Raw genomic sequence first — 55,248 nt, forward strand, 5'->3', positions numbered from 1 at the left:
CCCTCGTCCCGCTGACCCCCGACCACCTGGACGACCTCTTCGAGGCCGGCGGGAGGGACGAGGAGGTGTGGCGCTGGCAGGGCGGCCCGGCGCCGCAGAGCCCACAGGAGCTGCTGACCCGGCTGGAGGGGGTGCTCGCCGAGGCCGAACGCGGTGCGTACGTCCCGTTCGCCGTGGTCCACCGCGCGAGCGGGCGGGCCGTCGGCTGGACCACGTACCTGGACATCTCGGTGCCCGACGAGCGGCTGGAGATCGGCTGGACCTGGTACGGCCGGGCGTACTGGCGCTCGGCGGTCAACACCGAGACGAAGCTGCTGCTGCTCGGCCACGCCTTCGAGGAGCTGGGCATGGGGCGGGTCCAGCTCAAGACCGACCACCGCAACGAACGCTCCCAGGCGGCCATCGCGCGGCTCGGGGCGACCCGTGAGGGGGTGCTGCGGCGTCACCGGCTGCGGCCCGACGGGAGCTGGCGGGACAGTGTCTACTTCTCGCTGCTCGCCGACGAGTGGCCGGCCGCGAAGACCCGCCTCACGGCCCGGCTCGCCGCGGGGTGAGCCCTCGGATTCCTCCGGCCTTTCGCCCGCTTCACTTCCTTCGCCGGCGAGAGGTTTTCCCCCCTTCAGCGGCGAGAGGCTTCGTTCCTTTCAGCGGCGAAAGGCTTTGCCTCCTTCGCCGACGAAAGGCCGGGCAGTGCTCAGGGAAAGTCTTCTTTCCTTCGCTCTGCCCGGCCCTCTCCTTCGGATCCCTTGGCTCTGCGGGTGAACCGTCCGGATATTCGGCTTACTCGGCGGGCTTTCCGTCCGATGCCTTGTCCGCGCTCTCCTCGTCATCCGTACTCGGCGGCGGTGGGCGCCGGATGCTGAGCACGATGGATACCGTCAGAATGACCACGATCACCGCGAGGCTGATCGGCGAGGGAATCTCCGGAATGGAGGTGCTGATCATCTTGTGCGAGGCCTGGAGGATGAGCTTGACCCCGATGAACGCCAGGATGATCGCCAGGCCGTTGCTCAGGTAGTGGAAGCGGTCCAGCAGCCCCGCCAGGAGGAAGTACAGGGCACGCAGCCCCAGGATGGCGAACGCGTTGCTGGTGTAGACGATGAAGGCGTCGTCGCTGACCGCCAGCACGGCGGGCACGCTGTCGACGGCGAAGAGCAGGTCGGCCGCCTCGATCGCGGCGACCACCGCGAGCAGCGGGGTGGCAACCCGCTTGCCCTCCTCCTTGATGACGAAGTGCGTCCCCGCGTACTCGTCCCGGACCGGCATGATCTTCCGCAGCAGCCGCACCGCGAAACTCTTGCCCGGGTCGAAGCTGTCGTCCTCGCCCTTGAGGATCTTGTAGGCGCTGTAGAAGAGAATGACCGCGAAGAGGAACAGGACGAAGGTGAAGCGGTTGACCACCGCGACGCCTGCCGTCAGGAAGATCGCACGGAAGACCAGAGCGCCGATGACGCCGAAGAACAGCACCCGGTGCTGATATTCCCGGGGCACCTTGAAATAGGCGAAGATCAGTGCGAAGACAAAGAGGTTGTCGACCGAAAGGCTCTTCTCCAGAAGCCAGGCGGTGGTGTATTCCGTCCCTGCGGTCGTGCCCAGGACGTAGAAGACGACCCCACCGAAGATGAGCGCGAGGCTCACCCACAGCACGCTCCACCAGGCCGCTTCCTTGAAGCCGATGACATGTGCTTTGCGGTGGGCAAGCAAGTCGACTGTGAGGGAGACGACCACCGTTACGGCGAACGCCACCCAGAGCCATACCGGTACATCCACGCCCGAGACCTCCCCAGTTGATTGTTACGAGTGTGACGGGTCGGGCCCAGGAGTGCGAGGGGGTGTGCGCCGACCGGCTGCCGCGACCGAGGCCATGAGCTCCGCGTCGAGGAAGGATGGATCGGCCATCCGGGTGGCGGCCGCATAGGAGTTGAGCAGGGCTTTCGTCACTCGGAGGGCCGCCTCGGGACGGCGTACGACGGGCTTCGACCAGGCCGCTACGGCTTGGTCCAATTCGTTTTCGGGGACCACCCGCTGGAGGACCGAGAGCGCGTGGGCCTCGGCCGCGTCGAACGCCCGGCCGGTGAGGATCAGTTCACGGACCCGGGCCGCGCCGACCTCGTGGATCAGCCGGGGCAGCAGCCCGCCCCAGGCGGTCGGCAGCCCGAGCGCCAGCTCCGGCAGCCGGAAGGAGGCGGTGTCCGCGCCGACCCGCAGATCGCAGGCGAGGGCGAGCGCGAGGCCCGCGCCGATGGCCTTGCCCTGGACCCGGGCGATGGTGACGGCCCGGTTGCCGGAGATCGCCTCGCAGACCCGGCGGGCCTTCTCCCCGGCGACCCGGATGCCCCGGCCGGTGGGGTCCTCCGCCAGCCAGTCGGCGAACTCGGTGCGGTCGCCGCCCAGGCAGAAGTCGTCCCCGGCGCCGCTGAGCACCAGCACCCGCACCTCGGGGTCCGGTACGGCGACGAGGTCCAGCAGCTCGTCCAGCATCGCCTCGGTGACCGCGTTGCCCGACTCGGGGGCGTACAGCTCCACGTACAGGACGGGGCCCTCGCGCCGGGTGCGTACCGTGGCGGTCGGCTCGGCGGAGGGCTCGTCGGAACGCTGGCCGGGATGCTGGTCGGGATGCTCGGTGGGTCGCTCCTCGGTCCGTTCCTCGGTCGGCTCCTCGGGGCGTTCGTACGAGGAGGAAGGGGTCAGGAAGTCGGGCAGCGAGAGCTTCACAGCGCCACGCCCAGCGAGGTGATCCGCCGGAAGACCATGCGGGGGGCGTACGCGGGCGGGGAGACCGTCCGTAGGGTGGGGAAACGTTCCAGCATGCGGGCCAGCAGCGTCCGGGCCTCCAGCTTGGCGAGGGCCGCGCCCAGGCAGTAGTGCACCCCGCCGCCGAAGGTGAGGTGGCTGCCGCCGCGCAGGATGTCGAAGGCACCGGGGTCGGGGTTGCGCCGCGGATCGTGGTTGGCGGCGCCGTACAGGACGTGGACCATGCTGTCCTTCTTGACCGGCACGCCGGCCAGGACGGTGTCCTCGGCGGCGATCCGGGTGTTGATGTGGATCGGCGGGTCGTAGCGCAGGGCCTCGTCGACGGCCGCGTCGATGTGCTCGGGGTGGGCCCGCAGCCACTCCCAGCGGCCGGGCTCGGCCGTCAGCAGGGAGACCATCGCCGTCAGCAGCGTCGCGGTGGTCTCCAGCGAGGCGATGGTGACGAACATGGTGAGCCGGTAGAGGATCTCGTCCGCCTGCTCCCGGTCCGGCTGCATCGCGTCCCAGGTGTGGATCCAGCCGGTCAGCACGTCGTGGCGGGGCTCGGCCCGGCGCCGGGCGACCAGTGCGGTGAAGTAGGCGCGGAGCTGTACGGTGGCCTCGGCGGAGATCGCCAGCTGGCTCTTGGTGGGCAGCAACTCCTGGGCGTACACCTGGTTGTGGGTGATCTCCAGGATGTGCGGGTAGTCCTCGGGCGGCAGGCCCAGCCAGCCGCCGACGGTGCTGATCGGCAGCTGCTCGCTGACGGTGGAGACGAAGTCGGCCTCACCCCAGCGGAGCTTGTCGGCCAGCTCGTCCAGGAGCCGGTCGGCGTCGCGCTCGACGTCGGGGGTGAGGCGTTCGATGGTGGAGCGGTCGAAGAGGTTGCCCAAGGAGCGGCGCTGGCAGGTGTGTTCGGGGGCGTTGAGGCGGGCGAGGGTGCCGGTCATCTCCCGGGTCGCGATCGCGTCCCACTGCTTGGAGTCGTCCTGCCGTTCCTGCCAGGCGAAGTCGGGGGCCAGCCAGTTGCGGCCGCGCAGCACCTGGCTGCAGATGTCGAACCCGGTGACGAAGTAGCCGTTCCACGGAGCACGGACGACGTCACCCATCGTCCGCAGCTCCGCGAGTATTCCGTAGGGATCGGCCTGTCCTTCGGGCGAATTGAGCCTCCGGAGCAGACCGATCACTGCGCGCCGCCCATCGGGGGTCCTGTCCGTACCGCCTGTGATGCTCACGCAGAGTTCCTTGGTCTAGGCCCTTGGTTACCGCCCAGAACCTACCCCTCCGAACAGCCGTGGCAAGCATCGGACTTTGTTGCCCCCGTCACATGCAATCGTCACAAATGCCCGTTGTCATCTGCGAATTGTCGGTCCGTGAGTCATACGCGGAAACCAATGCGTCAGACCCGGAACACATCGAGGAACGAACTCCACCAGCCCTTGGACTTCCTGCCCGACTCCGCAGCGTGACGGGGGTCGCCGACCGGCTGCGGGGCTACCGTCCGGTAGGGGTCGGGCAGTTGGGCCGAGGTCTGCGCGGGCGGCTGCACACCGGTCGCGGCACGGCGTGCGGCGGTCGGTGTGAACCGTACGGGAAGGGCGATCAGGGCCCGGTGGAAGGGGCCGGGACGCCAGCCGACGCCCGAGGCCGGGACGGCCAGCGAGAGGTCGGGCACGGTGTTCAGGATCTTCTCGATCGCGGTCAGCGCGATGAGCGTCGCGGGGGACTTGGCCGGGCAGACGTGCGGGCCCGCACCCCAGGCCAGATGGGCCCCCTTGCTCAGGGTCTGACGGGCGTCGGTGAGCGAGGGATCACTGTTCGCGGCGGCGAAGCTGATGAGGACCGGAGTCTGGGCTTTCAGCACCACCCCGTCCACCTCTATGTCCCGTACGGGGTAGTGCGTGGCGTAGTTCGCGATCGGCGGGTTGTTCCACAGGACGTCGTCCAGCGCGTCCTCGACGAGCATCCCCGAACCGCGCCGCTCGGGCCCGCCCGGCTGGTCCCCGGCGAGCATCAGCAGCAGCGCGTTGGCGATGAGATTGCGCTCCGGCTCCACGCCCGCGCCCATCAGCATCACCAGCTGGTCCTTCAGCTCCTCGTCCCGCAGCCCCGCCGGGTGCTGGATCAGCCAGGAGGTGATGTCCTCGCCGGGCTGACGCCGCTTGAGCGCGACCAGCTCCATCAGGCACTCCGTCAGCTCCGCGTTGGCGCGCAGCACGTCCTCGCCGTCGAAGATGGCGGACATCGAGCGGGTCAGCCGGTCGCCGATGTCGCCGGGGCAGCCGAAGAGCTGGTTGAACAGCAGCAGCGGCAGGAGCTTGGCGTACTCGTTGAGCAGGTCGGCGGTGCCGCGCTCGATGAACTGGTCGATCAGGTAGTCGGCGATCCGCTCGACGTCCCGGCTGAGTCGGCTGCTGTTGAGCCGGGCCAGCGACTCGGTGACCGCCTTGCGGAGCCGCAGATGCTCGGCGCCGTCGGTGAACAGGCAGTTGGGCCGGTACATCATCATCGGCAGCACCGGGCTGTCCATCGGGATCGCGCCCTCGCGCAGCGCCGCCCAGCGCCGCGAGTCCCGGGCGAACAGCGCCGGGTTCTGGAGCACCCGCAGCGCCGCCTCGTGCTGCACGATCAGCGTGGCGTCCACCCCGGGCGCCAGCTCGATCGGGGCGGCGGGGCCGTGCGCCCGGAAGGCGTCGTAGACCCGGTGCGGATCGGCGGCGAACTCCGGTCCGTACAGGGACGTCTGCGGCTGCTTCTGGTGCATGGGGCACCCGGCGGGGGCGCTGTACGGGGTGGCTCCCGGCGACGGGTCCATGTTCGGCTTCCTCGGTGTGATCGCGGGGCCCGGTCGGCCCCGGCTTCGGGTGCGTGTGGGGTGCGTCCGGCTTCGCGGGGCGGGCCGCCGCTCAGGCCGCGTGGCTCAGGAGGTGGCGTACGAGAGTGATCAGGGCCTGCGCGGAGGACTTCTGGTCCCGGGCGTCGCAGTAGACGACCGGGGTGTCCGGCAGCAGGTCGAGCGCCTCGCGCAGCTCGTCCTCGGCGTGGCGGGAGTACGGGTCGAAGCTGTTGACGGCGACCGCGTACTCCAGCCCGTACGTCTCGACCAGGTCGATCACCGGGAAGGTGTCGGCGAGGCGCGCCGGGTCGACCAGGAGCAGCGCGCCGAGCGAACCGCGCGCCATGTCCTCCCACAGCTCCACGAACCGCTGCTGCCCCGGCGTACCGAACAGGTACAGCACCAGCTCGTCGCTGAGCGTCAGCCGCCCGAAGTCCAGGGCGACGGTGGTCGTCGTCTTGTCGGGCGCCCCGCGCAGGTCGTCGATCTGGGCCGCGGCCTGGGTCATCCGTTCCTCGGTGCGCAGCGGGGTGATCTCGGAGAGCGTGCCGATCAGGGTCGTCTTGCCCACGGCGAAGTGCCCGACGACCAGGATCTTCGCGGCGCGCTGGACGGCGTCGGGCACGTAGATGCTCCCCGCGACCCGGGTGCTCTCGGAGCTCTCGGAGTTCTCGGGGATCCCGGTGCTTCCAGAGATCCCAGCGCTTCCATAGATCCCGGCGCTTCCATAGATCCCGGCGCTCTCAGCCGAACCGGACTTGGAGTCCATGCAACACCTCTTCGAGGATCTTCCTGTCGACGAGCTGGGCGGGCGGCGGCGCCTTCCGGCGCAGTAGGTGTCCCTGCTGGTGTAAGTCCTGGAGCAGCAGCCGGGCCACCCCGACCGGCAGCCCGAGGTGGCCCGCCACCTCGGCCACCGAGAGGTAGCCGCCGGAGCAGAGCTCCCAGATCGCCTTGATCTCGGGGCTCGGGTTGGGCGGCGGCTGCCGGTCGGCGGCGAGGGTGACCAGCGTGACGAGGGAGAGGTCCTCCGCGTCGGGCAGCCCCCGTCCCCCGGTGATGACATAGGACCGGACGAACCCGCTGCTGACGCTGCTTTCCTCGCCCGGTGCGCTCATATCTCGCTGTCCGCGTGTCGGCGGGGCGGGGTGGTCATCGCCTTCCCCAGGGCGGTCACCTGCTGCTGCATACGGAAGGACATGGCCTCCATGTCCACGTCGGCGGCGGCGGTGGCGGCGAGGTAGGCGCCGGTGCCCGCGGCGATGAGGAAGATCCAGCCGTCCTCGTACTCCAGGAGCGTCTGCCGCCAGCGGCCCGGGTCGCGGGTGCCGATGAAGGGGGCGACGGCCCGGCTGAGGGACTGCATGGAGCTCATGGCCGCGGCGACGGTCTCCGCGTCGTCCCGGCCGATCTCACTGGAGTTGGCGAGCAGCAGCCCGTCGGCGGACACGAGGATCGCGTGCCGGGCTCCGGGTACCTGGAGCAGGTCGTTGAGTACCCAGGACAGATCGGGGTTCACTGGATCTCGGGTCCTTCCGTGGTCGTCGTGGACCGCCCGGAGCGGGTGCCGCGCTGGAACGCGCCCAGGCGGGAGGCGGTCTCCTCGTTGCTGCGGACCGGCTGGGGGGCGGCCGGGGGCACCGCGGAGACCGGGCTCTTGCGACGACGCTTCGGCAGCCCCCCGGAGGTGGTGGTGATCTGGGCCAGCGGCTGCGTGGCGGTGTCCGGATGCGGGGCGGGCGGGAAGAGCGGGGTGGGCGGGTTGGGCGCGGCAGCGGGTGCCTGCTGCCACTGGTCCGGCTGGTGGACCTGCGGCTGCTGCCGGTCCCCGAAGGCCTGGGGCGGTTCGGGCGTCTCGGCGGGTGCGGCGGTCTGCGGCACCTCCGTGGTGAGCAGTTCGTCGGGGATCAGTACCACCGCGCGTACGCCTCCATAGGGGGAAACGGAGTCCACCGAGACCCGGAACCCGTAGCGGGCGGCGAGCATCCCGGAGACGGCGAACCCGAACTGCGGCGGGATGCCCAGGCTGGAGACGCTGATCGCCGCCCGGGGGGTCAGGAGGGCCGCCGCGCGGTCCTTCTCCTCCTGGCCCATGCCGAGACCGGCGTCGTCCACGATGAGGCAGACGCCCGTCGGCACGGCCTGGATGTTGATCTCCACCGGGGTGCCGGGGGCGGAGTAGTTGGTGGCGTTGGCGAGCAGCTCGGCGAGGACCACCGCGACCGGTTCGACGGCCCGGCTGACCACGGAGAAGTTCACCTGGCCGTTGACCCGGACCCGGTCGAAGTGGCGGATACGGCCCTGGGCGCTGCGGGCCACGTCGAAGACGGAGGCCACGGTCTCGCGCCGGCCGAGCCAGCCGCCGCAGAGCACCGCGATGCCCTGGGCGCGCCGCCCGAACTGGCTGTTGGCGTGGTCCATGGCCATCAGGTCGGCGAGGATCCCGGGGTCGTCCCCGTACTTCCGCTGGGCCTTCTCGATCACGACCTGCTGCTCGTCGGCGAGCCCCTGGAGGGTGCGGACGGCCGCCTTGAGGACCGCCTTGGTCTCCTCCTCGGCGTCCTTGCGGACCTCGGCGAGCTCGGAGGCCTGCCGTTGGAGGAGCCCGTTGTGGACGACGTGGAGCTCGTCCCGCTGCCGCAGGAGCGCGTCGCGCTCCTCGCTCAGCTCGGCGTTGCGCCTGCGCAGCCTGATATTGGTCGCGCGCGCACGCAGGACGGCACCCACGGCGACCAGTGCTACGACAACCAGCGCCCAGATGACGGGGCCCTGTGGAAATGTCATGAGACTCACTTCAAGTGCCATGGCTGGAAACGGCTTGACACCCCGTCATGCGGCACGCGACCAGGGCTCGTTCGCCGCGACCGTGCGCCGCTTCGGGAGGTACCCCTCCGAAGGTGGGGCCGAGGAATCCATTCCTCCCGGAATGCCCCCATATGCCATCAGCCCACTGGAAGTGAGATGATCTTATCATTGGCCACGTGATGAAAAGTCAAGAGCGCCACGCCGGTGGCTACTTGACGCAGAACGTTCACATTGGGGAGACGTGGAGGAGGGGATTCCGGCCCGAAATCCCCTGTGGAGGTCGTTCGGGGTCGATGAGCAGCTACGTCCACGCCCTGCCGATGCGGGTCGTGGTCCAGATGTGCGGGATGCCGGTGAAGGGCGACGACCCGGTGGCGGCCTCCATGTGCGTGGGCGACCGGCTGCGGCAGCTCGTCAAGGAGGAGCGGGCGGCCCCCGGAGCCGATGTCACCTCCCGCGTGGTGACGCACGAGGCGGGCCTGATGGACGAGGAGATCGTCCAGGACCTGATCTCCGTGATCGCCGCCGCGCAGCAGCCCACCGCCAACTGGATCTGCAACACGCTGCTGCTGCTGCTGGTGCGGCGGCTGCTGCTGACGGACGAACGGTTCGCGGTCAACGTCTCGGGCGCCGCGCGCCTGTCGTTCAGCAGCGGCGAGCACCGCTGCCCCTGTCCGGCCCCGCTGCTGGCGGACGTGATGGCCCGTACGGCGGCGGTATCGGCGGTGGTGTCCGAGGTGGCGGTTTCCGTGATGGATTCCGTTTACGCGTCGGTTCTTCGGACGGGCGATACCGTGTTCGGCTTGGATGCGCCTGGAAGAATGTGCCTTACGCATGCGCGCCACAACGGGCCGGGCCCGGTGACCAGTTGAGAGGTCGACTCGGTACCCGGGGTCTTTTTACGGTTCTCCGTCAGCCGGGCGGTGTGGTGGAGGCCCTGGTCTCCAGCGCCCAGGCGTGGCGGCGGACCGTGTCCGGGGCGGTGCGGCCCGCGAGGATGTCGCAGAGCAGCTCGGCGCAGGCGCGCCCGTACGCGGCCGGGCGCAGGTCCACCGCCGTGACGGGCGGCTCGGCGCTGCGGGTGGCGGTGCCGTCGACGCAGGAGGCGACGAGGAGGAGGGGGCGGGGGGCGGTGCGGCGGGAGGCGTCGGTTTCGCCTGCCGTACGGGGTGTGGCGGCGCTGACCGTACGGGGCGTGGGGGCGTCGGCTGTACTGGCCATGGTGGCGGCGGCGTCGGCCGTGCGGGCTGTGCTGCCGGTCCCGACCGTGCGGGCCATGGTGCCGGTCCCGACCGTGCGGCCCAGTGTGGTCGCCGCCCGCAGGACGCCCGGGGCCGCGCCGTCCGGGGCGCAGATCACCGCGTCCACCGCCGGGTCCGCGCGCAGGAGGGCCAGCGTGGTCTCCTCCGCCTCGCCCGGTGTCGCGGCGAACGGCACGGTGCGCAGGGCCACTTCCACCCCGTGGGCCCGGCCCCAGGAGGCTGCCGTGGCCCGCAGGGCGGTGGCCCAGGCGGAGGTGCCCGAGGGGGCCAGGACGGCGGGGCGGCGGGCGCCGCGCTCGGTCACATGGTCCAGGAGTGCGGTCAGCGAGGCCGCGTTGTCGCAGATCACGGCACCGCTGGGGGCGGCGGCGGGGCCGAGGTAGCGCTCGCCGGTCACGACCGGAACGCCCGCGTCCAGCAATCCCGGTACGGCGCTGTCGCCCACCTCGGGGTCGATCACCAGCAGCCCGTCGACCCGCGAGGCGACCCGCCCGCTCGCGGAGCCTGTCGTACCTGCCGTGCCCGTGACGCCCACCGGGGCGAGCAGCACCACGTCGAGTCCTTCCTCCTGGGCGCGCGCGACGGCCCCGAAGGCGAGGTTCATGTAGTAGTCCAGCCGGGTCGCGGTCTGCGGCAGATGCAGCCCGATGGCCCCGGTGCTGGAGCGGCGCAGCCGCCGGGCCGCGCTGTTGGGCCGGTAACCGAGCTCCTCCGCCACCGCGCGGACCCTGTCCCGGGTGGCCTCCGCGACGCGTCCCGAGCCCTGGAGGGCGTCGGAGACGGTGCTCTTGGAGACCCCGGCGGCGCGGGCTACGTCGAGCAGGGTCACGGTCCGGGAGGTCACGGGGGTGAAGTCTAGACGTTCACGAAGGTACGGGGAGAAGGGTTGCCGGAACGTTCCGGCAAGGTTAGATTCGGCCCATGCCGGAACGTTCCGGCACCCCATTCCGTCCTCCCCGTCCCTGCCCCGCCCGCCCCACCCCTTGGAACCGGTCATGCGTCTGATCACCGCGTACAACCCGCCCGCCTCCCCCACCCGGACCCGCCCCGCCGAGCGCGCCCCCCTGCGCGTCGCGGCCGTCCAGCAGCGGTGGCACCGCGACCCCGCCGAGCACCGCGCAGCCCTGCTGGAGGGCATCCGCCTCGCCGCCGCCGAAGGGGCGCGGGTGGTCTGCCTCCAGGAGCTGACGCTCTCGCCGTACTTCGCCGTCGTCCGCCGCGCCGACCACCCCGAGCCCGCCGCGCCGGAGGAGCTGCTGACCGGCCCCACCTTCACCTTCGCCGCCGAGGCCGCCCGCGAGCACGGCGTGTACGTCCACGCCTCCCTGTACGAGAAGGCCCCGGCGCCCGGCGGCCGGGACGACGGCCTCGGCTACAACACCGCGATCCTCGTCGCCCCCGACGGCACCCTCGCCCAGCGCACCCGTAAGACGCACATCCCGGTCACCGAGGGGTACTACGAGGACGACTGGTTCCGCCCCGGCCCGGCGGGCGACGACGCCTTCCCGCTGGTCGAGGTCGACGAGGCCCGCTTCGGCCTGCCGACCTGCTGGGACCAGTGGTTCCCGGAGCTGGCGCGCGCCTACTCGCTCGCCGGTGCCGATGTCCTCGTCTACCCGACCGCCATCGGCTCCGAGCCCGGCTTCCCCGGCTTCGACTCCCAGCCGCTCTGGCAGAAGGTGATCACCGGCAATGCCATCGCCAACGCCACCTTCATGGTCGTGCCCAACCGCATCGGCGCCGAGAACGGCCTCACCTTCTACGGCAGTTCCTTCATCGTCGACCCGTACGGCCGCGTCCTGGCCCAGGCCCCCCGCGACGAGCCCGCCGTCCTGGTCGCCGACCTCGATCTCGACGCCCGCCGCGACTGGCTGGAGCTGTTCCCGTTCCTGACCACCCGCCGCCCGGACGCTTACGGCCCGCTCACGGTCACGGACTGACCGGGCTGACCGGGGCTGACTGGGGCTGACCGGACTGACCGGGGCTGACCGGACTGACCGGGCTGACGGGCTGCCGGGGCGACCGGGGGCCGGTGGGCCTCAAGGAGCGGACCCGGTGGACCTCAGGGCCGGGACCTGGTGGACCTCAGGGGGGATTGGCGGGTTAACCCCATAGCCGGGGGGCCGCCGGAACGGAGATCATTTGGACATGACTTCCGCGACTTCCGTAAGTACCTCGCAGCCCATCTCCGCAGCCGCATCGGGCCATTGGACGCTCGGTGATCTGCCCGTCAACCGCATCGGCTTCGGCACGATGCGGTTGCCGCAGACAGGCGAGGCGCTCGTGGCCGACGCCGTCCCCCGCGACCGCGACGCCGCCATGGCCGTACTGCGCAAGGCCGTCGAGCTCGGGGTGAACCACATCGACACGGCGGCGTTCTACTTCTCCCCGCTGCGCTCCGCCAACGAGCTGATCAACAGCGCCCTCGCCCCCTATGCGGACGACCTCGTGATCACCACCAAGGTCGGTCCGGCCCGGGACCGGGCGGGGGAGTGGGCGGACCATGCCCGCACGCTCTCCGAACTGCGCGGCCAGGTGGAGGAGAACCTGCGCCAGCTCGGCCGTGACCACCTCGACGTGGTGAACCTCAGGATCAGCGGTACGGAGTCGATCGCCGAGCGCTTCGGCGCCCTGGCCGAACTGCGCGAGGCCGGGCTCATCCGCCACCTGGGCCTCTCCAACATCACCCCCGCCCACCTCGCCGAGGCCCTGGCCATCGCGCCGGTGGTCTGCGTCCAGAACCAGTACGGGATCGGCGTGCGGCCCGAGGACGACGCGTTCGTCCGGGAGTGCGGGGAGCAGGGGATCGCGTTCGTGCCGTTCTTCTCGATAGCCGCGGCGGGCGGGGAGCGCGGCGTGACCGCATCCGAGCCCGCCGAGGTGCTCGCCGTCGCGCGGGCGCACGGGGTGAGCCCGGCGCAGGTCCGGCTGGCATGGACGCTGCACCGGGGCCCGCACGTGCTGGCCATCCCCGGCACCGGCGACCTCGGCCACCTGACCGCCAACGTGGCCGCCGGTCAGCTCCGCCTCTCCGAGGACGAGCTGGAGCTGCTGGAGGGCCTGCACCGGAGCGCCGTGACCGACTGATCCGCCGAGTGCCGGGGCCCGGGCGCTGGATGCCGAGTGCGGGTGCTGGGTGCTGGGTGCTGGGTGCCGGGTGCTGGGTGCTGGGCCGCATGGTCACGGGTGCTCCCCCCCTCTGCCCCCACCGGCAACCGCGCCGCGGTCGGCCGACTACAGCGTTACGGGAGTTCCCGACGGCAGCCGTGCGCACTGGCGGCAGACCCGGGCCGAGCCCGCGATCACGGCGTGGGAGGCCGCTGCCAGGGCGCAGGCCGCAGCGGTCAGCGGCCAGTCCTTGGCCAGGAGCGATGCGGTGGCGAGGGCCAAGGTGGCCACCGCCATGGACACGCTCGCGGTGGTGCCCGTCCAGGCGACTGTGAGGGGCAGCCGGTGCGGCACGGGGAGCCATCGGGCCAGGGTTCCGGTCGCGGCCAGGGTCGCCGCGGCGAGGAGGACCGCCGCGCCCGCCACCGTGGCCAGGTGGGTCGCGAGCAGGTGCGCGGCACGGGGCAGCGCCGCGTCCTGCGGGCCGCCGGTGCTCTGCACCAGGAGCCAGCACGCGAGCAGGAAGGGTGCGCTGAGGGCGACGGCTCGGGCGGTGTGCCGGGCCTGGGCGATGGTCAGTTCGCGCTGGAAGCTCCCGGCCAGCTCCCGCGCCGAGCCGAACTCCGCCACCGCCCGGCGGACCGCCCGCTCGTACGGCTCGCCCGTGCGCGTGTACGCCGCCACGGTCTCGGTGAGCCCGTCGCGGGCCTCCTCGACCAGACGGGACTTGGCCCGCGCGGGCCCGCGCAGGAGGGCGTCCAGCTCGGTGACGTACTCCTCGACGAGGTCGCCGGGGGCGGGGCTGCCGGGCACGGGGGCCTTGGGCGTGGGGCCGCCGGTCGGTTCTTCGTTGTCGGTCATGTGCCCAGGCCGTGGGGGCGTGGCTGGGGTGTGGCCGGGTTGAGGACCGAGCTGATCGCGGTGGTGAAGTCCTGCCAGGCCGTGCGCTCGTCGGCCAGGAAGCGGGCTCCCGCCTCCGTCAGCGCGTAGCACCGGCGCTTGCGTTGGCCCTCCGACTCCCAGCTGCTGCGCAGCAGGCCGAGCCGCTCCAGCCGGTTCAGCGCCGGGTAGATGGTGCCGGTCCGCAGTTCGAGCGCACCGCCGCTGCGCTGCTGGACCGCGGTGATGATCGCGTATCCGTGCAGCGGGGCCGGTTCGAGAACTGCCAGGAGGAGACCGTCCAGATGTCCGCGTACCGCATCCTGCCTCATGCGTAGGCAGCCTACCTAAAAGGGCGCGGGCGTGCTATTCCTGAGTCGTCGGCCTATGCATTGGCAGGCAATCCATTGGTGGAAAACTCAGAAGGGGTCCCTGTGACCAAGCTGCTGCTCTCACTGCACGTTCTGGCGTCGATCCTCGCGGTCGGGCCGGTCACGGTCGCGGCCTCGATGTTCCCGCGCTACGCCAAGCCGCCCGCGCCCGACGGCGAGGGGCCGCACGACCACGACCTCCGTACGGCGGCCTTCCTGCACAAGATCTGCCGGGCGTACGCGATGGTCGGCATCGCCGTCCCCGTCCTCGGCCTCGCCACCGGGGCTCAGATGGGCGTGCTGGGCGATGCCTGGCTGCTCGCGTCGATCGTGCTGACGACCATCGCCGCCACCCTGCTGATGGCGATGGTCCTGCCCGGACAGCGCGAGCTGCTGGAGGAAGAGGAAGAGGAAGAGGAAGAGGAAGAGGAAGGCGAGGGCTCCGGCGGTACGGGGGCAGGCGCGGGCGTTCTCACGGTGGCCGAGCGGCGGTCGGCGGCGGCCCGGCTCGCCATGACCACCGGGATATTCAACCTGCTCTGGGCCACGGTCGTCGTGCTGATGATCGTCCGGCCCGGATCGACGACGGGAGCCTGAGGGGGCCTGAGAGGCCTGAGGGGCCTGAGGGGTCTGACGGCCGAGCGCCAGGCCCCTCAGGGGCCGTGCCCGGTCGGTCAGCCCGCCTTCGCGTAGCGGCTGGCTGGGCGGGCGAGGCCCAGGTGGCCGCGCAGGGTGGTCGACGTGTACTCCGTACGGAAGACTCCGCGCCGTTGCAGCTCCGGGACCAGGCTCCGGGTGATCGCCGTGAGGTCGTGCGGCAGGGTGCCCGGGCGGAGGCGGAAGCCGTCCAGGCCGGTGGAGCGCCAGTCGAGGAGCAGGTCGGCCAGTTCGGCGGGGGTGCCGGTGAAGATCTCGGCGTCGGAGGCGAGTTCGGCCCCGGCCACCTCGTCCAGGCGGGCCTTGCGCCGGGCCGCCGCGCCCGGTTCGTCGTCCAGGAGGACGAGGAGGTCGGCGAAGGTGCGCAGCGGGCGTTCCGTCACGTCCCGGCCGGTGCGCGCCACCGCCTCGCCGACCTGGGCGAGGATCGCCGCCGTGCCCGCCCGGTCGTGCGGGGTGATGGCCACGACGTCCGAGCCGAGCGCCGCGAACTCGTACGGTGTGGTGGCGTGCGCGAGGCTCACCACCAGCGGCTGTCCCTGGGGGGTGCGCGGGGTGATCGAGGGGCCCTTCACGCTGAAGTTGCTGCCCTGGAAGTCGATGTGGTGGACCTTGTCGCGGTCGAGGAAGCGGCCCGTCGCCGCGTCCCGTATCTCCGCTCCGTCCTCCCAGCTGTCCCAGAGCTGCCGTGCCGCCTCCACCACCTCGGCGCCCTCCGCGAAGAGTGCCCGCAGCGGCTGGGAGATCAGCTCCGAGTCGGTCACCTCCTCCTCGGTGAGCTGGGGCGTGGTGCGGCGGCCGAAGTGGGCGGCGTCGGAGGCGCGGGACGATATCTGCGGGCGCCAGCCTGCCCGGCCCTTGCTCGCGTGGTCGAGGGTGGCGATGCCGATGGCGAGGTGGAACGGTTCGGTGTGGGTGATGTTGGTGGTCGGGACCAGACCGATGTGTGTGGTGAGCGGGGCGAGGTGGGCCGCGAGCAGCACCGCGTCGATGCTGCCCCTGACCTGGTCGGTCCGGTTGTCGGGCAGGTGGAAGGCCGCCGTCTGGAGGCCGAGCGCGTCCTCGAAGGTGACGAAGTCGAGCAGGCCCCGCTCGGCCTCGGCGACCAGGTCGGCCCAGTAGGCGGCGTCCAGCAGCTCGCCGGGCCGGGCGCCCGCCTCGCGCCAAGCGGCCGGGTGCCAGCCCGCGCCGTCGAGCGCCACGGCGAGGTGCAGCGGGGCCGCGTCGGGGGCGCCCTTCGTGCTGGTCATGCGGAGGTCTCCTTCTGGTCGCGCACGGACTGGTCGCGCTCGGTCTGGTCGCGCTCGGTCTGGTTGTGCCCGGTGCGCAGGGGCTGTCCGGGGCCGCCCCAGCCGGACGGGCGGGGTGCGGCGGACAGGCCCAGGTGGTCCCGGAGCGTGGTGCCGGTGTAGTCGTCGCGGTGGACGCCCTTCTCCTGGAGGATCGGCACCACCCGGTCCACGAAGTCGTCCAGGCCGCCGGGGGTGAGGTGCGGGACGAGGACGAAGCCGTCGGCGCCCTCGGTCTGCACGTAGTCGTCGATGGCGTCCGCGACCGTCTGCGGGCTGCCGACGAACGTCTGCCGCCCCCCGACCTCGATGACCAGCTCCCGGATGGAGAAGTTCCGCTCCTCCGCGAGCTTGCGCCACTGCCGGGCGGTCTCCGCCCGCCCCTTGCGGAAGACGGAGTGCCCCTTCAGGAAGTGGGCGTCGTCCTCCGGCTCGATGTCGGGGAGCGGCCCGTCCGGGTCGTAGGCGGACAGGTCGCGGCCCCAGACCGCCTCCAGATGGGCGATCGCGGTCTGCGGGCTGACCAGCTCGCGGCTGATCTCCTCCGCGTACGCCGCCGCCTCCTCGTCGGTGTCCGCGACGACCGCGTTGGCCGTGGGAAGGATCAGCAGGTCCTCGGGGCTGCGGCCGTACGCGGCGAGGCGGCGCTTCACGTCCCGGTAGAACGCGCGGGCCACATCGATCCGGTTGTGCTTGCTGAAGATGACCTCGGCGTCGGACGCGGCGAACTCCCGGCCCGCGTCGGACTCACCGGACTGGATGATCACCGGGTGCCCCTGCGGTCCGGGCGGGGTGGTGAACCGGCCGGAGATGTCGAAGTGCTGCCCCCGGTGGGAGAAGCGCCCGGCCCCGGCGGCGATGAACTCGCCCGTCGCCGCTTCGGCCTTCAGATCGCCCTCCCCCCAGCTGTCCCACAACTCCCGCGCCGTGGTGAGGAATTCGGCGGCCCGGGTGTAGCGGTCGGCCTCCGGGAGGAAGCCGCCCCGGCGGAAGTTCTCGCCGGTGAACGCGTCGTAACTGGTCACCACGTTCCAGGCGGCCCGCCCGCCGCTGAGCCGGTCCAGGGTCGCGAACCGGCGCGCCACCTCGTACGGCTCGTTGAAAGTGGCGTTGACCGTGGCGGCGAGGCCCAGGTGCGTGGTGACGGCGGCCAGGGCGCTGAGCACGGTCAGGTTCTCCGGGCGTCCCGCGATGTCCAGGTCGTAGACCTGCCCCTTGTGCTCGCGCAGCCGCAGCCCCTCGGCGAGGAAGAAGAAGTCGAACTTGCCGCGTTCGACGGTCTGCGCGAGCCGGATGAAGGAGTCGATGGCTATCTGGCTCTCGGAGCGCGGGTCCGACCAGACGGTCACATTGTGGATGCCGGGCAGCTGCGCTGCGAGATGCACCTGTTTCTTGGTGGTGGCGGGCACGGTGCGGTCTCCTCCTGCGAAGTCCGGCAGTGGTGGTGGGTCGGGTGCGGCGGATGGGAGTGAGGGGTGGCGGTGTGACCTACCGAGCGTGCCTGGGCAGAGTGGCGTCTGCCCAGGTCAACCCGGTCTGTTTCACAAGGAGTTCATGCCGTGGTGACAGGAGCGGCCGCAGCGGGGGCCGGGGCGGCGGGAGGCGTCGTGGACGGGGCCGGGGAGACGTACCGCACCCGGTTCTCGAAGGCGACCCCGTGGCTCTTCACGTCGATGGCGATCCGGTCCCCGTCGGCGATCCGGAACCCGTCGTGGAAGCTCGCCTCGTCGGCGCCCAGCAGCACGTAGTTGACCAGGCCGGGCCGCCGTACCGCCGGGAACGTGAACAGGTGGTCCGCCATGTCCTGCACCCGGTAGTAAAGGGCGTCGTCACCGCAGTCGAACGGGCCCTCCCAGGCCGTCGCGCCGTCCCGGACGATGGTGACCCGGCCGGTCACCGTGCGCGGCGGCGGGCCGAGGAAGAGCCACGGGGTGAGCGCGGTGTCGCACAGCTTGCAGTACGGGTTGTAGCCCGGGTCCTGCCGGTGCAGGCCGATGTCGCACAGGTCGTTGCCGAAGGTGTATCCGGCGTAGTGCGGGGTGCCTTCGGCGTCGTTGACGTAGACGAGGGCGACCTCCGGCTCCTCGATGAGGGCGACCGGACGGGCCGGGACGACCAGGTCCTCACCGGGCAGCTTCGCCCAGTCGCCGAACCCCTTGAAGAACCACTTGGGCGGGGTGAACTCCCCGTCCTCCGGGGCCGTTTCGCCGCCCCACTTCTTCTTGTGCGTGCCCATGAACCCGCTCAGCAGGGCGTTGCCCGTGGCCTGCGGGAGGAGGGGCGGCAGCAGGCGCAGTTCCGGGTCCCCGGCCGTGACGGTGACGGTCGCCGCGCCTTCGGTGAGCGCGGCCCGCAGCGCCTCCTCCGAGCCGTCGGTGGTGATGAAGGCGTCGGCGACCTGGCCGTCCTCCACCCGGTACAGGCTCTGGGGCGCGCCGTCCTCGGGGCGGCCGAAGCCGACATGGCGTTCGCCCTTGTACAGGGCCTCGAAGAGCACGGGGAGGTGGGAGTGGGGCATCGGTGACTCCTTCAGTCAGTACGTCGATGGGCTGGGCAGTACGCAGATGGGTGGGGTGACATCAGGCGTGCGGGGCGAGAGCGGGAACGGGCGCCCCCGTGAGGTCGGCCAGGACCTCGCCGACCCGGTCGACCGATTCCCGTATCCACGGCAGGGCGAGCGGATCCGCCGACTCCAGCGCCGCCGCGCGCCGCTCGTCGGTCTCGCCGTAGAAGTGGCTGGTCGCCGCCCGGATGCGCAGGGGGCGGCCGGACTCCCCGAACGCGCTCGCGGGCAGCACCCCGACCCCGTACCGCTCCGAGAGCAGCGCGGCCAGACCGTCGCCGTCGTGCACGCCGTGCCGGGCGGCCAGGTGCTCCCGCAGGGGCTCGAAGTCCGGGTAGAGGTAGCAGGTCGCGGCGACAGGGGCGAGCTCCGCGCCCACGGCGGTGAAGCGGGCGGCGACCGCGCGCACCACCTTCTCGTGCAGCCGTCGGCTCACCGCGATGCGCTCGGTGACCTCCGGCGGCTCCCCGAACGCGTACGCGGCCGCTGTCTGTACCGGCGCGGGCGGGCTCGACCAGATCTGACTGGCCACCGCGGTGAGCCGGGTGTGCAGGGCGCGCCCCAGCTCGCCGTCGGGCAGCCGGGCCACCCCCGTACGCCAGCCGCCGAGCGCCAGGTTCTTGGTCAGGCCGGTGGTGACGACGGTCCGCTCCGGGGCGTGCAGGGCGGGCGAGACGGCCGGGGCGGAGGTGTCGTACACCAGGTCGCCGTAGATCTCGTCGGAGACGATGACGAGGTCCAGCTCGCGGGCAGCCGCCGCCAACTCCCGTACGGTGGCGGCCGATGCGACCGTGCCCGTCGGGTTGTCCGGCACGGTGACGATCACGGCCCGGGGGTGCTGCCCGGCGGCCCGCGCGTCGGCGACCGCCTCGCGCAGCCGGTCCGGGTCGGGCACCCCGCCCTGTCCCGGCAGGATCGGTACGGGGATGGGCCGCGCGCCGACCAGCCGGGCCTGGGCCGCGTAGCTCACCCAGCTCGGGACCGGCACGATCACGTCCCCGCCGATGGCCAGGAGCAGGGCGAAGAGAAGCGACTTGCTCCCCGGGCCCGCCACGACCAGTTCCGGGTCCACGGCCAGTCCGCGCCGCTCCCAGTACCCGGCAACGGCGTTACGGAGAAGGGGACTTCCGGCGACGGAGCCGTAGGCGTTCTCGTCGGCCGCCGCCGCGAGCCGGTCCCTGAGTTCGGGGAGGACGGGCAGGCCGATCTCTCCGCTCGCCATGGACAGGACCCGCTCCCCGGCCCGGCGCCGACGGGCCAGGACCTCGTCGGCGGCGAGGGTCGCCGACATGGAGACCGGCGCGGAGGGCGGTGTGGGTTCGGGCATGGCGGCAGCTCCGGTGCTCGGTGTGAGGTGTGACGTCTGACGTCTGACGTCTGACGTCTGACGTCTGACGTCTGAGGTGTGAGGTGTGAGGTGTGAGGTGTGAGGTGTGAGGTGTACGGGGTCAGGGGGTCGGGGGCGTCGTGGCGTACCGCTCGCGCAGTTCCGCCTTGCGGACCTTGCCGGTCAGCGTTTTCGGGAGCGCGGGGACGTGCTCCACCCGGTCGGGCAGGAAGCGGGCGTCGTGGCCCGCCTCCGTGACCCGGGCGCGGACCTCGTCGAGCGTGGGGCCCCGGCCGTCGCGCGGGACCACGACGGCGACGATCACGCTGCCGGTCCCGCCGGAAGGTTCCAGGCCCACCAGCGCGGCCTCGACCGCCCGGGGGTGGCTGCCGATCACCGCCTCCAGCTCGGCCGTCGGCGCCACCTGCCCGCCCCGCAGGATCGCGTCCCGGGCCCGGCCGATGATGCGGATACCGTCCCGGCCGTCGCCCCGGGCGAGGTCGCCCGTGTCGAACCAGCCGTCCGCGTCCAGCTCGGCCGCGAACGCCTCGGGGCGCTTGTGGTACCCGAGCGCGAGGGACGCGCCGCGCACTTTCAGCCGGCCGACCGCATCCGTGGCCCCCGCGCTCCCGCTCCCGTACGCCTCCGACGTCTCGATCCGGGTCTCCATGGCGTCGATCGCGCGGCCGTTGCTCCGCGCCGCCCAGCCGTCCGGGTCCTCGGGCCGGGTGGTGGTCACGGGGCCGTTCTCCGACATGCCCCAGAGCGAGTGGGCGCGGGCGCCGAGCGTCTCGCGCACCTCGTCGGCCAGCTCCTTCAGGACCGGCGCCGAGCCGATCACCACGTGCCGCAGCGTGCTGGTGTCCCGCCGCTCGGCCCGCTGGGAGGCGGCCACATCGGCGAGGGTGGCGGGCGGCCCGTACAGGAGGGTCGCGCCGTACCGCTCCACCAGGTCGAGCAGCGCCTCGTTGCGACGTACGTCCTGGAAGGCGACGGTCCCGCCGAGCATCACGCCTGCCAACACCCCTTGTGCGAAACCCGAGTAGTGGACGAGGGGAGTGGAAACCGCCGCCACCCAGCCGCCGCCCCCTCTCTCGTCCCCGCCCTCGCCGCTGCCCTCGGCCCCGCCCCCGCCCTCGCCCGCTCCGAACGCGTTCACGTATCCGCGTACGGCCGAGTGGACCGTGTTCTGGCTGTGCAGGACCCCTTTGGACAGCCCCGTCGTACCGGAGGTGAACAGCACCACGAACGGGTCGTCCGCGCCGAGCGCCAGACCCGCCAGCCGGGCTGCGGCGTCTTCCCGCTCCTCCCGTGCCTCCGCCACGAAGTACTCGTGGAAGGGGAGCGCGCCTGCGGGCAGTAGCGGTCCGTCGACCACCAGCACATGTTCCAGAGAAGGGAGTTCGCTTCTGAGAGCCGTGGCGATCTCCGCCAGCGGGGTGCCCGACCACTCCGGGAGCGTGATGCACACCCGCGCCTCCGTGAGGGAGAGGCGGTGGCGCAGCTCCACCTCTGTGCAGATGGGCGAGATCGGGATGATGACCGCCCCCACCCGGATGGAGGCGAAGATCAGCGGCACCATCTCCCACCGGTTGGGAAGCTGTACGGCGACGAAGTCGCCCCGCTGGACGCCCAGTTCGAGTAGAGCCAGGGCGAACCGGTCGGTCAGCCGGTCCAGTTCGGCGTAGGTGAGGGTGTCCGTACGGGACTCCGCCACGCGTCGGCCCGCGATGGCCAGCCGGTGCGGACGCTCCCGCGCCTGACGGTGGAGGTCGTCGAGGAAGGTCTCCGGCCGCCACCAGCCCCGGCGGCGGTACTCGACGGCGCGGTCGCCGGGAGCGGGCGCCACGGCATCGGCGGGCCGCTCCCCGGCCTCCGGTGCCGATGCGGCCGCCTCCGAGGCGGGCCGCTCCCTCGCCGCCGTACTCATCAGCGCTCCTTCCGGCGGGCCGCGAGCAGCTCGGGCAGCGGGTTGCCCGCGCGGGCCGCCGCGATCTCCAGCAGGTCCCGGGTGTTCCGCCGGACCCGGTCGCCGACCCAGTCGAAGACCCAGGCCTTGCGGGCCTCCGCTTCCAGGTCGAACGGGACGACCCGGGTGACGGCCAGGGCGGCAGAGGCGGCGCCGCCGATGTTGGCGATCACGCCCGGGACCAGGGCGGCCCCCGAGGCGGCCACCTTCTCCTTGGCCGCCGCGCTGGAGGCGAGGTTGGCGCCCTCCACCACCAGACCGGCCCGCAGCCGGTGGGCGTTCTCGGCGTTGATCGCGTACTTCTGTGCGGCCAGGATCAGGATGTCCGCGTCCACGTCGAGCCAGGCGTCCGGTTCGGCGGAGAGCGTGACGTCCTGCGGCAGCCGGGTGCGGTCGATGGCTCCGAACTGGTCCGTGATGGCGACGAGTTCGGCCACCGGCAGCCGGTCCGCGCTGATCGTGCCCCGGACGTCCGCGATGCCCACGACGATGTGCCCGCGCTCCTCCAGGAACCGCGCCACCGCCCGGCCGACCGCGCCGAAGCCCTGCACCACGACCCGGGCGGGCTCGGTGCGGGCGCTCGCCTCCAGGGCGGTGATGGCGGCGACGCCCACGCCGTGGCCGGTGGCGTCGATCAGGGGCTCGTAGTACGTACGCCAGTCGATCGGCATGTCGGGGGCGCCGAGCCGGTAGCGGGGGTCGTACTTGGCCTCCTCGAAGAAGACGGCCCGGTCGGCGGGGGTGACGCCCATGTCGATGCCGAGGTGGATGCCGCCGTGCAGGAGCGGCTTCACCGTGCGGCCGAAGGTGCGGAAGGTCTCCTCGCGGGCCACGCCCTCGGAGTTCGTACCGTCCGCCACGATCCCGGCCTTGGCGCCGCCGATGCGGAGCCCCGCCAGGGTGAACTTCTCGGTCATGTCCCGGGCCAGGCCCGCGACTTCCTCCTCGGTTACCCCGGTGGTCATCCGGGTGCCGCCCATCGCCAGGCCGTCGACGAGCGTGTCGACGACCACCCAGCCCTTGATGGCGCCGCCGCTGCCGTTGAGGTGGACGGTGAGGGCGGGGTCCTGCGGTTCTTCCAGTGCTGTGCTTGCTGCTGCGTTTGCTGCTGTGCTCATGGTCAAGTCCTTGTTCTGTCCGAAGGTGTGAGGGGGCGGGTCCGGGGGCCGGTCATTGGTAGAGCTGCGCGAAGCCCCGCAGGATCTCCAGCCCGTCCTTGCGGAACTCCAGGTGGGCCTGGGCCCCGTGGATGCGGCCGTCGTCCGAGCGCAGGAACTCCACGGGCGCGTGCTCGGAGCGGCCGATGGAGCGGTAGCCCGGCGGGGCCTCCTGGAGGTAGAGGGTGTGCCGGTGGAAGACGGTGACCGTCGGCTTCACGTAGGTGAAGAGCGGCTCTTCCGTGTCCACCTGCACCTCATAGCCGCCGACCCGCTGCGGCCCCTCGGCGAGTTGTCCGCCCGCCGCCACGGCGAGGATCTGCATCCCGCCGCAGATGCCGAAGACGGGCACGTCCGTGGTGGTGACGAGGTCGATCAGGGGCTTGTAGAACGCGCTGTCGTACGCGCGCACCTTGGTGCCGCTCAGCACGACGGCCTGGTAGCGGCCGTCGACCCGGGCGGGTACGGAGGCGGCGTCCACCGTCTCCGTATCCGAACCCAACTCCTCGAAGCGGGAGCGGAGTTGTTTGAGGGAGAGCGTTCCGTTGTTGACGACCAGGACGCGGGACCGGCTCATGTGCTCGCTCCTGTCGTGGTGGCGCGCTCGTCGGTGATGAGCGTGCCGGTCGAGCCGTTCAGCAGTTCCGTGACGGCGGCGCTGCCGATGACGACCCGCTCGACACCGCGCTCCAGCGCCTCGCCCGCGGCCCGCAGCTTCTTGCGCATGCCGCCCCGCGCGCCCTTGTCGCGGAAGACGGCCGCTTCCCGGGCGCTGATCCGGCTCACCGGCTCCCCGTCGATCAGCAGATGGCCGACATCGGTGACCAGGACCAGATCGGACGCACCGGTGGCCCCGGCGATCGCGGCGGCGGCCCGGTCGGCGTCGGTGTTGACCTCGCGGCCCGCCGCGTTCCGGGCGAGCGGGGTGACCAGGTAGGCGTGGCCCGGCTGGAGGTTCTTCAGCGGGGCCGGGTCGACGCCGGTGATCGGGCCGACCAGGTTCTCCAGCTCCACGAGCCGCTTCTCCCGCCACCACCAGCGCTCGCCCTCGCCCGCGCTGACCAGGCCGTCGCTGCCGAGCAGCCGCTCGGCGGTGATGCCGCGGCTCTCCAGCCGCCCGAGGACGTCCTCGGCCAGCACGGCGCTGACGGTCTTGATGTCGTCGATGACCTCGGGGGTGGTCCACCGGCTCTGGTTGCCGTACCGGTCGCGCAGGATCGCCGACGGTTCGCTGTAGCGGGCGTCGAGCTGCTTCAGCGGCTTCGACCAGCCGTGCACGAGGATCAGCGGACGCTCCTGGCCGTGCCGGGCCAGGTCGTCCCACCAGGTGCCGTCGAGGTCGTCCAGGCAGCTGCCGCCGAGCTTCACCACCGTAGGGAGGGAAGGGGATGCGCTCATGCCGGCATCACCGGCTGTTGCGTCAGCCCCGTCTCCTCCGGCAGGCCGAACCGCAGGTTCGTCACCTGCACGGCCTGCCCCGCCGCCCCCTTGACCAGGTTGTCGAGCGCGGCGAGCACGACGATCCGCCCGCCCTCCTCGTCCAACAACACCGTCACATCGGCGTAGTTGGAGCCGAGGACCACCTGCGGGTCCGGCACCGGGATCAACGTTTCGTTGTGCCGCCGCACCCGGACGAACGGGCGCCCCTTGTAGAAGCGCAGATAGGCCCGGTTCAGCTCGCGCTGGTCCACCTTCTCGTCGGTGAACACGTACGAACTGGTCAGCAGGCCCCGTACGTTGGGGACGCCGTACGCCGACATGGACAGGTTCCCGATGGTGCCGGGCTTGCTCCGCTCCAGGAAGTCCCCAACCTCGGCGGCGTGCCGGTGGCCGGTCGGGGAGTACGGGGCGATGGCCCCGGCCCGGAACGGGTGCAGGTCGGAGGTGCGCAACTGGATGCCGCCGCCGCTGGAGCCGCTCTTGCCGTCCACCACCACCGTCTTCAGGTCGAGCCCGAGGCCGAGGGTGAGCGGGGCCAGCCCCAGGGTGATCGCGGTGGCGTAGCAGCCGGGCAGCGAGATGAGCGCGGCGTCCTTCAACTGGTCGCCGATCAGCTCCGGTACGCCGTAGACGAAGCGGTCCGCCAGGTCGGTGCGCCGCTTGACCTTCGGGTACCAGCGGTCGTGCAGCTCCGGCGTACGGATGCGGAACGCGCCGCTGAGGTCGACGATCGCCGGGACGCGGTCGGCGAGCAGCGAGGCCAGCTCGGCCGAGACGGGTGCCGGGGTGGCCAGGAAGAGGACGTCGGCCTTGTCCGCGATGTCCTCGGTGACCGGCTGGATGGTCAGACCCTGGTCGTTACGGAGACCGGGGTGCAGCTCGGAGGGGCGGCGGCCGATGTTGGAGGAGCCGCCCAGGAAGGTGAGTTCGAGTTCGGGGTGCTGGGTGATGAGGCGGATGAGTTCGCCGCCGGCGAGCCCGGAGGCGCCGACGACTCCTGCACGGATCATGCGAGTAGCTCCTGGACATAGCGGCCGATGGCCGAGGGGATGTCCGCTCCGGTGGCGGAGGCCACGGCCCGGAAGCCGGGGGCGTGGTTGACCTCGTTGACGACATAGCCGTCGGGGGTGGCGAAGAGGTCGACCCCGTAGATCCCGGGGCCGAGCACGTCCACCACACCGTCGACGATCTTGACGACGTCGGGGTCGTGGGCGATCGCGCGGTTCTTGTTGCCGAGGGCCGCGTTGTTGCGCCAGTCGCTGCCGCCGCTCTCGAACTCCGCCGCCCCGATCAGCTCCCGCCCGACGACCAGGCAGCGCACCGAGCTGCCGCCGAGGTACGGCTCCACCACGCCGGCCTGCTCGAAGGCGTGGGCCAGGTCCTCGATGTAGTCGTAGACCGAGTGGGCGGTGTCGGCGTGCCGGATGAGGGTGACCCGCTTGCCCATCCCGCCGAAGACGGGCTTCAGCACCAGGGGCAGGGGAAGGTCGGCCAGGGCCTTGTCGAAGTCCTTGCGGGAGAGGACGAGCCGGTGGTCGGGGACGGGGACGCCCGCCGTCTGGAGAAGGGCGCGCAGGGCGGCCTTGTTCTCGCAGGCGTGGATGGCCCGTGCGGTGTTCAGCGTGGGGACACCGGCCGCCTCGGCGAGGGTGGCGATCAGCCCGCCGCGCGTGTAGCTGCGGCTGCGGATGAGGAGGGTGTCGTACCCCTTGATGGCCGGGGCGTCCGGGTGGCCGAGGGAGAGGGACTCGTCGTTGACCCAGTCGATCCGGAGGCCGAAGGCCGGGGCCGCCTTGATGAGCAGGCGTTCCTCCCAGGCGATCCGGTCCGCGATCAGGGCGACGGACGCGACGGGCGCGCCGGATGCGACGGGCGCGCCGGATGCGACGGAGGTGCCGGGCGCGACGGACGCCACGGACGCGACGGACGCGACGGGCGCCACGGATGCGACGGGCGCACCGGGGTGGGGAGCGCCCATGTCACTGGCCCCAGTCGCGGAGCTGCACCTCGACCATCTCCAGCGTCAGCCGGCCGTCCTCGACGGCCTCGACGCGGAGGGTCAGGATGCACTCGGGGCAGGAGAGGGTCTCGCCCTGGGTGACCGGGGGGACGGTCAGGTCGGTCTCGCACTCGGGGCATACGCCGGTCAGGGTGGTGGCGGTGGACATGGTCAACTCCGTTGGGAAGGCGGGGTCAAGGCACGTTCGGGCAGGTCGGGTGGGTCGGGTGGGTCGGGCGGGCTACGCCGGTACCGGGCGGAAGTCGACCGCGGCCTTGCGGATCGTGTCCCGGTCCAGCAGTGGGCGGCCGTCCCGCTCCTGCCGCTCGGCCAGCCACGGGGTGAAGGCGTCGACGTCGACCTCAAGACCCGAATCGTCCAGGGCCCAGCGGACCAGGGCGGTGGTGAGGCGGCTGCGGACGCGCAACTCACGCCGGTTGCCGACGAGTTCGGCGGGCAGTGTCTCGTACGCGTGCGGATGGTTCAGCTGGCCCGGCAGCTCGTACGCGAACGCGTGCGGTGTGGTCGGCCCGGACTGGAAGGCGTCCCCGAGTCCGGCGCCGCGCAGGGCGATCCGGGAGAGCTCGGTGAGGTGGGTCAGGTCGAAGCGGGTGTCGCCGTGGATGACGCGCAGCGAGGTCAGCAGCTCGGCCAGCGGGGCGTTGCCGCCGCGCTCACCGATGCCGCCGACGGTCGCGGAGATCCACTGGGCGCCCGCGCGCACGGCGGCCAGCGAGTTGGCGACGGCCATGCCCAGCATGTTGTGCGAGTGGATCTCGATCTCGGAGCCGTCGATCGCGGTGATGTCCGCGATGACCTCCTCCATCTGCCAGGGCGAGAGGTACGCGACGGTCTCGGCCAGCCGGAACCGGTCGGCCCCCGCCGCGAACCCCGCCTCCACATAGGGGACGAGCCGTTCCCTGGGCGTACGGGCGCCGTCCTCGCCGCTGAACGTGACGTGGAAGCCGCGCTCCTTCGCCTGGGTGATCGCCGAACGGGCCAGCGCCTGAAGGAACTTGGGGCTCGCCGAGTCCAGCTTCAGCTGTGCGTGCTGCTCGGAGGTGGGGATGGAGTACATGATGTGCCGTACGCCCAGCCGCTCGGCCTCGTCCAGGGCGCGGGCGACCTGGCGGCGGTCGCGTACGACGAGGAGCGTCATGCTGCGCTCGGGGCCGACGGCCTCATGGGTGGCGAGGACGAGGTCGGCGTCCTTGGAGTCCGGGCCGGAGACCATGCCCACCTCGACGAGCTCGACGCCCGTACGCACCAGCAGGTCCGCGATGGCGGCGGCGTCCGCCGGGCCGAATTCGACGCCCGCCATGTGCGCGGAGTCCCGCAGCGTCGCGTCGGATATACGGGGCGGCCTCTCCAGTTTCTCGGGCCCTTCTGCTGCCATTTCTGCTGCTCCTCTTGGTCGGGGAAAGGGAGGGAAAGGGGGAAAGGGGGGGGCTGTATTCGCTGATCCATATCCTTCGGTGCCCGGCCGGGAAGGGCAATGTCTGCCGTGTCAGAGCTGTGTTGCGGAGTGTCAAGGAATGTCAGGAAGGAAAGGGAGTGCAAGGGTGATGTGCGGGCATGCCAAATAGCGGACGGAGAGCGCCCGTTGATGTGACGCGCGTCCTACGGTGCTGTCCATGGATCTCTTCTCGCTGCCCCGGCTAGGGGTCGTCGTACCGCCGGAAAACCCCACGGCGGAACCCGAGTTCAACCATTTGCTCGGCGCCGGAATGAATGTGTACACCTCCCGTTTCCCGGTGACTCCGGGGGCCGGACTGCGGGCCATGCTGGAGACGTACAACGCGGTGCTGCCCGCCCTGCTCGGCAGCTTCGGCGCGCTGCGCCTGGACGCGACGGTGGTGGCGTGCAGCGCGTCGCACTACCTGCTGGAGCCGGCCGGTGACCGGGCCTTCTGCGAGGAGCTCTCGGAGCGGGCGGGCTCGCCCGTGCACTCCTCCACCCAGGCGATCCTCGCGGCCTGCGAGGCGCTCGGGGTGACCCGCCTGACGCTCGTCTCGCCCTACGAGCCCTGGCTCACCGCGACCTCGCGCGCCTTCTGGGAGCGGGCCGGGCTCACGGTGGACGGGGTCGTGTTCGTCCCGGCGGAGGAGGCGGCGGGGCCCGGCGGGGACGCGCACTACGACCCGTACGCGGTGACGACCGGGGCGATCCTGCGGCGCCTACGGGAGCGGGAGCTGCCCGCCGACACGGCCCTGCTCTTCACGGGTACGGGCATGGGCACCCTCGCCGCCCTCACCGAGCTCGCCCGGCGCGAGCCGCGCCGCACGCTGCTGACCTCGAACCTGGCGTCGGCCTGGTGGGCGAGGCGGGTGGTGGGGGAGCGCGGCGCGGCGCACCACCCGCTGTTGCGGCGGCTGGAGGGGGCGACGGTGTGAGGGCGTGAGCGGTGAGGTGATACGGCGAGGGCCCCGGGGTGCGCACCCCGGGGCCCTCACCGTCGTGATCGCAGTTGTCACCGGAGTCGTCATCGGCGTCTCAGCCGACGGGCGTCATCGGTGTCTCAGCCCGCGGAGGTCTCCGGGATCTGCCAGGCGTACCCCATCCGGTAGCCGACGCCCCGCACGGTGATGATCCAGCCGCTGGAGCCGAGTTTCGCCCGGAGGCTGCTCACATGCGTGTCGATGGTGCGGCTGGTGTGCCCCCAGTTGCTCCCCCAGACCCGGGCCATCAGCTCCTTGCGCGTCACGACCTTTTCGGGGGTGGCGGCCAGGGCATAGAGCAACTCGAATTCCTTCGATGTGACACCCACGAGACGATCGTGCAACCGCACTTCCCGCAGGCGTGGATCGATATGGAGATGGCGCAGGGAAATGGCGGCCGGAAGGCTCTGCCGGGGCCGGGTGCGGCGCAGTACCGCCTCGATACGGGCCCCGACTTCCCGGAATCCCCAGGTTTTCACCACACAGTCGTCCGCGCCCGCGTTCAGGACGAGGACCCGCTCCAGTTGGTTGTCGGCGGCGGTGACGGCTATCAGGGCCGTATCACCGGCGCTGCGCAGGGACCGGCACAATTCCAGTCCGTCGATATCGGGCAGTTCCAGGGAGAACAGCACCAGATCCGCATCGCCGTGCACCCGCAGAGCCCGCTCCCCGGTGGAGACGCTGCGGGCGGTGAACCCCTGCCGCCTGAGGTCGCTCACCATGGCGTCGGCGGCGGTGGTGTTCTGCTCCACCACGAGTACCTGTCTCACGTGCCCCACTACCTCTTCCCCTCGGCTTCACGTCAGTTCGGAGCTCCGGTGAGCGCCGCCTCGGCCGGTGTGACCGGTGCGGCTGTTGTGGCTGCTGGTGCTCGGGGCGGCGGGTCCGGCGGGTCAGGACGGTCAGGCGGGTCAGGACGGTTCGGCCGGTTCGGTGGGGCCGACCGGTCCGGTGGGGCGGGTCGGTCCGGTGGTGTGGCGGTTCCGCAGGCGGCGCTGGACAGGCGCTGGTAGACGTAGGCGGCCGAGGCCATGGTCATGTGGTGGTGCCAGCCGGGGAAGGAGCGGCCCTCGAAGTCGAGGACGCCGAACCGGTGGCGGAGCGTGGTCACGGCCGAGAGGGCCGCGGAGTGGCTGCGCGCGAGGCGGAGGATCTCCTCCACACGGTGGTCGGTGAGCGTGGTGATCCAGTACCGGCACGGCTGCCGGATCTCGGCCACGTCGGGCCGTTCCAGGATGCGGTACGGGCGGGAGCCCGCGTGGCCGGTGCCGGTGCTCGTGCTGGTACCGCTTCCGTTGCCGATTCCGGTTCCGGTTCCGAGCCCCGTTCCGGTCGCGGTTCCGTTGGCCGGGCCCGACCGGGGCAGCTCCACCGTGCCCGCGTAGGTGTGGACCGGTACGGCCCGGACGCGGCCGTCGGCGGACTGTCGGAGCAGGACATGGGTCTGCCGGGCGTGCCGCAGCTCCATGATCGCGCCCACGGTGGTCGCCACGGGCGTGTGCTGCCCGGCGAGCACCGGCAGGTCGGCGGCCACCTCGCACACCACATCGGCGTTCTGCCGGGCGAGGCCCGCGAGGACCCCCGTGGCGTCCTCGCACCGGGTCAGGTCCAGCACCCAGGGCAGGCCCGGGAGTTGGTGGCGCGTGGCCGCTTCGGCGGCGTACTCCAGGACCAGGTCGGTGGCCGTGCGCCCGCCCTCGGTGCCGGGGATACGGGCCCGGCGCCTGCGCTCCCGGTCCGAGTCCCACGTCCCGCCGAGGACGAGGCGCCAGTCCACCGGGTAGGAGTGGGTGCCCGAGGAGAGGAAAAGCCCCAGTGCCCGCTGACAGTTGACGGTGCGTCCGGTCAGGGCATCGACGCGCCGGTGTACGCCCACCGAGTGCTCGCCGCGCTTGGGGATGATGAGTTCGGCGACGGTCCAGGCGTGCGGTGTCGTGCTCGCGGTGACCAGGCGCGCGAGCCGTCGGCGTACCGGATTCCAGTCCCAGGGGCTCGCGTTGATGAACTGGTGCAGACCGTGTGCCGCGGCCGAGGGTAAGGGCTTGGCCAGCGCCATGCGGCGCGGTGTCTTCTTGCCGGATACATGGATCAGGGCCCACAGATACGCCTGGGCCCAACGGCGTTGCTCCGGGCGCTGGAAGGCCCGGAACGTCTCGTCCATGAACGTCTGCATGCGCGCCGCATCGTCCGGCACGGCCGCGCGTACCTCACTTGACGACATGTAACGCTACGCCCCCTCGATACTCGTCACCCGATACCCGTCACCGCTCGCACCCGAGTGGATACATGGCACAAAAGTACGAGGTGAAACTACCGTCCTGGACGGGGATTTCCCGGGTCGGCCGTCTATTTTGCAAGTTCGCGGGCTGACCTGCGAAAACGTCCCTCGGCGGGGTGCTGTTGGGTGGCGTACGGGCGGGGAAGGACCCGGTTCTACCAGTGCTGGAGCGGTGCGACGGGCCTGCTCCGCGAAGTGTCAACAAATCATGAACATGGCTGGATGCGGGCGCCGGTGACCGCCGGAGGGCAGGGGCTGGAAGCCCTCCGGCGGCCGGTCGTCGTGGCCTTGTGCGTCAGACCGTCGCGTCCGCGCCCGCGGCCGGGGCCGGAGCCGGGGCCTTCTCCTCCTCGGCCGGGGCCACCGGCCGCTGGGCGGGGAAGCCCGCATGGCGCGCGTACAGGACCACCGCGATCACCGGCAGCAGGAGCAGCACGACCGCCCAGGGGAAGGACTCGCTGCCCAGGGTGTCGAGCAGGATGCCGCCGACGATGCCGCCGCCCGCCATCGCGACGTTCCAGAGCGTGACGAGCATCGCCTGCGCCGAGTCGGCGGAGGGGCCGCCCGCGTCACCGACGGCGGTCTGGAGCAGCGTGGGCACCCCGCCCCAGCCCAGCCCCCACAGGACGGCGGCCACGTAGACGAGGGCGGTGGTGTCGGAGAGGAGGGCCAGGATCAGCGAGGCGACGGCGACCAGCAGGGCGCCGCCGACGGTGAGACCGCGCAGTCGGCGGTTGATCTGGGCGCCGACGATCCAGATGCTCGCCATCGAGGCGGCGCCGAAGACCAGGAGGATCAGGCCGGTGGAGCCGCCCAGCCCGAGGTCCTTGAGGTACGTGGCGATGTACGCGTACAGGATGGTGTGGGCCAGCACGAAGACGAGCGTGACGAAGAGGACCGGGCTCACCCCGGGGATGCGCAGGGTGCGCAGCATCTTGGGCCGCTCGCCGCGTCCCTGGCCGGGGAAGTCCGGTACGGCCACGAAGATCCACACCAGCAGTACGACGGTGAGCACCGTCATCGACAGGAACGCCACGCGCCAGCCGAGCCAGTCGCCGAGGAACGTTCCGGCGGGCACGCCGAGGGAGAGCGCTACGGGGATACCGGCCATGGCGATGGCCATCGCCTTGCCCTGGAGGTGTACGGGGGCCATGCGGCGGGCGTACCCGGCGAGCAGGGCCCAGGCGAGACCGGCCGCGACCCCGGCGACGAACCGGGCCACCATCGTCAGCTCGTAGACCGACGACACGGCCGTCACGGTGTTGGCGAGGGCGAACCCGCCCATGGCCGTGAGCAGCAGCTTCTTGCGCCGCCAGCCCGCGGTGGCGGCGGTGAGCGGGATCGCGGTCAGGGCGGTGCCGATCGCGTAGACCGTGACGGTCTGGCCGGTCGCGGACTGGCTCACCCCCAGGTCCTGGCTCATCGAGGGCAGCAGACCGGCGGGGAGGGTCTCGGTGAGGCTGGTGATGAAGACGGCGGTGGCGAGGGCGAGCAGGGCGAACAGCGGCAGCTTCTGCTGTTCCTCGCCCCCGCCCTTCGGGTCCGGTGCCGCAGCGGCGGCGGGCGCCGTGTCGGGTGCGGTGCTCATGGGGTGTGCTCCAGGTTTCCGGGAGGTGGGGTGCGGGGTGCGGATGAGTGGGGTGCGGGGTGCGGATGAGGTGGCGGGCGGGAAAGGTGGCGGCCGGGCGGTGGCGGTGGTCCGGCGTGGCTGGTTCACGGGGGGCCGAGTCCGCCGTCCACGGGGAGCCGGGCCCCCGTGGTGAACGTCGCCTCCGTGGCCAGGAAGAGCGCGGCCCGGGCCACCTCTTCGGCGGCGCCGAGACGGCCCAGCGGAGGCAGGGGTACGGCGCCGGAGCCCGGCGCCTCGATACAGCCCGGGGCCACGGCGTTGACGCGGATGCCCCGGGCGGCGAGTTCGACGGCGAGCGCGGTCACGGCGTCGGGGCAGGGGGTGGCGGCGGTGAGCACGATCGCGCCGCCGTCCCTGAGGTGGGGGAGGAGGGGCCGTGCGGTGGCGACGGTGTCGGAGAAGAGGAGCTCGACGCCGGTGGAGGCGTTTCCCGTGAGGGGGTCTTCTCCGGCGCGGGTGGCCCCTCCTGCGGACGTGGCGCTTCCTGCGGACGTGGCGTCTCCTGCGGACGTGGCGTTTCCGGTCAGCGCGGCCTTGACGGCCGACGGCGTCACGACGCGGGCGGCGGAGCCGAGTTCGGCGACCGCGTGGGCGCGTTCCCCCTCGGTGCGGGCGGTCAGCAGGACCGAGGCCCCGCCCTCCACGAGTCGCTTGGCGATGGCCAGGCCGATGCCGGTGGCCTCCCCGGCGACGAGGGCGGTTCTGCGCGCGTACTTGGTCATGGTGCCGCTCCTTCCAGGGGTGCCGTTCCTCGCCGGGGCCGGTGGGCCGGTGGGTCGTGGTGTCACGAGGCCGTGGGGCCACGAGGCCGTGCAGCCGTGGTTTCGTGCAGCCGTGGGGCCGTGGGGCCGTCCGTGGGACGACTGTGCGCGCGGGCGCTTCGGGGAACCTTCGGGAAACCTTCGGACCGGCTGACCGCCCGACCGGACCGCCCGACCGTCCGACCGGACCGGCTGACCGTCCGGCCGGAGCCGCGAAGAGCCCCGGGGGCCGGTGACCGGGCCTGTACGGTGGCGCCTATGCGGTTTGGCGTACTCGGGCCACTGGCGGTGTGGGACGGCGAGGGGCGCGAGGTCAGGGTCCCCGAGGCCAAGGTCCGGGCCCTGCTGGCGGACCTGCTCGCGAACGACGGGGAACCGGTCTCCGCCGACCGGCTCATCCACGACCTGTGGGGCGATGCGCCCCCGGGCAACCCCTCGGGCGCCCTCCAGGCCAAGATCTCCCAGCTCCGCCGGGTCATCGGCCGGGACCGGGTGGTGCGCCGGCCCCCCGGCTACCGGCTGCGGCTCGACACCGGGGGCGGCGACGAGGTGGACGCCGTACGGTTCCGTGAGCTGGTGACCGGGGCCCGCCCCGTCCAGGACCCGCGCGCCCGGGCCGCGCTGCTGACCGAGGCCCTGGAGCTGTGGCGGGGACCGGCGTACGCGGACTTCGCGGACGGCCCGTTCGTACGGGGGGCGGCCCAGCGCCTCGCGGAGCAGCGGCTCACCGTGCTGGAGGAGCAGGCGGAGGCGCGGCTTGAGGCGGGTGACCACGCACTCCTCGCCGGGGAGCTGGCCGCCCTCGTGGCGCTCCACCCGCTGCGGGAGCGCCTGCGCGCGGTCCAGATGAGGGCCCTGTACGCGGCGGGCCGCCAGAGCGAGGCGCTCGCGTCCTACGACGACCTGCGCGCCCGGCTCGTCGGCGAGCTGGGGGTGGACCCGAGCCCCGAACTGGCCGCCCTGCACGGGGCGGTGCTGCGGCAGGAGGCGGGGCTGGGGGCGGGGGCGTACACGTACGCATACGGGGCTTCGGCGGGCGGCGGGTCCGGGGCGACGGCAGTGCCCCAGGGGCCTGTACACGAGCAGACACCCGCCCCCGCCGCCCACTCGAACCTCCCCGTCCCCCTGACCCCCCTCGTCGGCCGTCGGCAGGCGCTCGCCGAGCTCTCCCAACTCCTCGCGGAAGCACGGCTGGTGACCCTCACCGGTCCCGGGGGCGTCGGCAAGACCCGGCTGGCCGTGGCGGCGGCCGCCGCCGAGCGGGACGGCGTACGGGCCGGTGAACTGGCCGACGGGACATGGCTCGTGGAGTTCTCCGGCGTCCGCGCGGGCACCCCCGCCGACCTGGCCCAGGTCGTCGCCGCCACCCTCGGCATCCGGGACGACGCCCCCCGCTCCCTGCCGGGCGTCGGCCCCGCCACGCCCTCCCTGCCGCACCGCCTCGCCGCCGCCCTGCGCGACCGCCGGACCCTGCTCGTCCTGGACAACTGCGAGCATGTCGTCGACGCCGCCGCCGAACTCACCGAACTGCTCCTGCGCACCGCCCCCGGCCTGCGGGTCCTGGCCACCGGGCAGGAGCCGCTGGGCCTGGCGGGCGAGGCGATGTTCCTGGTGGAGCCGTTGCAACCCGCCGACGCGGTACGGATGTTCATGGAACGGGCCGCCGCCGCGACCCCCGGCTTCCCGCGTGACCCGCAGGCGCCGGAGGAGCCCGAACGCCGGGCCGTCGCCGAGATCTGCCGCCGCCTGGATGGCATCCCGCTGGCGCTGGAGCTCGCCGCCACTCGCGTACGAGCCCTGGGGGTACGGGAGTTGGCGGCCCGGCTCAACGACCGCTTCCGGGTGCTGACCTTCGGGCAGCGCGGCGCCCCGGCCCGTCAGCAGACGTTGCGGGCGGTGATCGACTGGAGCTGGGAGCTGCTCAGCGCGCCCGAACGCATCGTCCTGCGCCGCCTCGCCGCCCACAGCGACGGCTGCGACCTGGCCGCCGCCGAAGCGGTCTGCGCGGGGGACGGAGTCGCCCGGGACGAGGTGCTGGACCTGGTCACCCGGCTCGTCGACCGTTCCCTGGTGGTCGTGGTGGACGGGCCCACCGGCCCCCGCTACCGGCTCCTGGAGTCCGTCGCCGCGTACGCGACCGAGCGGCTCCACGAGATGGAGGACCTCACCGCCGTACGGGACCGCCATCTCCTCCACTACCGGGCCCTGGCCGAACAGGCCGAGCCGCAGTTGCGCGGCGCCGGGCAGCGGCCCTGGCTGGCCCGGCTGGACGCGGAGGCGGGCAACCTGCGTAAGGCGCTCGACGAGGCGGTACGCCGCGCGGGCGCGGGCGAGCCGGAGGAGGCGGTCCGGCTGGCCACCGCCCTGGCCTGGTGGTGGCTGCTGCGCGGCCGCCTCACGGAGGCCCGCCGCAGCCTGGGGTCGGTGCTGGCGGCGATGGGAGGGCCGCCGCCCCTGGAACCCGCCGTCCCTGTCGCCTCTGCCGGGCCTGTCACCCCCGCCGGGCCTGTCACCCCTGCCGGGCCTGGGAGTGCTGCCGGGCCCGCCGCCGTCTCCACGCCGACGTCCGCGCTCGGCGGGCCCGCCGAGCCCGCCGAGCCCGCCGAGTCCGTAGGTATCTCCGAACTCGCCCTGCTCCACGCCGCCTTCGCCCTGCTCACCGGCGATCACGCCGCAGCCGCCTCCACCGACGGGTGCCGCGGCCTCACCGCCACCGCCGAGGCCGTACCCGACCCCGTACGCCGGGCGCGGGCGCTGTGGCTCTGTGCGTACGGGCTGTTCAGCGCGGGTGACGCGACCGAGGGCGGCGAGCTGAACACCCGCGCCCTCACCCTCTTCACCGCAGCGGAGGACCAGTGGGGCACCGCCGCCGCGCTCGGCCTGCGTGCCACGCTCGCCCTGATCTGCGGCGACCTCGCCGGACTCGGCCGGGACGGGCTGCGCAGCGCCCTGCTCTTCCGGGAACTGGGCGACCGCTGGGGCGAGTTGCAGACCGTGTCCCCGCTCGCCGCGCTCGCCGAGATCAAGGGTGCGTACGAGGACGCGGAGCGCCGCCAGAAGGAAGGGCTGCTCATGGCCCGGGAGTTGGGGCTTGAGGCGGAGGTGTCCGCCCGCCTCTCCGGGCTCGGACGGCTCGCGCTGCTCGCCCGCGACTGGGACCGCGCCCGCGATCTGCACGAGCGGGCGCGCCGGATCGCCGCCGAACAGGGCTACAAGTACGGCGAGATCCACTCCGAGATGGGCCTCGCCCTCGGCGCCCGCCGTTCGGGCGACCTGAAGGGGGCCGAGGCGTACCTGCTGCACATCCGCGACGGCTACGCCGATGTTTCCTCCCGGGCGGGCGACCACCTGCTCCTGGCCGAGCTCGGCTTCGTCGCCGAGCTGCGCGGTGACGCGCGCGGGGCCGCCGCCCACCACCTGGAGGGCCTGGAGATCGCCCTCGCCCTCGCCGAGCCCCGCGCCCTGGCCCTCTCCCTGGAGGGCCTCGCGGGTGCGGCCGCCCTGCCCGGCCAGGGGCCCGCCGCCACCCGCGCGGCCGTCCTCCTGGGCGCGGCGGCCGCCGCCCGCCGCCGGGCCGGAGCCCCGCTGCCGCCCGCCGAACGGGCCGACGTCGACCGCATCACGGCCTCGGCGCGGGCCGCGCTGGGGGCGGACGCGTTCTCGGAGGCGTACGAGAGGGGAGCCCGGCTCACGCCGGAGGAAGCGGTGCGCCACGCCCGTACGGCACGCACACCGGTCAGCGCCGCCTCCGGGCGACCTGCGGATACGTAGCCGGTGAGGCCGCCCCGGCCGCCCGCCGATACGTAGCTGATACAGACCCGCGCGGTCCCCGAAGCATTGCCCTGACCGCCCGGAAGTACGGGTCCCGGACGCTGGGGGCGTACCCGACCCCCGGCGTACGTGACGTTGGGAGACCCGTACCGTGCTGAGCACCCAGGAGGACCCGAGCGCCGAGGAGCACACGAGCGCGCAGGAGCACACGCGCGCTCGGAACGCCCCGAACACCCAGGAGACCCCCGCGCCCACCCAGGGCACAGCCCTCGCAGCCCCCACGGCCCCCGCGCCCACCCGGGGCACGGCCCCCGCGCCCACCCGGGAAACAGCCCCCACGCCCCCCGCCTCCCGAGCCGCGAGGCCCCCCGGCCGCCGTCTCGCCGTCGCCGCGCTCCTCTGCGCCGCGCTGATGGCCCTGCACGCCGAGATCCCCAACACGGCCCTCAACCTCGGCAGCCTCTTCCAGACCCTGCTGCCCTGGACCGGCCTGGCCGTCCCGGTGCTCCTCGCCCTCGCGGCCGTCCGGCGCTCCAGGCTCGCCGCTGTCGCCGTACTCGCACCCGCCCTCGTCTGGGCGACGCTCTTCGGCGGAACGCTCATCGACAAACAGTCCGCCGAACGGTCCGCCGGAGACGGCCTCACCGTCCTCAGCCACAACGTCGACGAGGGCAACCCCGACCCGGCCGGGACCGCACGCGCCCTCGCCGGGGCCAAGGCCGACGTCCTGGCCCTGGTGGAGCTCTCCAAGGAGTCCACGCCCGTCTACGAGCGCGAGCTCGCCGCCGCCTACCCGCACCACGCGGTCCTCGGCGGCGTCGGCCTCTGGAGCAGGCACCGGCTCACGGATGTGGCGGAGGTGGAGATCATGCCGTGGACCCGGGCGATGCGGGCCACGGCGGACACCCCCGACGGGCCCGTCGCCGTCTACGCCGCGCACCTCGCCTCCGTACGCGTGACCGCCGCCGGTTTCACCACGGACCGCCGCAACGAGGCGGCCCGGGCGCTGGCCGCCGCCGTACGGGCCGAGACCGCGCCCCGTGTCGTGGTGCTGGGCGACCTCAACGGCACGTACCAGGACGGGGCGCTGGCCCCGGTGACCTCGCAGTTGCGCTCCGCCCAGCGGGAAGCCGGGTCGGGCTTCGGGTTCACGTACCCCGCCGGGTTCCCGGTGGTCCGCATCGACGACGTCCTGGTGAAGGGGATGACCCCGCTCGCGTCCTGGACCCTGCCCGCCACCGGCAGCGACCACCGCCCGGTCGCGGCCACGCTGCGGTTCTGACCCGCGGGCCGCCGCCTACGATGCCCGAAGAACCCTTGACCCAAGCATTCTCCATTCCCCCCACGGCCAGGTAGGAAGCGTGTCGGAACCCCGGGTCCCGGACCCCGTCAGTGTGCTCGTCGTCGAGGACGACGACACGATCCGCCGCGCCGTCCAACTGGCCCTTCAGCGCTACGGATACCGCGTCGACGTGGCCGCCGACGGGCTCGGCGGACTGGAGGCGTTCCGGGCGGGCGGTCACGATCTGCTGATCCTGGACGTGATGCTGCCCGAGCTCGACGGCATCGGCCTCTGTCACCGTATCCGCGAGGAGAGCCTGGTTCCGGTCCTGATGATGTCCGCGCGCGGCGATGCGCTGGACGTGGTCGCGGGCCTGGAGGCGGGCGCCGACGACTATGTGGTCAAGCCGGTCGACACCGCCGTCCTGGTGGCCCGCATCCGCGCTCTGCTGCGCCGCGCCACCTTCGAGCCGGAGCAGAGCGGTCCGCCGCCCGGTCCCCCCGACCACGTGCTGGTCTTCGGCGACCTCAGCGTCGACACCCTCGGCATGGAGGTCCGCCGGGCCGGGGAACCCGTACCGCTGACCCCCACCGAACTGCGCCTGCTGCTGGAGTTCGCCGCCGCGCCCGGTTCCGTACTCGACCGCCGCCGGCTGCTCCGCGAGGTCTGGGACTACGGCTGGGAGGGCGACACCCGGGTCGTGGACCTGTGTGTGCTCCGGCTGCGCAAGAAGATCGGCAGCGGCAGGATCGAGACCGTACGCGGCTTCGGCTACAAGCTCGTCCGCGACTGACCGGCCGGCCGACGGATCATCACCATGGGCCTCCTCAACCCCCGCGCCCTGCGCTGGAAGATCGCCGCGCTCACCGCCGCCGCCTGCTGTGCGGTGGCGGCGGTGGTCGGCTTCCTCGTCCACGACGCGACCCGCGAGCGCGGGTTGCAGGTGGGCCACGACCGCACCCTCACCCGGCTGATCGCGGCCGAGCGCGAGCTGAGCCGTACGGGGGAGGCGCCGCCGGACGTCGACGTACGGACCCGGGAGGAGCTGCCCGAGCCGCTGGCCCGCGATCTCGCCGACCAGTCGGCCACCGGCGGCGGGTACGGCACCTGGTACGACGCCCAGGGCCCCAACTGGTACTGGATGTGGGGCGCGGTGGCGGTCGGGGACGGCCGGATCCTCGTCGTACGGGACGACATGAGCACCGAGGTCCGCAGCCTTCAGCTCCTGGACCGCGCCATCGTCAAGGCGGTGCTCGCGGCTCTCGTCTTCGTCGTCCCGCTCGCCGCCCTCGCCACCGAGCCCATCAACCGGCGGCTGCGGCGCGGAGCCTGTACCGCGCGCAGGATCGCCGACGGGGAGCTGGACGCGCGGATCGGCTCCGCCGGGTGGGTCCGTGACGAGATCACCGAGATGTCGGCCGCCGTCGACGACATGGCCACCGCCCTCCAGCGCAAGCTGGAGAACGAGCAGCGCTTCACTGCCGACGTCGCCCACGAGCTGCGCACCCCGCTGATGGGCCTGTCCACCGCCGCCGGGCTGCTCCCGGAGTCCGACGAGGCGACCCATCTCGTACGGGACCGGGTACGGGCCCTCAACGCGCTGGTCGAGGACCTGCTGGAGATCTCCCGGCTCGACGCGGGCGCCGAACGGGCCAGGCCGGACGCGGTGCCGCTGGGGGAGCTGGTGGCTGATGTGGTGCGGCGTACCGGGACGGAGACGCGGGTCACCGTTGAGGACGCGGCGGTGGTGGAGACCGATCCGCGCCGGGTGGAGCGGATCGTGGTCAACCTCGTCACCAACGCGCACCGCCACGGCGCCGTCCCCGTCGAGGTCACGGTGGACGGCGCCCGGATCGTCGTACGGGACCACGGCCCCGGCTTCCCCGCCGCGCTGCTCGAAGAGGGCCCGCAGCGTTTCCGTACGGGTGCCAGCGAGCGCGGGCGCGGCCACGGGCTCGGCCTGACCGTCGCCCAGGGCCAGGCGGGGGTCCTCGGCGCCCGTCTGACCTTCGCGAACGCGCCGGACGGGGGCGGGGACGGGGGCGGGGCGGTCGTCACTCTTGACCTGGCCCCGGGGCCGCCACCCGGGACGACGGCGTAACAGGGCCTGAACGGAACCTTGTCACCTCGTTACGGGTCCGGCCCCGAACCCCGTAACAGGGGCCGATCCCGAACCCCGTAACAGGGGCCTGGCCGGGAGACCCGTGACAGGGGCCTGGCCGGGACCCGTGGCAGCGCCTGAAACGGAACCGCAACGCACTCTCGCGGCACCCGAAACGGCACCGCACCGGCCTGGAAGAGAGGCTCATCGAAGGTGAGATCCGTGCGGGAACCGCACGCGTTTCTCCTGGAGGTGCCCATGCCCGACTCCCCCGCCACCGGCCCCGCCCCGGCTCTTGCCCCCACCCGTCGCTTCGGCGTCCGCCGCCGCTCCCTCCTTGTCCCGCTCGCCGCGGCCCTCGCGCTCCTCGCTACGGGCATGGGCACCTGGTACGCGCTGGACGGCGGTGGCGACCTGACCGGCCCGGGCGCCCCGGCCGCGGATTCCGCCGCCGACGTCGCGTCCGTGGCGAAGTCGCTGCACCTGCCGTGGCCCTCCGAGGGCCAGGCGAGCGTGGCGGTCGAGGGGGTCGGCAGTCTCGGCACCCGGGGCGAGCAGCGGCCGGTCCCGATCGCCAGCGTCACCAAGGTCATGACGGCCTACGTGATCCTCAAGGACCATCCGATGCGGGCGGGCAGCCCCGGTGCGGCCGTCGCCGCCGACGAGCAGGCGGCGAACGAGTCGTACTCCTCCGTCGAGACGACCGCCCCGGTGCTCGCGGGCCGGACGTACACCCAACGCCGCTTGCTGGAACTGATGATGGTCCCTTCCGGCAACAACATCGCCCGCCTGCTGGCCCGTTGGGGCGCGGGCGGCGAGAAGGAGTTCGTGGCGAAGATGAACGAGACCGCCGCCGCCCTCGGGATGGCGGACACCACCTACACCGGGGTGAGCGGCATGGAGGCGAGTACGAAGAGCACCGCGACCGACCAACTGAAGCTGGCGCGCGCCGCGATGAAGGACCCGGCCTTCCGGGAGATCGTGGCCACCCGTACGGTCGAGGCCCCCGGCGCCGACGTCACCTTCCGCAACACCAACAAGCTGCTGGGCCGGGACGGGGTCATCGGCCTGAAGACCGGCTCCTCCACCCCGGCGGGCGGCAACCTGGTGTGGGCGGTGACGCAGGAGGTCGCCGGTACGCCGCGCCTGATCCTCGGGGTCGTCCTGCACCAGCGCGCCGGTACCAGCCCCACCGAGGGCAGCGCGGCCGCGCACGAGGCCAGCCGCGCCCTGATCGCGGAGATCCGCGCCACGCTCCCGGGCGCGCTGGTCCGTACCCCACGGGGCTAGAGGAGCGCCGAAGTGACGGTTCATGCACACCACGCGACGGGCGTATTGCCCTGTGTGTAAGGGGAGTTGACGTCGAGTCATCATTGTGGCGCGGTCATGACATCCGCTCGGTCGTCCTTGCCCCGCCCGAACACGTGGCGCCATCGTCGGATACGGCGGACGAACCCCCGTACGCCGCATCCCTCGGCGCGTGATCCCCTGGCGCGCCACACGTTCGAGGAGATTTCTTCATGGCAGCAGTGCGCACCACCAAGCGAAGGATCGCCGGAGCGATCGCCGCGGCCACGACCTTGGCGCTCGCAGTCGGAGCGGCCTTACCGGCGCAGGCGGCCCCCCAGCCGCAGGGCAGAGTCCTCCAGGCGGGGGCGGCCGAGGCGGTTCCCGGCAGCTACATCGTCACGCTGAAGAAGACGGCCGGGTTCAGCGCGTCCGCGGCGCAGGGCAAGAAGCTGATCGCGGGCTACGGCGGCGAGATCAAGCGTACGTACACGTCGGCGCTGAACGGCTACGCCGCCAAGCTGAGCAGGACCGGGGCCAAGCGGCTCGCCGCCGACCCGGCGGTCGCCTCGGTCGAGCAGGACCAGAAGGTCCACTCGACCGCCACCCAGACCAACGCGCCCTGGGGCCTCGACCGGATCGACCAGCCGAACCTGCCGCTGAACGGCACGTTCACCTACCCGGACTCCGCCGGTGGCAACACCACCATCTTCGTCCTGGACACCGGTGTCCGCATCACCCACCAGGACATCGTCGGGCGGGCCGTGAACGGCTGGGACTTCGTCGACAACGACGCCGTCGCCCAGGACGGCAACGGCCACGGCACCCACGTCGCCACGACCGCCGCCGGAACCCGGTACGGCGTGGCGAAGAAGGCGAAGATCGTCGCGGTGCGGGTCCTCAACAACAGCGGCTCCGGCACCACCGCCGGGGTCATCGCGGGCGTCGACTGGATCACCGCCAACCGCACCTCCTCCTCGGTCGCCAACGTCTCGCTCGGCGGCGGCCCCAGCCCCACCCTGGACAACGCCGTACGCCGGTCGATCGCGGCCGGAGTGACCTACTCCATCGCGGCGGGCAATTCCAACGCCCCCGCCTCCAACTACTCGCCCGCCCGGGTCGAGACCGCGCTCACCGTCGGCGCCACGACCAGGACCGACGCGCGGGCCAGTTACTCCAACTACGGGCCCCTCGTGAACCTCTTCGCACCGGGCTCCGACATCACGGCGGGCTGGGCCACCTCGGACACCGCCACCTACACGGGCAACGGCACCTCCTTCGCGGCCCCGCACGTCGCCGGAGCGGCGGCGGTCTACCTGACGAACCACCCCGGCGCCTCCCCGGCCGCCGTGGGCCAGGCCCTCGTGAACGGCGCGACCAACAACGTCCTGACCAACGTCGGGGCAGGCTCCCCGAACAAGCTGCTCAGGCTCATCCCGTAACAGCGTGAAGGCCGGGGCCGTACGGGGACCGTCCCCTGTGCGGCCCCCGTCCCGTTCCCCGGCTCATCCCTCTTCCCCGGCTTCCTCAGGCCGATGCTCCGCTGTCGATGACCAGATCGCTGCCGACCACCGCCCCGGCCGCGGGCGAGGCGAGGTACAGCACCGCGGCCGCCACCTCCTCGGCCTCCGCGACCCGGCCGAGCGGGTTCTCCGACTTCATCCGCTCGGTCCGGTCGGCCTCGGTCTCGCCCGGCAGGAGTGACATGGGCGCGGCGGAGGCGCCCGGGCTGACCGCGTTGATGCGGATGCCCTGGTGGATGTGGTCGAGAGCGGCGGCGCGGGTCAGCGTGGAGACCGCCGCCTTCGAGGTGATGTACGCGGCGGCGTTCGGAATGCGCAGGTGGGCGCCCAGGTTGGAGGAGATGTTGACGATGGCCCCGCCGCCGTTCTCCTTCATGTGGGCGATCTCGTGCTTCATGGCCAGCCAGACACCGGTGACATTGGTCCGCAGGACCGCGTCCCAGTCCTCCTCGCTCACGTCTCCGACCGGCCCGGCGCCGCGGAATATCCCGGCGTTGTTGACGGCGATGTCGAGCCCTCCGAAGCGGGCGACGCTCTCCCGTACGAGATCGCGGACCTGGTCGGTGTCCGTCACGTCGGCGGTCACGGCCGCCGCCGTGCCGCCTGCCGCTTCGATGAGGGCGACCGTCTCGTCCAGGGAGGCGGCGGTGCGCCCGGCGGCGACCACCGAGGCGCCTTCGGCGGCGAAGGCGAGCGCGATGGCACGGCCGAGGCCGGACCCGGCGCCGGTGACGAGCACGGTGGTGGAGGCGAAGCGATGCATTCGTACAACTCCTTATGAGGATCGGGCTATTTGGCGGGAAGGTGTGGGTTCCTCGGGGCCTTGACCTCCTGATATTTGACCGAGCGATCCAGTATTCGGGCAGGTGGAGGCGCCGGGTTTCGTGGGGTGTACTCGTGGGCTGTACTCGTGGGGTGTCCCGTGGGCTGTCCCGTGGGGTTCAGTCCAGCAGGGTCAGTGCCTGTTCGGCCGCGTCCCGGACGCGGGCGGGGTCGCTGGAGGCCTTGCCGACGACCCGTACGCCCTGGAACATGACGAGCAGCATGCGGGCCAGTGCCCGTGGATCACGGTCCTCGGGCAGCTCGCCCTGGGCCTGGGCCCGTATGAGCGCGGAGTGCAGCGGGGTCTCGATGTGGTCCCAGCTCAGCTCGACCCGCCGGGCTGCCGCCGGATCGTGCGGGGCCAGCTCGGTCGCGGTGTTGGTGATGAGGCAGCCGCGCAGCCGGCCCTCCAGCGAGGTGGCCTCCGAGGCGAACCTCCGCACCACCGCCCGCACGGCGGGCAGTACGGGCCCCGGCTGGGACAGCTCGGCGATGAGAAGCTGGTCGCGCCCCTCGACGTACCGGTCCATCGCCTTCAGGTACAGCTCGTGCTTGTTGCCGAAGGTGGCGTAGATGCTGGCGCGGCCGATCCCCAGGTGCTCGACGAGATCGGCCATCGACGTCGCTTCGTACCCGCGCTGCCAGAACAGCTCAAGGGCCGACTGCAGCGCGGCCTCCGGATCGAATTCCTTGGTCCTGGCCACACTGAAGAGCGTAAGCCCATGCAGAACGATCGGTCAAGAACGATCGGTCAAGAACTCTCCGGTGGATCGGAGCCGACTTCAGGCTGCACGTGTCACTGGGCGGGGCGTGGGGCCGCCGCGAGCGCGTGCAGGTAGGAGGCCGCGCAGAGCTGGTGGTACTGAAGGTTCCCCAGCTTGCTCCGGATCCGCTCGACGTGGAACCGCACGGTACGGCGGCTGATGCCGAGCTGTTCCGCCATCACCTCGTACGACGGGGCGTCCGCCAGCAGGGAGAAGACCTCGGCCTCCCTCGCGCTGAGCGTGCCGGCCAGCGCGAGGGCCGCGGCGAGGGAAGGCGGCCCGGCGGCCGACGACGCGCTGAGATGTGGAGATCCTGACGGGGACATGCTTTATATATTCACATGTCGGGGAGCGTGGGCAGGCGTTGGAGCCGGTCCGGTCCTCGCAGGTGGGCAGGGGTGGGGCTCCCCATCGGAGAGCCCCTCGTCAGAGCAGCGTGGCGGCCAGCTTCATGCGGTCCTCGTGCTGTCGGCGGGCGAGGTTCAGCGTCTCGGCGTTCTTGTCGGCCAGCCGCTTCTGGTAAGCGGTGGTCACCGCGTAGCGGACGCCGACCAGGTTGACCTTCTTCTTGCACGCCACGTCCGCCGTGGCGGCGGCGATGGCCGCGGAGCCGGACAACTCCTCGTTGCGGTAGCCGAGTTCCTCGGGCGCCTCCATGGGATCGTTGACGGAGTACCCGGCCGCCTTCATGCAGGCCGACCACTTTCCGTCGTTTTCCCGTACGCGCGAGTCCGCGCGGGCCTGGGACTCCGACTCGCTCCGCAGGTTGAACAGGTACATGATGTCCACGGCGCCCGGCTTCGGCGCGTAGAGCTTGAGGAACGCCTCACGGGTGCAGCCGCCCACGGGGACGGCCAGGCCGCCGACCTTCTGGTCGCTGCCGCCTTCGCGCTGCGCGGCCTCCTGGCTCATCGGCAGGGACTGCGGGTCGATGTCGTCCGCACCGCCGAGGACCAGCTGCTCGGTGCTGGAGAGGGTGGGCCGGGCCGGACGCGGCTGTTTCGCCGCGGCGGCGGCCTGCGGGTTCAGGTATCCGTACCGGGCGGCTTCCCCGGCGTCGACCACACCGAAGATGTACCGGTTGTCCGTCACCGGGGCCGCTCGCCGGGCGGGCGGGGCGTAGGTGAACCCGAACCGGGACATGCACCGGACCACGAGGGCGTCCTGCGCGCGGTCGAGCTTCTGCCGCTCGTCGGCGTCGGCCTCGTAGGCCTCCAGCGGGAACTGGAGTCGCTTCGTCTCCAGGATGACCGGGATCTCCCCCGTATCGGGTTCGCCGTCCGTGTCGCCCGGCGCGGAAGTGCCGGCGCAGGCGGTCAGCAGCACGGCGCACGCGGCGGTCAGCGCGGGGGCGAGCCGCCGCGCGAGGGGAGAGGGCATGGGGGTCCTCGGAGAAGTTCGGTGAGAGCTCGGCGGGCGGCGGCATGCGGCCGGTGGCTCCGTCCCGGGTCTCCGGGCGGAGCAGCGGCCGTACGCCGCCGCGACAACGGACGGTCAGGCCCTGCCTCAGCTGTTGGTCGAGGAGATCTTGTTCTTGAAGGTGCTGGAGGCGTTGCCCTTGTAGCCGCCCGGGATGGTGCCCCAGGAGCCGCGGTAGTTGGCGTCCGTGTAGACGTAGTAGTCGAAGACCGAGTCCCGGTTCCAGTAGGACGCCGTGTTGTCGTTGGTGGACTGGCCCGAGCCGCTGCAGCTGCCCTTGAACTTGTCGTTCGTGAAGTTCTCGTCGTGGTCGTAGACGTCGAAGACGCAGCCGAGCTGGCCGGAGTTGTAGTAGAGGCCGAACTCGTTCGTCTCCAGGACGCCGTTCTTGGAGTCGGCCGCGGCACCGACCGCGGTGGTGATCAGCAGACCGGCGGTGGCGGCGGCGACGGCCGCCATCGACCCGAGGCGGCGGGGCAGGCTTCTGGACATCAGATCTCCAGGTGAGTGGTTCGGGGTGGCCGTGGCCGGGAACGCCACGTGATCCAACCCGCCGCCCCGCGGTGTGTCTACTGGCACCGGGGACAGTAGAGGCGCCTGTGACCGCCTGGTAGGTTGCCCAAGATCTCGTACGCGGGACCGTGTCCCGTACGCCTCCGTCTCCGGTACGGGCTCCGCCAACTGGGCTGCCGAAGCGTCGAGTTCACCCCGTCACACCGTGCCGCCCTTCCCCTTCCCCGCCCGTTTCCTCCCAGGAGTCGACGCATGCGCACTGCCCTCCTCGTCTGCGGATCCGTTCTGGCGGCTCTCGCGCTGACCGGCTGCTCCGGTTCGGCCGACGGGGCGGGCCAACCGTCCGCGAGCCCTTCGGAGTCGGTGAGCGCGCAGGAGATCGCGTACTACCGCTGCCTGGAGAAGAACGGCCTCGTCCTGGAGACGCCGAACCCGGGTCAGCTCCGCGTGGACAAGGACAAGAACACCGACGAGGCGGTGACCGTGGCGGCCGAGAAGGCGTGCCAGGACCTCCAGGCGGCGATCCCCGACACGGCGGTCTCCGAGGAGAGCCTGGCCAAGGCGCGCGAACTGAGCTCCTGCGTACGGGAGAAGGGGTTCGCGGACTTCCCCGACCCCGACCCGGAGACCGGCGAGGTCGACCTGACCGTCGCAGGTGTGGCGAAGGACCCGAAGCTGCGCGCCGCGCTGCAGGAGTGCCAGCCGAAGAACGCCGGGGCGGGCGACGCCGTCGTCGGCGGCTGAGCCCGTGGCGGGCGGGGCGGAGAGTACGAGAGGGACGACGGGTGCGCCTGAGGTGACTGGCTCCCCCGCGCAGGAGGCGAACGGATCTTCCGAGCAGGAGGTGACCGCCTCTTCCGGGCAGGAGGCGACCGGCTCCCCCGGGCAGGAGGCGACCAGCCCTCCCGAGCAGGTCGCGGAGGCGGACGGGGTGCGGCAGGCGGTCGGCTCCTCCGGGGGGCTGCGGAGGCGTCGGCGCTGGGTGGCCGTCGTGGCCGCCGGTGCGGTGCTGGTCGCGTTGGGCGGGCTGGGTGCCTCGCTGGTGATCAAGTCGCCCGCACAGGCGGCGGCCGAGGCCGGACCCCCGCCCAGGGACGTGCTGACGGCTCCGGTGGAGCACCGGGTCCTGGTCTCCTCGCTCATCACCCGGGGCCAGGTGGTCGCGGGACAGACGGCGAGGATCGCCCCGCAGATATCGGGCGGCGAAGGGGCGGCCGGTGCGGTCATCACCAAGATCGCCGCCCAGGCCGGGTCCGAGGTGAAGCAGGGCCAGGTCCTGCTGGAGGTCGCCGGACGCCCGGTGTTCGCGCTCAAGGGCACGGTGCCGGTCTACCGGGACCTGCGGCCGGGCGCCACCGGCAAGGACGTCACCCAGCTCCAGAAGGCGCTGCGGGACCTCGGCCACGGCACCGGGGGCGACCCGGAGGGGACCTTCGGCCCGGGGACCAAGGGCGCGCTGGGCGCCTTCTACGCGGCGATCGGCTACGACCCCCGCCCGGCCCAGGACGACGACGGAGCCGCGTTGCAGGCCGCCCAGGCGACGGTGAAGAGTGCCGAACGCGCCCTGGAGGACGCCACGAGCTCCGATACGGACACGGGGAGCCCGGCCACGGGCGGCGGAAGCCCTGCCACGGATGGCGGGGCAACCACGGGTGGCGGCGGGACCACGGGCAAGGCCGTCGAGCGGGCGCGGGAGGATCTCGCCGATGCCCAGCGGGCGTACGCCGAGATCCAGGCCCAGTCCGGCCCCATGCTTCCGGCGGGCGAGGCGGTGTTCCTGGAGGGCTTTCCGGCCCGGGTGGGGTCCGTGCAGGGCCGGGTCGGCGACCAGGTGACGGGCACGGTCATGGTCGTGTCGTCGGGGCGCCTGCTGGTGGAGGCGCGCGTGCCCGAGTACCAGAAGGGGCTGCTGCGCCCCGGCCGGCCGGTGGAGATCCACTCCGAGCTCAGCGGGGTGACCGCCAAGGGAAAGGTGGTCTCCGTCGCGGACTCCATGACCGTGCCCGGACAGTCTTCCGGCGACGGCGACGGGGATGGTGACGGCGGGGACGGCGGCGGCGCACCCGAAGCGGTCGGCGGGGAGTCCGGATACCTGGTGCGGATCACGCCCGACAAGGCGCTCGACCCCCGGCTGACCGGCCAGGACGTCCGGCTCACCATCGAGGCGGCGTCCACCGGCGACAAGGCCCTGGTGGTGCCCGTCACCGCGATCACCTCGGGTGCGGACGGCCGTACCGTGGTCACGGTGACCGACAGCGGCGGGAGCCAGCGCCGCGTGGAGATCCGCCCCGGGACCAGCGGGGACGGCTATGTCGCCGTGCAGCCGGTGGTGGAGGGTGAGTTGAAGGCCGGTGACCTGGTGGTCACGGGCGTCGACGCGGGCCGGACCCTGCCGGATCCGGCGGGCGGTGCGCCACAGTGACGTACGGACTCTCCCATGCCGCAAAGGACTTGACGTACGAACGCTCCCATCCCGTGACCGGCTTGGCGCACGAACTCCCCGAGCCCGTCATCGAGTTCCGGCAGGTCGAGCTGACCTACCCCGGCCCGCCCCCGGTCACGGCGCTCCAACCGTGCGATCTGACCGTGCGGCGCGGGGAGTTCGTGACGGTGGTCGGCCCGTCCGGCTCCGGCAAGTCGACCTTCCTCAACATCGTGGGCCTGCTCGACGGCCCCACCGGGGGCCGCTACCTCCTCGACGGCCTGGACACCTCCGTACTCAAGGACGCCGAACGCACCGCCCTGCGCGGCCGACGGATCGGCTTCGTCTTCCAGTCGTTCCATCTGCTGCCGCACCGCAGCGCGCAGGAGAACGTCGAGCTGGCGCTCGTCTACAACGGGTCACCGCGCAGGACGCGCAGCGCGCTGGCCCGGGAGGCCCTGGAGCAGGTGGGGCTCGGTCACCGGGCCGACGCCGTACCCACGCGGCTCTCGGGCGGGGAGCGGCAGCGGGTGGCGATCGCCCGCGCCCTGGTGGCGCGTCCCGCCCTGCTGCTGTGCGACGAGCCCACGGGCAACCTCGACACGGCCAACGCCCGTTCCGTGCTTGCCCTGTTGGACGAGTTGCACGCGGGCGGCATGACCGTGCTGGTCATCACCCACGACACCGGGGTGGCCGGGCGGGGCAGCCGTACGGTGGCGATCCGGGACGGAGTCCTGCGCGAGCAGTCGGGGGAGCGGCCAGGGGAGCAGTCGGGGGAGCGGCCGGGGGAGCAGTCCGGCGGGGGTCCGGCCTCGGTGCCGGAGGAAGCTCCCGCAGGCGGACCGGTGGAGGCCCGGTGATGCGTGTGCCCCGCCTGTCCAGCCTGTCCCGCTCGTCCCGTCCGCCCGGCTCACCTCGCCCGTCTCGCTCGTCCCGCCTGTCGCGCCCGTCCCGACCGTCCCGACCGTCCCGCCTGTTCCGTCGTCGGGCTTCCGGCCGTGGCGTACCCCTGTCCGTCCTCCCCCTCCGGGACCTGCTGGGTGAGGCGTTCGCCGGGATGCTCCAGCGGCCCGGCCGCTCGGTGCTGACCGCGCTCGGCACGGTCCTGGGCGTGGGCACCTTCGTGGCGATCCTCGGCCTGACGGCGACCACGTCCTCCCAGATCGACGGGCGCTTCAACGCGCTGACCGCCACGGAGGTGACGGTCGAGGACGTCGCCGCCGAGCAGGACCCGTACGCGGGCCCCGCCTTCCCCCGGGACGCGGACGACCGGATCGGCGCGCTCAACGGCGTACGGGCCGCGGGCGTGCACTGGACCGTCCGGACCGGGGCCGACACCCAGGTCCGGGCCGCGCTCGTCGGGGCGGGGACCCAGGGCGCGGACATCGACGTGGTCGCGGCCTCGCCCGGAGTCCTCCAGGCCGCCCGGCCCACCGTGTCCCAAGGCCGCCTGTACGACCGGAGGATGGACGAGAACGGCGAGTTCGTCGCCGTCCTCGGTTCGGGGGTGGCCTCCCGGCTCGGCATCACCACGCTGGGGAGCCGGCCGGCCGTCTTCATCGGCGACCAGCCGTTCACCGTCGTCGGCATCATCGACAACACGCAGCGCAAGGCGGACCTGCTGCTGTCGGTGATCGTGCCGCGGACCACGGCCGAGAAGGTGTGGGGCCCGCCCGAGGGCGGCGGGGCGGCGATGCTGGTCGCCACGGAGCTGGGCGCGGCCCGGCAGGTCGCCGAACTGGCGCCCACGGCACTGCGCCCCGACCACCCCGAGTACCTGAAGGCCGTGCCCCCGCCCGACCCGAAGACCCTGCGGGCGGGCGTGGGCGACGACCTGGGCCGGCTCTTCCTGCTGCTCGCCGCGATCTGCCTGGTCATCGGTGCCGTGGGCATCGCCAACACCACCCTGGTGGCGGTCCTGGAACGTACCGGCGAGATCGGCCTGCGGCGGGCCCTGGGAGCGCGGGGCCGACATGTCATGGCGCAGTTCCTGGCCGAGTCCGGAGCGCTGGGCGCCCTCGGCGGCCTCGTCGGCACCTCGCTGGGGGTGATCACGGTGGTGACGGTGGCGGCGGCCCGCTCCTGGACCCCGGTCGTCCACCCGGCAACGGTCCTGGCCGCACCCGTGATCGGCCTGGTCACGGGCATCCTGGCCGGTCTCTACCCGTCCTGGCGGGCCTCCCGCATCCAGCCCGCCGAGGCGTTGCGGCGGTGAGGGCGACGACCCGGCGACAGCCGGGGGGCGCGTCCCTCAGTCCGCCGCCCGCCACACCGTCATGTCCCCGGTGAGGAAGCTGGACCCGCCCGTCGGCAGAGCCGCCGACTTCACCTGGACCACGAACAGCGCGATGTCCCCGGCGGCGTTCCTGATACAGATCTCGCTGCCTGCCGCCACCGAGGCGAGCCCGAGACTGCGGCTGTCGGTACGGGGGGCATCGTCGAGGAGGGTGCGGCAGTCGTCGTAGGTGGCCCCCGGATCGTCGTACAGCGGGACGATCAGGCCGTTGTTGCTCCGCAGTTCACAGCCGGTGCTCCGGCAGGCGAGGCGGATGTCCCCCTTGCGGTCCTCGCGGATGACCGGCTCCCTGAGGCTCATCGAGTTCTTCTCGTCCAGGAACTGGCCGGGATGCGCGACGGCTTGCGGCTTCGTGGCCCCGGCCGAGGCAGGACCGGGGCTCGATGCGCCCGGTGCCGGGCCGTCGGCCTCCGCCGCCCGGCCACCGCCCTCCGAGGCCGACGCGGGCGGTGACGCGGACGGTGACGCGGAGCCCGACGCGGAGTCCGGAGCCGCGTTCCGGTCGGACGGTGCCGAGGACCCGTCGGAAGCCGCCGCGTTCCGGTCACGGAACCCGTCCGTCGCGTCCAGGATCGTCCACGTCAGCCCGGTCAGCAGCGCCGCCACCGTCACGGCTGCCGCGCTGATCAGCGCGGTGCGCCACCTACGGGCCTTTGCCGTCGTACGTACGGGAAGCGGCCGGGCCACCAACGGCAGCGTGTACACCGGGGTGGGGTCCGGGGCCGGGCCCGGGACCGCCACCTCCGGCCCCGTGATCTCCCGCCAGACGGCCGGTCCGCCGCCCGCGTCGGCATCCGCGCCCAGCCGCTGCCGACACCACGCGACGATCTCCGCCAGGGAGGCCCGCTCCGCCGGATCGGCGGCCAGGCAGCGGGCGATCAGCGGGCGGAGCTGCTCGGGCAGGAGGGACAGGTCGGGCTCCGAGTGGACGATCCGGTACAGCACGCCGACCGAGGACCCACCTCCGTACAACGGCCTGCCCAGCGCCGCGAACGCCGCCGTCTGACCCAGCGCGAAGACATCGGTCGCCGCGGTGATCTCCCCCGTGGACGCCTGCTCGGGAGCCATGAAGGAGGGCGTGCCGACGGTGGCGCCCGTGGCGGTGAGGGACGTCACGCCGGGCGTCAGCGAGATGCCGAAGTCGATCACGCGCGGCCCGTCGGAGGCCAGCAGTACGTTCGACGGCTTCAGGTCCCGGTGCACGATCCCCGCGCCGTGGACGGCCTGGAGCGCCTCGGCCACTCCGGCCACCAGCCACAGCACCGCGCTCACCGGCAGCGGCCCGCGCCGGGCGACGGCATCGTCCAGGGAGGGCCCGGGCACGTACAGCGTGGCCAGCCAGGGCGGTACGCCGTCCACCTCGGCGTCGACCAACTCGGCGGTGTACGCGCCCCGGACCCGCCGGGCCGCCTCCACCTCCCGGCGGAACCGCTGCCGGAAGGCCGGGTCGTCGGCCAGCTCGGGCCGGACCACCTTGATGGCCACGGGGCGGCCGCCCCGGGTGTGCGAGAGGTAGACCCGCCCCATGCCGCCCGCGCCGAGCCGGGCGGCGAGCCGGTAACCGGCGACCGAGGGCGGATCGTCCGCCTGGAGTGGCTGGAACACCTCGGTCGCATGGTTCATCGGCCCGTTCCCCCCGGGTGTCCTGACCCTGTTCATATCTGCTGCTCAACTGGTCAACTGGTCGGCTGATCGGCCGACCGGACCCTCAGCCTAAGCGGGTCGCACGGTCAGACGGGCGGAGCCGACTGCTCCGCATCCCCGCCCGGTGCGCGGGTGAGCAGCCAGCGGGCGAGCAGCAGGAAGCCGACGGCGGTGAGCAGGCCGTGCGCGATACGGACCGGGGGACCGCCGAAGAACTGCGGCAGGTACAGGACGAGGGCGGCACCGAACGGCAGGCCCAGCCAGCGGGCGGCGCGGCCGGAGCGGGCGAGGGCCAGGGCGACGAGCACCCCGGTGGCGGCGAACAGCAGCATCGCGAGGCCGAAGACGGTGGCGGGGACGGCGTCCATGCGGACCGAGTCGGCCAGCGTGAGCAGCCCGGCGTCACCGGTACGGACGGACTCCTCGCTGATGGCCTGGAGTCCGAAGACCTCGCCCCCGTAGTACGGCAGGGCCAGCCCGGCGCCGAACCAGGCGGTGAGGAACGCGGCGGTCATCGGCCGCCCGCCCGGGGTGCCGGTGACGGCGGCGCGGACGCCGATCAGTCCGAGCGGCAGCAGGATGAACGCGAGCATGCCGGCGAGGTGGGAGAGGGCCCAGCGGCCGGAGGCCATGGCGTGCGCGCCGTCGAGCGTGGTCTCGTCGCTGTAGGGGCGCAGGGCCGGGTAGAGCGCGAGGAGCACACCGGCGGTGGTCAGCGCGGCGGCCGCCCACCGGAGGGTGCGTGGGTCGCGCTCGGCGGTCGTCGGGTCCGGCATGGGTGGGTCTCCGTCCTCCCGGGGCGCGGTCCGGCCCCGCGCCTGTGTGGTTCGATCTTCGCCCCGATCGGGCCACGCGACAGGAATTCTGCACATATGGCAGGTGAACGTCCGTTTCCACAAGGCGACTTGAGCGCGACGCCGAACGTCTCGAATCGGTTCGCGGCGGGGAGGGCGGGCCGCCCGGATCACCGGTCCGGGCGGGCGGGCCCGCGCCCTTCCCGGGGCGCGGGCCCACTCACGTGACGAGGTCAGCTCTTGGCGTCGTCGCACCCCTTGCCGTCGGCCTTGATGTCCTTCATGGCCGGGGCGAGGGACGGGAGGACGGCCGAGGGGTCGGTGGTCTCGTTGCGGAACCGGACCTGGACGCTGGGGCTGCGGCCCTGGGTGGAGAACATCTTGGCGGTCCGGTCGTCGGCGGGCTTCTGCGCGACCCAGTCGATCCCGCCCTCGGTGGAGCAGTTGTCACTGGTGTCGGGCGCGGGCATGCCGCAGTACAGGATGATGTCGCCGTCCCCCCAGGCGGCGGCACCGGCCACGTTCGACTTCTCCAGGGAGTGCCCGCCCAGCTCGTCGGGGAGCTTGCCGGTGAGCGTGTCGCACGCCGGATTTCCCGCGAAGGGAGGCTTGGTGAGGTTGTAGCCGTCGCCCGACCCGCATCCGGCGAGGAAGGCGGTACAGGCGGCGGTACAGGCGGCCAGCGCAGCGGCGGCGCGCAGCGGCTTACGTATGCTTTTGGTCAACTCGGACCCCCGTGTGGGTGATTTGTCGGTCGGTACGAGAATCTATCGCGGGGGCACGTGCCGCCCGCACCGGCCACCTGACCGCGCCACGGGAACCCTCGATCACGGCGTACGGAGACGGGTCGGCCCAACTCCCCTTGTGACCCATCGCACACCGCGGAGCCGATGACTCCGCCGCTCGCCATCGGTCATAAGAGCGACGACACACCGCAACAGGAGAGGCCACCCACCATGACCGACAACGCCGTGAAGGGCCCTGCCAGCTACTTCCCGTCCATCGAGAAGAAGTACGGCCGGCCGATCGTCGAGTGGAAGGACCTCATCCGTTCCTCCCCGCTGACCAAGCACATGGAGCTCGTCGGCTGGCTCAAGTCCGAGCACGG

At 72.5% G+C, this 55,248-nt stretch carries 51 protein-coding genes and 1 pseudogene (2 of these 52 only partly in view); 17 read left to right on the top strand and 35 right to left on the bottom strand.

What is annotated here, in order from left to right:
* Window positions 1-554: the 3' portion of a GNAT family N-acetyltransferase gene (locus tag ACFW9Z_RS06915; protein WP_384635462.1), read on the top strand. Its footprint begins 49 nt before the window's first position; 554 of the gene's 603 nt are visible here — the last part of the coding sequence; the start codon falls outside the window, past its left edge; the stop codon is at window positions 552-554.
* Between the two features lie 226 nt (window positions 555-780).
* Here the strand turns inward: ACFW9Z_RS06915 and ACFW9Z_RS06920 are convergent, their stop codons facing one another.
* From ACFW9Z_RS06920 to ACFW9Z_RS06955, 8 genes are all read right to left on the bottom strand, one after another.
* A complete protein-coding gene (locus ACFW9Z_RS06920) occupies window positions 781-1,770 on the bottom strand; it encodes a TerC family protein (protein ID WP_384635465.1) in 990 nt (329 codons plus the stop codon).
* Window positions 1,771-1,794: 24 nt separating this feature from the next.
* Complete coding sequence (locus ACFW9Z_RS06925; protein ID WP_384635779.1) at window positions 1,795-2,532, bottom strand: enoyl-CoA hydratase/isomerase family protein; 738 nt, start codon at window positions 2,530-2,532, stop codon at window positions 1,795-1,797.
* A gap of 179 nt (window positions 2,533-2,711) precedes the next feature.
* Entirely contained in the window at window positions 2,712-3,842 is a 1,131-nt protein-coding gene (locus ACFW9Z_RS06930; protein ID WP_384635782.1) for a cytochrome P450, read from the bottom strand.
* 290 nt (window positions 3,843-4,132) lie between these two features.
* Complete coding sequence (locus ACFW9Z_RS06935) at window positions 4,133-5,548, bottom strand: cytochrome P450 (RefSeq protein WP_384635467.1); 1,416 nt, start codon at window positions 5,546-5,548, stop codon at window positions 4,133-4,135.
* Between the two features lie 91 nt (window positions 5,549-5,639).
* A complete protein-coding gene (locus tag ACFW9Z_RS06940) occupies window positions 5,640-6,194 on the bottom strand; it encodes an ATP/GTP-binding protein (protein ID WP_384635785.1) in 555 nt (184 codons plus the stop codon).
* A gap of 118 nt (window positions 6,195-6,312) precedes the next feature.
* The gene (locus ACFW9Z_RS06945) at window positions 6,313-6,687 is read right to left on the bottom strand and encodes a DUF742 domain-containing protein (RefSeq protein WP_384635470.1); all 375 of its coding nucleotides are present in this window, start codon (window positions 6,685-6,687) and stop codon (window positions 6,313-6,315) included.
* A complete protein-coding gene (locus tag ACFW9Z_RS06950) occupies window positions 6,684-7,088 on the bottom strand; it encodes a roadblock/LC7 domain-containing protein (RefSeq protein WP_164614402.1) in 405 nt (134 codons plus the stop codon). Before ACFW9Z_RS06950 ends, ACFW9Z_RS06945 begins: the two co-directional genes overlap by 4 nt.
* Window positions 7,085-8,353, bottom strand: coding sequence for an ATP-binding protein (locus ACFW9Z_RS06955; RefSeq protein WP_384635473.1), 1,269 nt, complete (start codon window positions 8,351-8,353; stop codon window positions 7,085-7,087). The genes ACFW9Z_RS06950 and ACFW9Z_RS06955 overlap by 4 nt, the downstream gene beginning before the upstream one ends.
* Window positions 8,354-8,652: 299 nt before the next feature.
* Between ACFW9Z_RS06955 and ACFW9Z_RS06960 the strand changes: the two are divergent.
* Window positions 8,653-9,087: pseudogene (locus tag ACFW9Z_RS06960) on the top strand (hypothetical protein); the annotation flags it as partial.
* A gap of 199 nt (window positions 9,088-9,286) precedes the next feature.
* On the opposite strand, the gene ACFW9Z_RS06965 reads toward ACFW9Z_RS06960, so the two are convergent.
* Window positions 9,287-10,480 (bottom strand): LacI family DNA-binding transcriptional regulator, encoded by a 1,194-nt coding sequence (locus tag ACFW9Z_RS06965; RefSeq protein WP_384635476.1) that lies wholly within the window; start codon window positions 10,478-10,480, stop codon window positions 9,287-9,289.
* Between the two features lie 151 nt (window positions 10,481-10,631).
* Between ACFW9Z_RS06965 and ACFW9Z_RS06970 the strand changes: the two genes are divergently transcribed.
* Together ACFW9Z_RS06970 and ACFW9Z_RS06975 are read left to right on the top strand one after the other, a co-directional pair.
* Window positions 10,632-11,576 carry a carbon-nitrogen hydrolase gene (locus tag ACFW9Z_RS06970; protein ID WP_384635479.1) on the top strand — a complete coding sequence of 315 codons (945 nt, stop codon included), beginning with the start codon at window positions 10,632-10,634 and terminating at the stop codon, window positions 11,574-11,576.
* A 208-nt stretch (window positions 11,577-11,784) separates the two neighbouring features.
* Window positions 11,785-12,723: an oxidoreductase gene (locus tag ACFW9Z_RS06975; protein ID WP_384635482.1), complete on the top strand. Its 939-nt coding sequence runs from the start codon at window positions 11,785-11,787 to the stop codon at window positions 12,721-12,723.
* Window positions 12,724-12,870: 147 nt separating this feature from the next.
* Here the strand turns inward: ACFW9Z_RS06975 and ACFW9Z_RS06980 are convergent, their stop codons facing one another.
* Both ACFW9Z_RS06980 and ACFW9Z_RS06985 read right to left on the bottom strand, forming a co-directional pair.
* Entirely contained in the window at window positions 12,871-13,605 is a 735-nt protein-coding gene (locus tag ACFW9Z_RS06980; protein ID WP_384635485.1) for a permease prefix domain 1-containing protein, read from the bottom strand.
* Window positions 13,602-13,955: a PadR family transcriptional regulator gene (locus tag ACFW9Z_RS06985; RefSeq protein WP_384635488.1), complete on the bottom strand. Its 354-nt coding sequence runs from the start codon at window positions 13,953-13,955 to the stop codon at window positions 13,602-13,604. Before ACFW9Z_RS06985 ends, ACFW9Z_RS06980 begins: the two co-directional genes overlap by 4 nt.
* 102 nt (window positions 13,956-14,057) lie before the next feature.
* Here ACFW9Z_RS06985 and ACFW9Z_RS06990 point away from each other — a divergent pair, with 102 nt between their 5' ends.
* A complete protein-coding gene (locus tag ACFW9Z_RS06990) occupies window positions 14,058-14,591 on the top strand; it encodes a hypothetical protein (protein ID WP_384635491.1) in 534 nt (177 codons plus the stop codon).
* Window positions 14,592-14,668: 77 nt separating this feature from the next.
* On the opposite strand, the gene ACFW9Z_RS06995 is transcribed toward ACFW9Z_RS06990, so the two are convergent.
* From ACFW9Z_RS06995 to ACFW9Z_RS07050, 12 genes are all read right to left on the bottom strand, one after another.
* Window positions 14,669-15,901, bottom strand: a complete 1,233-nt coding sequence (locus ACFW9Z_RS06995; protein ID WP_384635493.1) for an LLM class flavin-dependent oxidoreductase — start codon at window positions 15,899-15,901, stop codon at window positions 14,669-14,671.
* Window positions 15,898-17,349, bottom strand: a complete 1,452-nt coding sequence (locus ACFW9Z_RS07000) for an NtaA/DmoA family FMN-dependent monooxygenase (RefSeq protein WP_384635496.1) — start codon at window positions 17,347-17,349, stop codon at window positions 15,898-15,900. Before ACFW9Z_RS07000 ends, ACFW9Z_RS06995 begins: the two co-directional genes overlap by 4 nt.
* A 143-nt stretch (window positions 17,350-17,492) precedes the next feature.
* Window positions 17,493-18,458, bottom strand: a complete 966-nt coding sequence (locus ACFW9Z_RS07005) for a fumarylacetoacetate (FAA) hydrolase (RefSeq protein ID WP_384635498.1) — start codon at window positions 18,456-18,458, stop codon at window positions 17,493-17,495.
* A gap of 61 nt (window positions 18,459-18,519) precedes the next feature.
* Window positions 18,520-19,830 (bottom strand): pyridoxal phosphate-dependent aminotransferase, encoded by a 1,311-nt coding sequence (locus tag ACFW9Z_RS07010; RefSeq protein WP_384635501.1) that lies wholly within the window; start codon window positions 19,828-19,830, stop codon window positions 18,520-18,522.
* Window positions 19,831-19,951: 121 nt separating this feature from the next.
* Window positions 19,952-21,760, bottom strand: coding sequence for an AMP-binding protein (locus ACFW9Z_RS07015; protein ID WP_384635504.1), 1,809 nt, complete (start codon window positions 21,758-21,760; stop codon window positions 19,952-19,954).
* Window positions 21,760-22,917 (bottom strand): Glu/Leu/Phe/Val dehydrogenase dimerization domain-containing protein, encoded by a 1,158-nt coding sequence (locus tag ACFW9Z_RS07020; RefSeq protein ID WP_384635507.1) that lies wholly within the window; start codon window positions 22,915-22,917, stop codon window positions 21,760-21,762. The genes ACFW9Z_RS07015 and ACFW9Z_RS07020 overlap by 1 nt, the downstream gene beginning before the upstream one ends.
* Window positions 22,918-22,969: 52 nt before the next feature.
* The gene (locus tag ACFW9Z_RS07025; RefSeq protein ID WP_384635509.1) at window positions 22,970-23,533 is read right to left on the bottom strand and encodes a type 1 glutamine amidotransferase; all 564 of its coding nucleotides are present in this window, start codon (window positions 23,531-23,533) and stop codon (window positions 22,970-22,972) included.
* A complete protein-coding gene (locus ACFW9Z_RS07030; protein WP_384635512.1) occupies window positions 23,530-24,354 on the bottom strand; it encodes an acetylglutamate kinase in 825 nt (274 codons plus the stop codon). Before ACFW9Z_RS07030 ends, ACFW9Z_RS07025 begins: the two co-directional genes overlap by 4 nt.
* A complete protein-coding gene (gene argC, locus ACFW9Z_RS07035; RefSeq protein ID WP_384635515.1) occupies window positions 24,351-25,406 on the bottom strand; it encodes an N-acetyl-gamma-glutamyl-phosphate reductase in 1,056 nt (351 codons plus the stop codon). Before argC ends, ACFW9Z_RS07030 begins: the two co-directional genes overlap by 4 nt.
* A complete protein-coding gene (locus tag ACFW9Z_RS07040) occupies window positions 25,403-26,374 on the bottom strand; it encodes a RimK family alpha-L-glutamate ligase (RefSeq protein WP_384635518.1) in 972 nt (323 codons plus the stop codon). Before ACFW9Z_RS07040 ends, argC begins: the two co-directional genes overlap by 4 nt.
* Window position 26,375: 1 nt before the next feature.
* Window positions 26,376-26,564 carry a lysine biosynthesis protein LysW gene (locus ACFW9Z_RS07045; RefSeq protein ID WP_384635521.1) on the bottom strand — a complete coding sequence of 63 codons (189 nt, stop codon included), beginning with the start codon at window positions 26,562-26,564 and terminating at the stop codon, window positions 26,376-26,378.
* A gap of 72 nt (window positions 26,565-26,636) precedes the next feature.
* Window positions 26,637-27,791 carry an isopropylmalate synthase gene (locus ACFW9Z_RS07050; RefSeq protein ID WP_384635524.1) on the bottom strand — a complete coding sequence of 385 codons (1,155 nt, stop codon included), beginning with the start codon at window positions 27,789-27,791 and terminating at the stop codon, window positions 26,637-26,639.
* 238 nt (window positions 27,792-28,029) lie between these two features.
* On the opposite strand from ACFW9Z_RS07050, the gene ACFW9Z_RS07055 reads away from it, so the two are divergent.
* Window positions 28,030-28,788 (top strand): arylmalonate decarboxylase, encoded by a 759-nt coding sequence (locus ACFW9Z_RS07055; RefSeq protein ID WP_384635526.1) that lies wholly within the window; start codon window positions 28,030-28,032, stop codon window positions 28,786-28,788.
* Between the two features lie 125 nt (window positions 28,789-28,913).
* Here the strand turns inward: ACFW9Z_RS07055 and ACFW9Z_RS07060 are convergent, their stop codons facing one another.
* The 4 genes from ACFW9Z_RS07060 to ACFW9Z_RS07075 form a co-directional block, all read right to left on the bottom strand.
* A complete protein-coding gene (locus ACFW9Z_RS07060) occupies window positions 28,914-29,555 on the bottom strand; it encodes a response regulator transcription factor (RefSeq protein WP_384635788.1) in 642 nt (213 codons plus the stop codon).
* A gap of 80 nt (window positions 29,556-29,635) precedes the next feature.
* Window positions 29,636-31,054 (bottom strand): transposase, encoded by a 1,419-nt coding sequence (locus ACFW9Z_RS07065; protein ID WP_384635529.1) that lies wholly within the window; start codon window positions 31,052-31,054, stop codon window positions 29,636-29,638.
* 352 nt (window positions 31,055-31,406) lie between these two features.
* Complete coding sequence (locus ACFW9Z_RS07070; RefSeq protein ID WP_384635531.1) at window positions 31,407-32,699, bottom strand: MFS transporter; 1,293 nt, start codon at window positions 32,697-32,699, stop codon at window positions 31,407-31,409.
* A 125-nt stretch (window positions 32,700-32,824) separates the two neighbouring features.
* Window positions 32,825-33,463: an SDR family NAD(P)-dependent oxidoreductase gene (locus tag ACFW9Z_RS07075; protein ID WP_384635534.1), complete on the bottom strand. Its 639-nt coding sequence runs from the start codon at window positions 33,461-33,463 to the stop codon at window positions 32,825-32,827.
* 297 nt (window positions 33,464-33,760) lie between these two features.
* On the opposite strand from ACFW9Z_RS07075, the gene ACFW9Z_RS07080 reads away from it, so the two are divergent.
* From ACFW9Z_RS07080 to ACFW9Z_RS07105, 6 genes are all read left to right on the top strand, one after another.
* Entirely contained in the window at window positions 33,761-37,273 is a 3,513-nt protein-coding gene (locus ACFW9Z_RS07080) for a BTAD domain-containing putative transcriptional regulator (RefSeq protein WP_384635537.1), read from the top strand.
* Between the two features lie 151 nt (window positions 37,274-37,424).
* Entirely contained in the window at window positions 37,425-38,555 is a 1,131-nt protein-coding gene (locus ACFW9Z_RS07085) for an endonuclease/exonuclease/phosphatase family protein (protein ID WP_384635540.1), read from the top strand.
* Between the two features lie 79 nt (window positions 38,556-38,634).
* Window positions 38,635-39,348 (top strand): two-component system response regulator CseB, encoded by a 714-nt coding sequence (cseB, locus tag ACFW9Z_RS07090; protein WP_384635543.1) that lies wholly within the window; start codon window positions 38,635-38,637, stop codon window positions 39,346-39,348.
* A 24-nt stretch (window positions 39,349-39,372) separates the two neighbouring features.
* On the top strand, window positions 39,373-40,656 hold the full coding sequence (locus ACFW9Z_RS07095) for an ATP-binding protein (protein ID WP_384635546.1): 1,284 nt from the start codon (window positions 39,373-39,375) through the stop codon (window positions 40,654-40,656).
* A 222-nt stretch (window positions 40,657-40,878) separates the two neighbouring features.
* Window positions 40,879-41,946, top strand: a complete 1,068-nt coding sequence (locus ACFW9Z_RS07100; RefSeq protein WP_384635548.1) for a D-alanyl-D-alanine carboxypeptidase family protein — start codon at window positions 40,879-40,881, stop codon at window positions 41,944-41,946.
* A 230-nt stretch (window positions 41,947-42,176) separates the two neighbouring features.
* Window positions 42,177-43,385 carry a S8 family peptidase gene (locus ACFW9Z_RS07105; RefSeq protein ID WP_384635551.1) on the top strand — a complete coding sequence of 403 codons (1,209 nt, stop codon included), beginning with the start codon at window positions 42,177-42,179 and terminating at the stop codon, window positions 43,383-43,385.
* Window positions 43,386-43,470: 85 nt separating this feature from the next.
* On the opposite strand, the gene ACFW9Z_RS07110 is transcribed toward ACFW9Z_RS07105, so the two are convergent.
* The 5 genes from ACFW9Z_RS07110 to ACFW9Z_RS07130 form a co-directional block, all read right to left on the bottom strand.
* Window positions 43,471-44,229: an SDR family NAD(P)-dependent oxidoreductase gene (locus tag ACFW9Z_RS07110; RefSeq protein ID WP_384635553.1), complete on the bottom strand. Its 759-nt coding sequence runs from the start codon at window positions 44,227-44,229 to the stop codon at window positions 43,471-43,473.
* A gap of 178 nt (window positions 44,230-44,407) precedes the next feature.
* Window positions 44,408-44,992 carry a TetR/AcrR family transcriptional regulator gene (locus ACFW9Z_RS07115; protein ID WP_384635555.1) on the bottom strand — a complete coding sequence of 195 codons (585 nt, stop codon included), beginning with the start codon at window positions 44,990-44,992 and terminating at the stop codon, window positions 44,408-44,410.
* A gap of 92 nt (window positions 44,993-45,084) precedes the next feature.
* Window positions 45,085-45,378, bottom strand: coding sequence for a response regulator transcription factor (locus tag ACFW9Z_RS07120; RefSeq protein WP_384635558.1), 294 nt, complete (start codon window positions 45,376-45,378; stop codon window positions 45,085-45,087).
* Between the two features lie 100 nt (window positions 45,379-45,478).
* Window positions 45,479-46,432 (bottom strand): hypothetical protein, encoded by a 954-nt coding sequence (locus ACFW9Z_RS07125; RefSeq protein WP_384635561.1) that lies wholly within the window; start codon window positions 46,430-46,432, stop codon window positions 45,479-45,481.
* A gap of 126 nt (window positions 46,433-46,558) precedes the next feature.
* Window positions 46,559-46,963, bottom strand: coding sequence for a peptidase inhibitor family I36 protein (locus tag ACFW9Z_RS07130; RefSeq protein WP_384635564.1), 405 nt, complete (start codon window positions 46,961-46,963; stop codon window positions 46,559-46,561).
* Window positions 46,964-47,236: 273 nt separating this feature from the next.
* Between ACFW9Z_RS07130 and ACFW9Z_RS07135 the strand changes: the two genes are divergently transcribed.
* From ACFW9Z_RS07135 to ACFW9Z_RS07150, 4 genes are all read left to right on the top strand, one after another.
* On the top strand, window positions 47,237-47,728 hold the full coding sequence (locus ACFW9Z_RS07135; RefSeq protein ID WP_384635567.1) for a hypothetical protein: 492 nt from the start codon (window positions 47,237-47,239) through the stop codon (window positions 47,726-47,728).
* Window positions 47,729-47,828: 100 nt separating this feature from the next.
* Window positions 47,829-49,406 carry an efflux RND transporter periplasmic adaptor subunit gene (locus ACFW9Z_RS07140; protein WP_384635569.1) on the top strand — a complete coding sequence of 526 codons (1,578 nt, stop codon included), beginning with the start codon at window positions 47,829-47,831 and terminating at the stop codon, window positions 49,404-49,406.
* Between the two features lie 53 nt (window positions 49,407-49,459).
* The gene (locus ACFW9Z_RS07145; RefSeq protein WP_384635572.1) at window positions 49,460-50,266 is read left to right on the top strand and encodes an ABC transporter ATP-binding protein; all 807 of its coding nucleotides are present in this window, start codon (window positions 49,460-49,462) and stop codon (window positions 50,264-50,266) included.
* Window positions 50,267-50,379: 113 nt separating this feature from the next.
* Window positions 50,380-51,621, top strand: a complete 1,242-nt coding sequence (locus tag ACFW9Z_RS07150; protein ID WP_384635791.1) for an ABC transporter permease — start codon at window positions 50,380-50,382, stop codon at window positions 51,619-51,621.
* 36 nt (window positions 51,622-51,657) lie between these two features.
* Here the strand turns inward: ACFW9Z_RS07150 and ACFW9Z_RS07155 are convergent, their stop codons facing one another.
* The 3 genes from ACFW9Z_RS07155 to ACFW9Z_RS07165 all read right to left on the bottom strand — a co-directional run bounded on the left by ACFW9Z_RS07155 (window position 51,658) and on the right by ACFW9Z_RS07165 (window position 54,865).
* Window positions 51,658-53,325 (bottom strand): serine/threonine-protein kinase, encoded by a 1,668-nt coding sequence (locus ACFW9Z_RS07155; protein ID WP_384635575.1) that lies wholly within the window; start codon window positions 53,323-53,325, stop codon window positions 51,658-51,660.
* Window positions 53,326-53,432: 107 nt separating this feature from the next.
* Window positions 53,433-54,122: a hypothetical protein gene (locus ACFW9Z_RS07160; protein WP_384635578.1), complete on the bottom strand. Its 690-nt coding sequence runs from the start codon at window positions 54,120-54,122 to the stop codon at window positions 53,433-53,435.
* Between the two features lie 251 nt (window positions 54,123-54,373).
* Window positions 54,374-54,865, bottom strand: coding sequence for a DUF3515 family protein (locus ACFW9Z_RS07165; protein ID WP_384635581.1), 492 nt, complete (start codon window positions 54,863-54,865; stop codon window positions 54,374-54,376).
* Between the two features lie 231 nt (window positions 54,866-55,096).
* Here ACFW9Z_RS07165 and ACFW9Z_RS07170 point away from each other — a divergent pair, with 231 nt between their 5' ends.
* Window positions 55,097-55,248, top strand: partial view of a DUF4287 domain-containing protein gene (locus ACFW9Z_RS07170; protein ID WP_384635584.1) — the 5' portion only. 64 nt of this gene lie beyond the right edge of the window; the window shows 152 of its 216 coding nt (coding positions 1-152); it begins with the start codon at window positions 55,097-55,099; its stop codon lies beyond the right edge, outside the window.

Origin of the sequence: Streptomyces sp. NPDC059452, from assembly GCF_042750035.1 — a bacterium.
Classification (GTDB): Bacteria; Actinomycetota; Actinomycetes; order Streptomycetales; family Streptomycetaceae; genus Streptomyces.

Excerpts from the sequence above, each read along its gene's own strand:
- ACFW9Z_RS06945 (WP_384635470.1), bottom strand. The coding sequence starts at position 6,687 with ATGAGCGCACCGGGCGAGGAAAGCAGCGTCAGCAGCGGGTTCGTCCGG.
- ACFW9Z_RS07045 (WP_384635521.1), bottom strand. The coding sequence starts at position 26,564 with ATGTCCACCGCCACCACCCTGACCGGCGTATGCCCCGAGTGCGAGACC.
- ACFW9Z_RS07075 (WP_384635534.1), bottom strand. The coding sequence starts at position 33,463 with ATGACCAAGTACGCGCGCAGAACCGCCCTCGTCGCCGGGGAGGCCACC.
- ACFW9Z_RS06970 (WP_384635479.1), top strand. The coding sequence starts at position 10,632 with ATGCGTCTGATCACCGCGTACAACCCGCCCGCCTCCCCCACCCGGACC.
- ACFW9Z_RS07040 (WP_384635518.1), bottom strand. The coding sequence starts at position 26,374 with ATGGGCGCTCCCCACCCCGGTGCGCCCGTCGCATCCGTGGCGCCCGTC.
- ACFW9Z_RS06975 (WP_384635482.1), top strand. The coding sequence starts at position 11,785 with ATGACTTCCGCGACTTCCGTAAGTACCTCGCAGCCCATCTCCGCAGCC.
- ACFW9Z_RS07125 (WP_384635561.1), bottom strand. The coding sequence starts at position 46,432 with ATGCCCTCTCCCCTCGCGCGGCGGCTCGCCCCCGCGCTGACCGCCGCG.
- ACFW9Z_RS07065 (WP_384635529.1), bottom strand. The coding sequence starts at position 31,054 with ATGTCGTCAAGTGAGGTACGCGCGGCCGTGCCGGACGATGCGGCGCGC.
- ACFW9Z_RS07080 (WP_384635537.1), top strand. The coding sequence starts at position 33,761 with ATGCGGTTTGGCGTACTCGGGCCACTGGCGGTGTGGGACGGCGAGGGG.
- ACFW9Z_RS07050 (WP_384635524.1), bottom strand. The coding sequence starts at position 27,791 with ATGGCAGCAGAAGGGCCCGAGAAACTGGAGAGGCCGCCCCGTATATCC.
- ACFW9Z_RS06980 (WP_384635485.1), bottom strand. The coding sequence starts at position 13,605 with ATGACCGACAACGAAGAACCGACCGGCGGCCCCACGCCCAAGGCCCCC.
- ACFW9Z_RS07120 (WP_384635558.1), bottom strand. The coding sequence starts at position 45,378 with ATGTCCCCGTCAGGATCTCCACATCTCAGCGCGTCGTCGGCCGCCGGG.
- ACFW9Z_RS07020 (WP_384635507.1), bottom strand. The coding sequence starts at position 22,917 with ATGAGCACAGCAGCAAACGCAGCAGCAAGCACAGCACTGGAAGAACCG.
- ACFW9Z_RS06955 (WP_384635473.1), bottom strand. The coding sequence starts at position 8,353 with ATGACATTTCCACAGGGCCCCGTCATCTGGGCGCTGGTTGTCGTAGCA.
- ACFW9Z_RS07060 (WP_384635788.1), bottom strand. The coding sequence starts at position 29,555 with ATGGTGAGCGACCTCAGGCGGCAGGGGTTCACCGCCCGCAGCGTCTCC.
- ACFW9Z_RS07155 (WP_384635575.1), bottom strand. The coding sequence starts at position 53,325 with ATGAACCATGCGACCGAGGTGTTCCAGCCACTCCAGGCGGACGATCCG.
- ACFW9Z_RS06935 (WP_384635467.1), bottom strand. The coding sequence starts at position 5,548 with ATGGACCCGTCGCCGGGAGCCACCCCGTACAGCGCCCCCGCCGGGTGC.
- ACFW9Z_RS07010 (WP_384635501.1), bottom strand. The coding sequence starts at position 19,830 with ATGCCCGAACCCACACCGCCCTCCGCGCCGGTCTCCATGTCGGCGACC.
- ACFW9Z_RS07015 (WP_384635504.1), bottom strand. The coding sequence starts at position 21,760 with ATGAGTACGGCGGCGAGGGAGCGGCCCGCCTCGGAGGCGGCCGCATCG.
- ACFW9Z_RS06995 (WP_384635493.1), bottom strand. The coding sequence starts at position 15,901 with ATGACCAGCACGAAGGGCGCCCCCGACGCGGCCCCGCTGCACCTCGCC.
- ACFW9Z_RS07070 (WP_384635531.1), bottom strand. The coding sequence starts at position 32,699 with ATGAGCACCGCACCCGACACGGCGCCCGCCGCCGCTGCGGCACCGGAC.
- ACFW9Z_RS07130 (WP_384635564.1), bottom strand. The coding sequence starts at position 46,963 with ATGTCCAGAAGCCTGCCCCGCCGCCTCGGGTCGATGGCGGCCGTCGCC.
- ACFW9Z_RS07135 (WP_384635567.1), top strand. The coding sequence starts at position 47,237 with ATGCGCACTGCCCTCCTCGTCTGCGGATCCGTTCTGGCGGCTCTCGCG.
- argC (WP_384635515.1), bottom strand. The coding sequence starts at position 25,406 with ATGATCCGTGCAGGAGTCGTCGGCGCCTCCGGGCTCGCCGGCGGCGAA.
- ACFW9Z_RS07030 (WP_384635512.1), bottom strand. The coding sequence starts at position 24,354 with ATGAGCGCATCCCCTTCCCTCCCTACGGTGGTGAAGCTCGGCGGCAGC.
- ACFW9Z_RS06930 (WP_384635782.1), bottom strand. The coding sequence starts at position 3,842 with ATGGGTGACGTCGTCCGTGCTCCGTGGAACGGCTACTTCGTCACCGGG.
- ACFW9Z_RS07055 (WP_384635526.1), top strand. The coding sequence starts at position 28,030 with ATGGATCTCTTCTCGCTGCCCCGGCTAGGGGTCGTCGTACCGCCGGAA.
- ACFW9Z_RS07110 (WP_384635553.1), bottom strand. The coding sequence starts at position 44,229 with ATGCATCGCTTCGCCTCCACCACCGTGCTCGTCACCGGCGCCGGGTCC.
- ACFW9Z_RS07095 (WP_384635546.1), top strand. The coding sequence starts at position 39,373 with ATGGGCCTCCTCAACCCCCGCGCCCTGCGCTGGAAGATCGCCGCGCTC.
- ACFW9Z_RS07025 (WP_384635509.1), bottom strand. The coding sequence starts at position 23,533 with ATGAGCCGGTCCCGCGTCCTGGTCGTCAACAACGGAACGCTCTCCCTC.
- ACFW9Z_RS06985 (WP_384635488.1), bottom strand. The coding sequence starts at position 13,955 with ATGAGGCAGGATGCGGTACGCGGACATCTGGACGGTCTCCTCCTGGCA.
- ACFW9Z_RS07005 (WP_384635498.1), bottom strand. The coding sequence starts at position 18,458 with ATGCCCCACTCCCACCTCCCCGTGCTCTTCGAGGCCCTGTACAAGGGC.
- ACFW9Z_RS07105 (WP_384635551.1), top strand. The coding sequence starts at position 42,177 with ATGGCAGCAGTGCGCACCACCAAGCGAAGGATCGCCGGAGCGATCGCC.
- ACFW9Z_RS07160 (WP_384635578.1), bottom strand. The coding sequence starts at position 54,122 with ATGCCGGACCCGACGACCGCCGAGCGCGACCCACGCACCCTCCGGTGG.